This window comes from Enterococcus wangshanyuanii, from assembly GCF_002197645.1.
GTDB classification, from domain to species: domain Bacteria; phylum Bacillota; class Bacilli; order Lactobacillales; family Enterococcaceae; genus Enterococcus_L; species Enterococcus_L wangshanyuanii.
On record NZ_CP021876.1, the window covers coordinates 115343 to 173013 of the forward strand.

General features: G+C 33.0%; 52 protein-coding genes and 2 pseudogenes (2 of these 54 running past the window's edge). 11 read left to right on the forward strand and 43 right to left on the reverse strand.

Going from position 1 to position 57671, the window contains the following annotated elements; translation table 11 throughout:
* Nucleotides 1–349, reverse strand: the 5' portion of a protein-coding gene (fic, locus tag CC204_RS20045; RefSeq protein WP_088271888.1) for a protein adenylyltransferase Fic. The gene continues 254 nt to the left of window position 1, outside the view; the window shows 349 of its 603 coding nt (coding positions 1–349); it begins with the start codon at nt 347–349; its stop codon lies beyond the left edge, outside the window.
* Between the two features lie 116 nt (nt 350–465).
* Nucleotides 466–1065 carry a site-specific integrase gene (locus CC204_RS20050; protein WP_088271889.1) on the reverse strand — a complete coding sequence of 200 codons (600 nt, stop codon included), beginning with the start codon at nt 1063–1065 and terminating at the stop codon, nt 466–468.
* 259 nt (nt 1066–1324) lie between these two features.
* Between CC204_RS20050 and CC204_RS20055 the strand changes: the two genes are divergently transcribed.
* Nucleotides 1325–2305, forward strand: coding sequence for a hypothetical protein (locus CC204_RS20055; RefSeq protein WP_088271890.1), 981 nt, complete (start codon nt 1325–1327; stop codon nt 2303–2305).
* A gap of 295 nt (nt 2306–2600) precedes the next feature.
* Here the strand turns inward: CC204_RS20055 and CC204_RS21880 are convergent.
* Nucleotides 2601–3256 (reverse strand): annotated as a pseudogene (locus tag CC204_RS21880) (IS256 family transposase).
* Complete coding sequence (locus CC204_RS21885) at nt 3177–3629, reverse strand: transposase (protein ID WP_373285351.1); 453 nt, start codon at nt 3627–3629, stop codon at nt 3177–3179. Before CC204_RS21885 ends, CC204_RS21880 begins: the two are co-directional and overlap by 80 nt.
* A gap of 699 nt (nt 3630–4328) precedes the next feature.
* On the opposite strand from CC204_RS21885, the gene istA reads away from it, so the two are divergent.
* Nucleotides 4329–5549, forward strand: coding sequence for an IS21 family transposase (gene istA / locus CC204_RS20065; protein WP_088271891.1), 1221 nt, complete (start codon nt 4329–4331; stop codon nt 5547–5549).
* 12 nt (nt 5550–5561) lie between these two features.
* Complete coding sequence (istB, locus tag CC204_RS20070; RefSeq protein WP_088271892.1) at nt 5562–6326, forward strand: IS21-like element helper ATPase IstB; 765 nt, start codon at nt 5562–5564, stop codon at nt 6324–6326.
* A 72-nt stretch (nt 6327–6398) separates the two neighbouring features.
* Here the strand turns inward: istB and CC204_RS20075 are convergent, their stop codons facing one another.
* From CC204_RS20075 to CC204_RS20145, 15 genes are all read right to left on the reverse strand, one after another.
* Nucleotides 6399–6749, reverse strand: coding sequence for a DUF1307 domain-containing protein (locus CC204_RS20075; protein ID WP_088271893.1), 351 nt, complete (start codon nt 6747–6749; stop codon nt 6399–6401).
* A 102-nt stretch (nt 6750–6851) separates the two neighbouring features.
* The gene (locus CC204_RS20080; RefSeq protein WP_088271894.1) at nt 6852–7640 is read right to left on the reverse strand and encodes a WxL domain-containing protein; all 789 of its coding nucleotides are present in this window, start codon (nt 7638–7640) and stop codon (nt 6852–6854) included.
* Between the two features lie 132 nt (nt 7641–7772).
* Nucleotides 7773–8111 carry an LPXTG cell wall anchor domain-containing protein gene (locus CC204_RS20085; RefSeq protein WP_088271895.1) on the reverse strand — a complete coding sequence of 113 codons (339 nt, stop codon included), beginning with the start codon at nt 8109–8111 and terminating at the stop codon, nt 7773–7775.
* Between the two features lie 18 nt (nt 8112–8129).
* Nucleotides 8130–10811, reverse strand: a complete 2682-nt coding sequence (locus tag CC204_RS20090; protein ID WP_088271896.1) for a BspA family leucine-rich repeat surface protein — start codon at nt 10809–10811, stop codon at nt 8130–8132.
* A gap of 71 nt (nt 10812–10882) precedes the next feature.
* Complete coding sequence (locus CC204_RS20095; protein ID WP_088271897.1) at nt 10883–11557, reverse strand: hypothetical protein; 675 nt, start codon at nt 11555–11557, stop codon at nt 10883–10885.
* A gap of 44 nt (nt 11558–11601) precedes the next feature.
* Entirely contained in the window at nt 11602–12693 is a 1092-nt protein-coding gene (locus CC204_RS20100; RefSeq protein WP_162288384.1) for a WxLIP family cell surface protein, read from the reverse strand.
* A gap of 240 nt (nt 12694–12933) precedes the next feature.
* Complete coding sequence (locus CC204_RS20105; protein ID WP_157894342.1) at nt 12934–15282, reverse strand: BspA family leucine-rich repeat surface protein; 2349 nt, start codon at nt 15280–15282, stop codon at nt 12934–12936.
* Nucleotides 15283–16140: 858 nt separating this feature from the next.
* Nucleotides 16141–19515 (reverse strand): hypothetical protein, encoded by a 3375-nt coding sequence (locus tag CC204_RS20110; protein WP_088271900.1) that lies wholly within the window; start codon nt 19513–19515, stop codon nt 16141–16143.
* A gap of 38 nt (nt 19516–19553) precedes the next feature.
* Nucleotides 19554–20210, reverse strand: a complete 657-nt coding sequence (locus CC204_RS20115) for a hypothetical protein (RefSeq protein WP_088271901.1) — start codon at nt 20208–20210, stop codon at nt 19554–19556.
* 37 nt (nt 20211–20247) lie between these two features.
* Nucleotides 20248–21135: a BsaA family SipW-dependent biofilm matrix protein gene (locus tag CC204_RS20120; protein WP_088271902.1), complete on the reverse strand. Its 888-nt coding sequence runs from the start codon at nt 21133–21135 to the stop codon at nt 20248–20250.
* A 51-nt stretch (nt 21136–21186) separates the two neighbouring features.
* Nucleotides 21187–21891 carry a hypothetical protein gene (locus tag CC204_RS20125; protein WP_088271903.1) on the reverse strand — a complete coding sequence of 235 codons (705 nt, stop codon included), beginning with the start codon at nt 21889–21891 and terminating at the stop codon, nt 21187–21189.
* A 113-nt stretch (nt 21892–22004) separates the two neighbouring features.
* On the reverse strand, nt 22005–23036 hold the full coding sequence (locus CC204_RS20130; protein ID WP_088271904.1) for a BsaA family SipW-dependent biofilm matrix protein: 1032 nt from the start codon (nt 23034–23036) through the stop codon (nt 22005–22007).
* Nucleotides 23033–23833 (reverse strand): signal peptidase I, encoded by an 801-nt coding sequence (locus CC204_RS20135; RefSeq protein ID WP_227011283.1) that lies wholly within the window; start codon nt 23831–23833, stop codon nt 23033–23035. Before CC204_RS20135 ends, CC204_RS20130 begins: the two co-directional genes overlap by 4 nt.
* Nucleotides 23834–23928: 95 nt before the next feature.
* Complete coding sequence (locus CC204_RS20140) at nt 23929–24657, reverse strand: winged helix-turn-helix domain-containing protein (protein WP_088271905.1); 729 nt, start codon at nt 24655–24657, stop codon at nt 23929–23931.
* 1140 nt (nt 24658–25797) lie between these two features.
* Nucleotides 25798–26187 (reverse strand): GyrI-like domain-containing protein, encoded by a 390-nt coding sequence (locus tag CC204_RS20145; protein WP_227011284.1) that lies wholly within the window; start codon nt 26185–26187, stop codon nt 25798–25800.
* A 657-nt stretch (nt 26188–26844) separates the two neighbouring features.
* Between CC204_RS20145 and CC204_RS20150 the strand changes: the two genes are divergently transcribed.
* The 5 genes and pseudogenes from CC204_RS20150 (at nt 26845) to CC204_RS20170 (ending at nt 31500) form a co-directional block, all read left to right on the forward strand.
* Nucleotides 26845–27759 carry a helix-turn-helix transcriptional regulator gene (locus CC204_RS20150; RefSeq protein ID WP_088271906.1) on the forward strand — a complete coding sequence of 305 codons (915 nt, stop codon included), beginning with the start codon at nt 26845–26847 and terminating at the stop codon, nt 27757–27759.
* 406 nt (nt 27760–28165) lie between these two features.
* Nucleotides 28166–29656, forward strand: a complete 1491-nt coding sequence (locus CC204_RS20155; protein WP_157894343.1) for a helix-turn-helix domain-containing protein — start codon at nt 28166–28168, stop codon at nt 29654–29656.
* A 331-nt stretch (nt 29657–29987) separates the two neighbouring features.
* Nucleotides 29988–30104: pseudogene (locus CC204_RS21890) on the forward strand (HTH domain-containing protein); the annotation flags it as partial.
* A gap of 39 nt (nt 30105–30143) precedes the next feature.
* The gene (locus CC204_RS21895) at nt 30144–30542 is read left to right on the forward strand and encodes a helix-turn-helix transcriptional regulator (RefSeq protein WP_088271908.1); all 399 of its coding nucleotides are present in this window, start codon (nt 30144–30146) and stop codon (nt 30540–30542) included.
* A gap of 640 nt (nt 30543–31182) precedes the next feature.
* Nucleotides 31183–31500 (forward strand): phage repressor protein, encoded by a 318-nt coding sequence (locus CC204_RS20170; protein WP_088271909.1) that lies wholly within the window; start codon nt 31183–31185, stop codon nt 31498–31500.
* A gap of 433 nt (nt 31501–31933) precedes the next feature.
* Here the strand turns inward: CC204_RS20170 and CC204_RS20175 are convergent, their stop codons facing one another.
* From CC204_RS20175 to CC204_RS20200, 6 genes are all read right to left on the reverse strand, one after another.
* Nucleotides 31934–32119, reverse strand: coding sequence for a hypothetical protein (locus CC204_RS20175; protein WP_088271910.1), 186 nt, complete (start codon nt 32117–32119; stop codon nt 31934–31936).
* A gap of 1020 nt (nt 32120–33139) precedes the next feature.
* The gene (locus tag CC204_RS20180; protein ID WP_088271911.1) at nt 33140–35347 is read right to left on the reverse strand and encodes a lectin-like domain-containing protein; all 2208 of its coding nucleotides are present in this window, start codon (nt 35345–35347) and stop codon (nt 33140–33142) included.
* A 1135-nt stretch (nt 35348–36482) separates the two neighbouring features.
* Nucleotides 36483–37028: a hypothetical protein gene (locus CC204_RS20185; RefSeq protein WP_157894345.1), complete on the reverse strand. Its 546-nt coding sequence runs from the start codon at nt 37026–37028 to the stop codon at nt 36483–36485.
* 146 nt (nt 37029–37174) lie between these two features.
* The gene (locus CC204_RS20190) at nt 37175–37831 is read right to left on the reverse strand and encodes a DUF6056 family protein (protein ID WP_088271913.1); all 657 of its coding nucleotides are present in this window, start codon (nt 37829–37831) and stop codon (nt 37175–37177) included.
* Between the two features lie 413 nt (nt 37832–38244).
* Nucleotides 38245–40659: an InlB B-repeat-containing protein gene (locus tag CC204_RS20195; protein WP_088271914.1), complete on the reverse strand. Its 2415-nt coding sequence runs from the start codon at nt 40657–40659 to the stop codon at nt 38245–38247.
* Between the two features lie 164 nt (nt 40660–40823).
* Complete coding sequence (locus CC204_RS20200) at nt 40824–41504, reverse strand: winged helix-turn-helix domain-containing protein (protein ID WP_088271915.1); 681 nt, start codon at nt 41502–41504, stop codon at nt 40824–40826.
* A 454-nt stretch (nt 41505–41958) separates the two neighbouring features.
* Between CC204_RS20200 and CC204_RS20205 the strand changes: the two genes are divergently transcribed.
* Nucleotides 41959–43449 (forward strand): helix-turn-helix domain-containing protein, encoded by a 1491-nt coding sequence (locus CC204_RS20205; RefSeq protein ID WP_088271916.1) that lies wholly within the window; start codon nt 41959–41961, stop codon nt 43447–43449.
* 131 nt (nt 43450–43580) lie between these two features.
* On the opposite strand, the gene CC204_RS20210 is transcribed toward CC204_RS20205, so the two are convergent.
* Nucleotides 43581–44924 (reverse strand): PTS transporter subunit EIIC, encoded by a 1344-nt coding sequence (locus CC204_RS20210; protein ID WP_088271917.1) that lies wholly within the window; start codon nt 44922–44924, stop codon nt 43581–43583.
* Between the two features lie 483 nt (nt 44925–45407).
* Complete coding sequence (locus CC204_RS20215; RefSeq protein WP_088271918.1) at nt 45408–46637, reverse strand: InlB B-repeat-containing protein; 1230 nt, start codon at nt 46635–46637, stop codon at nt 45408–45410.
* A gap of 239 nt (nt 46638–46876) precedes the next feature.
* On the opposite strand from CC204_RS20215, the gene CC204_RS20220 reads away from it, so the two are divergent.
* Both CC204_RS20220 and CC204_RS20225 read left to right on the forward strand, forming a co-directional pair.
* Nucleotides 46877–47737: an NmrA family NAD(P)-binding protein gene (locus tag CC204_RS20220; protein WP_088271919.1), complete on the forward strand. Its 861-nt coding sequence runs from the start codon at nt 46877–46879 to the stop codon at nt 47735–47737.
* Between the two features lie 949 nt (nt 47738–48686).
* Nucleotides 48687–49178 carry a DUF2798 domain-containing protein gene (locus CC204_RS20225; RefSeq protein ID WP_088271920.1) on the forward strand — a complete coding sequence of 164 codons (492 nt, stop codon included), beginning with the start codon at nt 48687–48689 and terminating at the stop codon, nt 49176–49178.
* 131 nt (nt 49179–49309) lie between these two features.
* Here the strand turns inward: CC204_RS20225 and CC204_RS20230 are convergent, their stop codons facing one another.
* The 16 genes from CC204_RS20230 to CC204_RS20300 form a co-directional block, all read right to left on the reverse strand.
* Entirely contained in the window at nt 49310–49648 is a 339-nt protein-coding gene (locus tag CC204_RS20230) for a ribonuclease G (protein ID WP_227011285.1), read from the reverse strand.
* Between the two features lie 419 nt (nt 49649–50067).
* Nucleotides 50068–51144, reverse strand: coding sequence for a hypothetical protein (locus CC204_RS20235; RefSeq protein ID WP_227011286.1), 1077 nt, complete (start codon nt 51142–51144; stop codon nt 50068–50070).
* Nucleotides 51134–51652: an RNA polymerase sigma factor gene (locus tag CC204_RS20240; protein WP_088271922.1), complete on the reverse strand. Its 519-nt coding sequence runs from the start codon at nt 51650–51652 to the stop codon at nt 51134–51136. Before CC204_RS20240 ends, CC204_RS20235 begins: the two co-directional genes overlap by 11 nt.
* Nucleotides 51653–51832: 180 nt before the next feature.
* Complete coding sequence (locus tag CC204_RS20245) at nt 51833–52480, reverse strand: hypothetical protein (protein ID WP_088271923.1); 648 nt, start codon at nt 52478–52480, stop codon at nt 51833–51835.
* Between the two features lie 292 nt (nt 52481–52772).
* Nucleotides 52773–53537: a plasmid pRiA4b ORF-3 family protein gene (locus CC204_RS20250; protein ID WP_088271924.1), complete on the reverse strand. Its 765-nt coding sequence runs from the start codon at nt 53535–53537 to the stop codon at nt 52773–52775.
* 229 nt (nt 53538–53766) lie between these two features.
* Nucleotides 53767–53967, reverse strand: coding sequence for a hypothetical protein (locus tag CC204_RS20255; RefSeq protein ID WP_088271925.1), 201 nt, complete (start codon nt 53965–53967; stop codon nt 53767–53769).
* Nucleotides 53968–54137: 170 nt separating this feature from the next.
* A complete protein-coding gene (locus CC204_RS20260; RefSeq protein WP_088271926.1) occupies nt 54138–54404 on the reverse strand; it encodes a hypothetical protein in 267 nt (88 codons plus the stop codon).
* An 85-nt stretch (nt 54405–54489) separates the two neighbouring features.
* Entirely contained in the window at nt 54490–54909 is a 420-nt protein-coding gene (locus tag CC204_RS20265) for a hypothetical protein (RefSeq protein ID WP_088271927.1), read from the reverse strand.
* Between the two features lie 29 nt (nt 54910–54938).
* Complete coding sequence (locus CC204_RS20270; protein WP_188634538.1) at nt 54939–55712, reverse strand: hypothetical protein; 774 nt, start codon at nt 55710–55712, stop codon at nt 54939–54941.
* A 43-nt stretch (nt 55713–55755) separates the two neighbouring features.
* Entirely contained in the window at nt 55756–55992 is a 237-nt protein-coding gene (locus tag CC204_RS20275; protein WP_088271928.1) for a hypothetical protein, read from the reverse strand.
* A 69-nt stretch (nt 55993–56061) separates the two neighbouring features.
* Nucleotides 56062–56205 (reverse strand): hypothetical protein, encoded by a 144-nt coding sequence (locus tag CC204_RS21285; protein ID WP_157894346.1) that lies wholly within the window; start codon nt 56203–56205, stop codon nt 56062–56064.
* A gap of 31 nt (nt 56206–56236) precedes the next feature.
* Nucleotides 56237–56455 carry a hypothetical protein gene (locus CC204_RS20280; RefSeq protein ID WP_088271929.1) on the reverse strand — a complete coding sequence of 73 codons (219 nt, stop codon included), beginning with the start codon at nt 56453–56455 and terminating at the stop codon, nt 56237–56239.
* A gap of 42 nt (nt 56456–56497) precedes the next feature.
* Nucleotides 56498–56743 (reverse strand): hypothetical protein, encoded by a 246-nt coding sequence (locus CC204_RS20285; protein ID WP_088271930.1) that lies wholly within the window; start codon nt 56741–56743, stop codon nt 56498–56500.
* A gap of 98 nt (nt 56744–56841) precedes the next feature.
* Entirely contained in the window at nt 56842–57231 is a 390-nt protein-coding gene (locus tag CC204_RS20290) for a hypothetical protein (protein ID WP_088271800.1), read from the reverse strand.
* 39 nt (nt 57232–57270) lie between these two features.
* On the reverse strand, nt 57271–57570 hold the full coding sequence (locus tag CC204_RS20295) for a hypothetical protein (RefSeq protein WP_088271931.1): 300 nt from the start codon (nt 57568–57570) through the stop codon (nt 57271–57273).
* Nucleotides 57571–57606: 36 nt separating this feature from the next.
* On the reverse strand, nt 57607–57671 hold the 3' end of the coding sequence (locus CC204_RS20300; RefSeq protein ID WP_088271932.1) for a hypothetical protein. It continues 208 nt past the right edge of the window; 65 of the gene's 273 nt are visible here — the last part of the coding sequence; the start codon falls outside the window, past its right edge; its stop codon occupies nt 57607–57609.

The window sequence follows — 57671 nt, forward strand, 5'->3', positions numbered from 1 at the left end:
TTCCCTCACGGAATGGATGTGCAATATTCATCTCAACGTACTTTGCTACAATTTCATCAATATTAGATTGTGGCATTTGATCAATATGATCTAAAGAAACCTTTAAGTACATCACCGGCGCAAATCGAAAGTTTCCTTTAGCAATATTCACCGTTCTAATTTCACCGGCGAAGTCATAAATATCTGAAAAAAGGTATCGATGAATATCAGCTAGCCCTTTGAATGTTCCCACTTCTAGTTTATCAATATCACCACTATCGTATAATTTCTTTGCATTCGATTTACTGATCTTTTCTTCTACTCTTGCCAATTCAACTTGATTTGTAATGCCTAATTTATTTGTTAACATTTTTCCCCTCCGGTTCTGTTTTCTTTTATCTAATAGCAACCTCTTAATCGACTAATTTCTGTTGTTTCACTTAAAAAAAGACGTGTTTCTTCTATTATATAGTAAATTATCTACGCTTATAAATCTAAGCTCATAACTGCAGTATCTTTGTCTTCTTGTGTGATCCCAATATAACGTAATGTCTCCCGCTGCGATGAATGGTTTAACAACTCTTGAATGATCTCTATATGCGTTCCATTTTTATAAAGAAAGTAGCCAAACGTTTTACGCATCGAGTGACTCCCAATATTTTTCATCCCCATACTTTTTCCTGCTTTACTTAAAACATCCCAAAGTGCTTGTCGACTTAATGGACTATCATTTCCTTTTCGGCTTGGAAATAAGAAATGATCAAACTCATGATTTGCTACCTGAGTTGGAAAGGAATCATTCACATACTCCAGGATCTGTTTTCTCAATTTATTCGAAATAATAATTGAATTATGTTTGCCGGTCTTTTGCTCTTTCATTTCTAATCGATCTTTCGTGATCACTCGACCACGAGAGATCATCAAGACGTCTGATAATTTCAATCGACGCAAATCTGAAATCCGATAGGCCGTATTTATTCCGATCGAAAACAGCAGCACATTTCTCGGTCCCATTTTTCCTGAAGACAAAATCGCCTTCATCGCATCGATCTGCTTTTTTTCTCGAATCGGTTGGACAATTTTCATAAAAAATCCCTCTTTTTATTAATATGACTTAATACCATTATACTATAGTTTTAGTCATATTCAAATAAACTATAAAACAATAGACTTACTCAGACAGTGAATAATCCTTAGAGCCACCTAACTTTAGCGGACTTAAGCGAATAAGACACAACTAGCTTGTGTCAGATTCATATAAATAATATATTTAGACTGAATTATTATATTTTGCACTAGTTACTATAACACGTTATAGTAACTAGTGAGAAAGGAGTTTTTTATTATGTCCAACATCAAAACGATCGAAAAAGAAATTGAAAAAATCCTTATTAAAGACAAACGCTCCTGGGTTCGATTATTTGAATTAATCCGAGAAGTTGAAATAGGGACTTTATGGAAACCAGAACATCAATCATTCACGCGTTGGATCAGACACTTAGCTTATGAGTCTGGAGTAACAGAGTCATTAATTTGGAAACGAAAAAAAGCAGGAGAAATTTATTCCGATTACCAAAAGAGAGCAATAGAGAAAGGAATTGCTGTTCCAAGAATTGAAGACGTTGAAGTCAGTCCGGATAATTTTGAATTGGTCGAGAAGATTAGTCAGGGAAATAAAGAGATAAAAGACGATTTAATGGGAAAAGTCCTTCAAAAGGATCTAAAACGTTCAGATTTATTGAGTGCCTGGCGCTCGGTCAAAACAATTCGGCAAGGGGAAGAAGGAAACATCATAAAAAAGAATAGCCACTCTGAAGTTGGCCGCTCTGAAAAAGAAAAAGAACTAGCAATATCTGTTACCGATATTGCGGTTTCTTTAACCTATAGTTCCTGGTTGAACAACTTTTCTGATCTAAACCTGGATACGCTAGTGACTCATTCATACAAAAAAGTGTATAAGCTGCTGCCTAAATTTTCCTTTTACTCTTCTTTAACTGATCGATTACATAAGATAGATTTTTTATTGATTGAAAATCATACAAGTCAGCCACATCAATTACATCTACACTCTATTGAAGTAATCCTTTCTGAAGAAGAGCTGCAACAATCTTTCAGTAGTAGACACTATCAGCCGCACATGAATTATTTGTGGATCGCCATTCCTTCATTATTAATAGAAGAAATAGGACCTAAAATATCTGAAGACTATGGATTATTGGAGATATCCGAAGAGAAACTTATTTCTGTTTGTCGAAATGCTCCTTATAACTCAGTACCTACAAACAAATTGGATATTATTCAAGAAGGATTGATAAAAGTACTTTGACAATGTTTCATTCACAACAATGCTACTGCTGTAAAATGATCTTGAAAAAACTAAATTGGATAAGACTTACAGCCCTGCAGAAGTTTTACGAGAGTTGGGGCTTTAATTCATGATTAATTACAGTGTAACAACCGCGAAGTCTGATTTAAACGATCATTCTAATAACGATTTGGGTTTGTCAACTAAAGTGTGGAAGTTCTCCAAGCCAGACTAAATAAGAGAAACAAAAAGCTAGATTTCAACGAATCCATCCGTGTCATAAAATTGAACACGTCCAAATAAACCTACCGTATGTTTATGAAAGATAGATGGTATACTTTTCAATTCGAGAAGAAAAAGAGTCATTCATCCTCAACTGATTCAATACCATCGCCCAATTTTGGATATATCCGTCAGACCACTTTAGTTGAAGTTCTTTTACCCGTAAATAAAGAAGTTTTAGGAGTGCGTTTTCGTTGGAAAATGCGCCTTTTTTTGTGACCTTTCTAAAGCTGGCATTCACACTTTCCACCGCATTCGTTGTATACATGATCTTCCGAATTGCACTGCTATGATCAAATAATTGTTCACATGAGTGAAGTTTCGTTGCCAAACATCCACAGCACCAGAATAAGTTGACCAACGAGTTTGAAACGATTCAAAGGCTGCATGAGCGGCTTTAAGAAAAGAAGCCCCATAAAATTTCTTCATGTCCTTACAGACTTCTTTATAGTCTTTACTGGGAACATAACGAAGGGCATTTCTGACAAGGTAAACAATACATCGTTGAACCACTATAGAAGGGAAAATCGCCTTCGCTCCCTCTTCAAGTCCAGAGACCCCGTCCATAGAAAGGAAAAAGACCTCTTCTACACCACGAGCTTTGACTTTATCAAAAATCTGCATCCAATTGAGCCACAGCCCTAGAATCTCTTTGTTGCCTTTTAAAACATAGCCAAGAATAGTATACACAGCGTATTCTTTGACTCATCCCTCGAGCGTACATAGAAAGGACTTTTCCTTCAATTGCAGAAATATCTCGCGTCCTTTTGGGAATTAATTCTGGGTCAAAAGTGGCTTCACGATCTCTAGGGACTTCAATGTCGACCTCCCCAAAACTTGTTTTCAGCGTTTTATTCCTATACCCATTCCGACCTTTTGGTTCTTTAGAGTGTGGGTCATAGCCTAAGTGATTGGTTAATTCACCTTCCAACATTTTTTCAAACAATGGATCAAAGACCTCTTTGAGCGCTTCTTGCATGTCTTCTACAGAATTAGGCTGATAGGCTTTCAAGAGGGACTCAGCGACCTTTACAGCATCAGGATGTCTCTTTTTTCGTACCATTTTCTACACCTCTTTCCTTTAGTTTAGAAAAAGAAAAACCGTAAAGCAACCCTTTCCTAGGATTTGGTTACTTACACGGTTTATTTTACACTCTCAAGTTGGCTATCGAAAGTTTTTCTCTTTCAATAACTAACCTCCTTATTTCTACTCATCAGTCCAATTTGACAATGAGCCGTTAATTTTCCGCTTGCTTTTTTGTCAGTCTTCTCTCCTTAAGGTTGAGTAGAAGTATTTCTACAAAAAAAGAGAATGAAGTTACCATTCTCTTTCTCTAAGTGCTTCCTCAAGATCAATAAGAAGTCAATTGAACTATAAAACTCCACTTGATGCATGAAGTGCACATAGTTTTTTACCAGAGACAAACACTAAAAAGATTCATCATATTCTTACGTGTTATTTTCATAAAAACAACATGCAAGAACATACGCTTTCTTTTGATATCTCTTAGTGTCAAAAAATAGAATCGGTTGATCATATAAAAATACAAGTCATCGTTACAGACATTAAAAAATTTTCGATACTATGCTATTTTTTCTTATATCCTAAATCTTCAAACCATTTCGCGCAATCTTTAAAGCTACTACCTTTAATATCACTGTAAATGGTCACGGTAGAATGTAGAAAAATGATCATTTAAAAATGTAGGTTTCACTCAAATTTCTGATACGCTTTTCTCATAACTTATTAGGAGGATAACGTGTGAGAAAAGATATCTATGAAGGAGTGTTATTACACATCATGAGTGAAACTAAACCAAACTATTCTCTTTTAGCCAAACAATTTAACTGTGATTACCGAACAGTGAAACGTTACTATGAAGCAGGTTTAAACAAAGAATTACCGTTGTTACTAAATAGAAAACAAAGGGCATCTGTTATTACTGGCTTTGAAGGAATCATCGCTGATAAGCTTTCTCTTGGTTGTACGGCTGCTTCTATCTATTCCTATCTCATTAAGAAAGGATACACGGGTAGTTATCCCACTGTTCGACGACATTGCTCAAAAATACGCGCAGAAAAGATCTCTAAAGCAACTATTCGTATCGAGACAACCCCTGGATTATCTGCTCAAGTTGATTGGAAAGAAAATTTACAAATCATTTCTTCAGAAGGAAAAATAATTCACTGTAATATTTTTCTTTACATCCTAGGATACTCCAGACTCAAGTATCTAGAAGTAACGTTTGATCGTACTCAAACAACACTATTCCGTTGTCTTACTCATGCTTTTGAACACACCGGAGGCGTTCCTCAAGAAATCTGGTTTGATAATATGAAAACAGTAGTTGATCGAAGTAAAAGCCAGTTTTCACAAGTTGTTTTTAATGAGCGTTTTCGACAGTTCTCTAAAGACGCAGGCTTTTATCCAATCGCTTGTCGTCCATTTAGACCTCAAACGAAAGGAAAAGTGGAGGCACTAGCTCGAACAATGGATCGACTAAAAGTTTATAACTATGAAATAAAAGATAAACTTGATTTTTGTCAAATTGTTTCTGGTTTTATGCATGAGCTCAATAATGAAATTTCTCAAGCAATTCATGAGAAGCCTATTGCCCGCTGGGCAAACGAAAAGCGGAAATTGAACTCTTTTGATACACAACGTTTATTAGCGTATTCCATAGAAAAAAATGAAATCTTGCGTAAAGTCTCGAAGGAATCAATGATTCAATTTGAAGGAAAAAAATATTCTGTTCCAGTTCATTCTATAGGTAAAAACGTCCTTCTAAAGCGTAAGAATGATCGTCTTGAAGTTTGGCTTAGTGGTGTTCAAATCCGTGCACACCCGCTAAGTAATAAACCTTTAAACTATCATAGAAACGATTATCGAGAAATCCTTCAATCTGATGTATTTAAAAACTTAGAAGACGAAGAACTCGAACGTTTCGTTGACGAAAATCTAGAAGCTTATGACGATTTATAGGAGGAATGAACCATGTCATATCATCAATTGTTAAACCAATTAGAAGAACTTGGACTCAAAAATATGCGGGAGACCTTACCTGATTATCTAGACACGATTATTAAAGAGAACTTGAATTTTGTCGATGCGTTTTCAGAATTGACGACAAAAGAGTTGTCCTTCCGAAAGGAAGAACGTGATAAACTCCGCCTTCAACGATCCAATCTCCCGTTTCAAAAGAAGGTAAATGACTTTGACTTCAATTTTCAACCACAGATTAATAAAAACGAGATCCTTGATCTATGTTCTCTGCGCTTTATGGATACTGCAGATAATATCTTATTTATTGGAAACAGCGGGGTTGGGAAAACCCACCTCGCAATTTCTATCGCATTAGAGGCAATGGAAAAAGAAAAATCCTGCTATTTCGCTTTAAGTAACGAACTTGTAGAAAGACTTTCCAAAGCGCACAAAAGAGGCACTCTAGAATCAATATTAAAGAAATATATAGGCTATGACATTTTGATTATTGATGAGGTAGGCTATCTTCCCTTTTCACAAGACGGTGCGAATCTATTGTTTCAGTTAATCAACCGCCGATATGAGAAAAAATCAACGATTATTACAACGAATATCCCGTTATCTCAATGGGCTACTGTATTCAAAGATAAGAAGCTAACAAATGCGTTGATTGATCGTTTAATTCACCATTCAAAAATTATTCAGATCAACGGAAAGTCTTATCGTATGAAAGATTACAAGGAAAATAAACAAGCAGCTTTGACTACTTCTAAATGACAATGGACCAAAAAACGACATTTTGAGTGATCAAAAACCTGCATTATTGAGTAATCAAAAAACTACAATTTTTTATGACCATTGACAAATATCACCATTTAAATCCATAGCAGGATACGTTATAGTGGTTTCTTTTTCTGTATATGTCATCTCAACTTTTAATGTAGATATCTCTGATGTTTCTTTAAATACTCTCACAATCTCTTTAGCTGATTCTTCATCTGTCACACCCAATGCCGCATTATCAAATTTGACTACATTAGAAATACCTGTGACCTTGTCTCCTTCATGTTTTACCTTAACAGATACCTCTGTTCCTATTGTAGGCGTTTGAATGAATGTTGTTGTTTCTTCTTTTTTTCCGCAACCACTTGCTATCGCCACTAAGACTATCATTGAAATTACACCTAAAAATTTTTTCATCAAATCCTCCAAATTCGTTTTTGATAGATACTTCATACAAAAATACTTACGTTCTCTCGAATAAAGTTATCTCTTCATACTTGCCTGAAACACAAAACCATATTATGGTGTTTCAGAAATTGTCCATAATACTTTTCCAGTATACGCAGCCTTTGTTTTGATAGCTGAACCAGGTACATATAAGGACACTGATCCCTTTTCAATCAGGTTCGCATTTGTACCGTTTGGTGTTCCTGTTGTATCCTCTGCACCATTCACTCCAGCACTTGAACCAAACTCAACAGTAAATGTACCAAACCCTTTATCTGCATTTTCTGTACCAATCACGTCAATTGAGTTTCCACTTTCTGACAAGGTGAATGTACTAGCATTCGCACCTAATGTCGGCCATGTAGTCGTATCTTCTACTGCACTATTAATGAATGGATTAGTATAGGTTAATGTTGCTCCACCTAATGTTTTTGTCCCTGCCGTAAATTGTTGAGTCATTTTCGCTGTTAGTTTCCAAGGCGTACGATTTTCCAAACGCTTATCTGTTACTTGTACCCAGTTACCACGTGTTCCTTTGTTTGTACCGTTCTCTTTTACAGTAACTTGTTTTGCAAAATAGTCTTGATCCGTGGTCACTGCCTTTTGTGCTCCGAAATCTAGATTTGTTACAGCATCCACAGTCAATGAACCGCCATCGGGATTCACTACAATCGGATTTTCTGGATCTACCTCTTTATCTGGATTTTCTGGATCAATCGGCGGATTGACTGTTGTATCCTCTTCGTACGTAATTGTTCCATTGCTTTCCAATGAGTTCGGAGCTGCTTGCGCTGGTGCTGCTAAACCTCCTAAGACCATTACTGTTGTTAGTGCTGCTGTACTAAATAATTTGAATTTCATGTATATTTCCTCCTGATAAATTAATTTATATGAACTTGACCTTTAGCCAAGTAACATCTTATGTTGCTTCATTGAATTCAGAATAGACTTAAATAAAATAGATTCTAAATCCAAGATCTGTTTAATGATTATTTATTGTTTTTTCCTGCGACGATAAACAAAGTAAATTGACACACCAACTATGAGCACTATTCCGCTCAAAAGCATAGACTGCTTGGCAATCTCACCCATATTAGGAATGCGTCCCACCGGCTTCTCGGATACTTCTTTACTAGGACTAGATGGACTTGAGGGATTCATTGGTTCAGTAGGTGACGTAGAAGAAGGTGTTGTCTCTTCATCATAAAAAGTAATGCCACCCTGATGTCCCAACTGCCCCCCCTCTGCTTGAGCGATTTGAGGTATTACTAGAAGGCAGACAGCAATAGAGAACAAGAGTTTAATAATATTTCGTTTTGGTTCCTGTTTCATTTATTTGCTCCTTTCTGCTTAAGGTGCTTCCACCAAGGTCCATTGAATCTTTGCTACATAGGACCCTTTACTTGTTACTGCGCCTGCATTTGTTTGAAGTTTCAACCCGTCACCACTAGCTGTCCACGTATTATTTACTGTATAAAGTTCCTCTGTGTTGTTTGGTTGTCCGAACACCGGTTGTGAACCGCGGTTCAATATCAACTCGTTTCCGTTATATACGTACCGCAATGCTTCCGGAATAATTTTCGTCCCATTGCTTAGTTCTTCTTCTAGTCGCGCAGTCAAGGTCCAGTTTCCCTTTGCTATTCGATTATCACGTATCACTAAATCATTTTCGATAGCTACTGGCTGATTTACCCGCTTTGTCTGAGTTGTTACAGTTTGTGTACCAAAGTCAATAACAGATGGTGCTGAAATCAATGCCAATGTCCCAGCTAGCTTGTATTGCACCGTGATAACTGATTGATCCAGTGAAACTGCTGTTTCATTGGGCGGGCGTTCCACTATTTTATAGCCCAATGACTCCAACATACTCAGTTGATTCGTGACTTGTGATTCATTAGTCAAGTCAATCGTATCTCCCACAGTAGCAATCAAAGAAACCGTATAGCCTGGCAGTTCTTGATCCGCTTCATTTAGAAATGTCACAAGCAATTGAGACTCTACACTCACAACTGTCACTGTTGCAGTAACTTCCTCATACTCATTTTTATAGGTCACAATGTATTCATTTTCCTTGGATGTATCAACCGATCCTGTCACAGAAATAGCGTCAATTGTGAGTGGTTCACCGTAAGCATTTGTCGCAGAAACAAAGTTATCACTCGCTGTCCAAGAGTCACCTAGATTAATGGTACTATCCTTCACTTCAATTGTTTCTTTATTCGGCTCCCAAATATAGGTTCCAGCCGTTTCTGGAGTAAGTGTGTTCATTAAATCATTACTAGAAGCATAGATAACATCTTTATTGCCTTCAGAGATACCTATCCACCGGCCACTATACTCTTTAGTTCTAACTCTATTAGGTAAATTTTGGTACTGATTTACAACCTCAGAAAAAGACGGACCTAACGTTAGTTTACTTAGTTCTAAGGCCCCCTGAAACATCCCATAAGTAGTGACCCCACTTTTAAGGGAGAAAGAAGAAATATCTAGACTGGATAATCTTTTTGCCCCTGAAAACATACCTCTCATATCCGTTACATTACTTGTATCCCAACCACTTACATCCAGCGTTGTTAGGTTTCTTACAAAAGCAAACATTTTCTCCATACTCGTTACCTTGTTTGTGTTCCAGTTGCTCACATCTAGGCTAGTTAGGCTGATTGCTCTATCAAACATACTCATCATATCTACTACCTGACTTGTGTCCCAGTTACTTACACCTAGTTCGATTAGACTGCTTGCTCCGAAAAACATGTAGCTCATATTCCTTACCTGACTTGTGTCCCAGCTACTTACATCTAGATCATTTAGACTACTTGTTCCGTAAAACATATTCCTCATACTCGTTACCTTACTCGTATCCCAATTACTTGTATCTAAACTGGTTAGATTATCTGCCACTTGAAACATCTGACTCATATTCGTTACTTGACCTGTATTCCAGTTACTCACATCTAGACTGGTTAGACTGCTTGCTCCCTGAAACATGTCACTCATATTCGTTACTTTTCCTGTATTCCAGTTACTCACATCTAGACTGGTTAGACTGCTTGCTCCGTGAAACATGTCACTCATATTCGTTACTTTTCCTGTATTCCAGTTACTCACATCTAGACTGGTTAGACTGCTTGCTCCCTGAAATGTGCCACTCATACTCGTTACCTTACTTGTATCCCAATTACTTACATCTAGGTTTGTTAAACTGTTTGCGTCGAAAAATATGGCAACCATAGCCGTTACATTACTTGTATCCCAATTACTTACATCTAAGCTTGTTAAGCTGCTTGCGTCGTAAAACATGCCATTCATAGTCGTTACATTACTTGTATCCCAATTACTTACATCTAAGCTTGTTAAGCTACTTGCTCCGAAAAACATCTGACTCATAACCGTTACATTACTTGTATCCCAATTACTTACATCTAAACTTGTTAAACTGCTTGCTCCTCGAAACATCCTTAACATACTAGTTACGTTTCCAACATCTAAATTTCCAAAATTTTCAATACTTATCAAGTTTTCTAGAGGGGAGGCTATATTGTTTGCAAATAGATCGTCAGATATTTCAGGCGCAATTACTGGTCCAGTGAATACAATACGTTTTACTGACCGTGAAGGCACACTGGATCCATTCCCCACCCACGGAGAAGTCCCACTTGTTCCTAGTGATCCAGAATCAATAGTCAATACTCCAGTTGCATCATCAAATGTCCATGGACTAGTTCCCCAAGTACCGCTAACTAAATTCTTAGTTGTGACATTCTTTTTTGCATTTACTTGATCATCTTGTTTATCTGCCCCATTCAATAGAGCATCTTCAAAATTAGATGTAGATACTTCTCTTTTTTCTTCTATACTAGATCGATTAAAATCCTCACTCAACATTTCCAATGCTGATTCCTTTATTGAAGTATCTCCTTTGTTTAAAGCAGATACTTTATTATTTTCTGCTTGTAAATTCCACCAAGAAATACTCATTGCACAAATAGCAAATATGCTCCCATAAAATAGCAAAACTATTTTATTTTTCATTCAATCTCCTCCTACTTTTTCATTTCTCAACTAAATTAATTCACAGTTAAGATATCGTTAAAGTCAATTCTCTATTTGTTATCTTTTGTTGTATTCAAGGCTGCTTCATCTATTCGAAATTCTTCAATGACTACTTGCTCTTGTTTCTTAACCTTCTTTATAACTTCTTGAATATTTTCCAATTGAACGGAGTTTGTATAAAAGTCAGTTGGTTGTGAAGCTATTGTTTGCCCTAATTCTTTTAACAGAAGATAGTAACGATTGATGTTGTATTGGCTCGTACTACTAAGATGATTGTCTGCTCTTTTGATTGAATATGCTGATAACTCTGTACCAAAAATACGTAAGTTTGCAGATATCTTATCATCCATTCCCACACTATTATCCTCTTGCAACTGATCTTCCACAGCTTGAACTAAAATATAGCCTTCTGCAATTGTTTTTTGATCCTCTTCGGTTAAGTTTGTGGCTTGATAGTACATTGCATAGACTGAGGCTGAGGTGCTAAGTCCTGCAAAAAAAATGAGAAAAATCAGAAAGTACAATAAACGTTGCCTCTTTATCACTAGTTGTTTCTTTTTTGTACTAATCTTCTTTCGTTTTCGCTTGTTTTTCACACGAATATGAGTCAACTCCTTTAATACAACACCATGCCGAACTCTGGCTATTAAAGTAATAGCTCCCAACACGCCTAGAAGAATCCCTAACGATAGTAGCGCAACAGAAAATCTATCTATTAATGTCATCTTCCTTCCCCTTTCGCTTAACCTCTATTAGATACCAATTATTTTTATCCCTTCTTCTTTGCCTTCTTCTTTCTCTCGAACTCTTCTTGTTCTTTTTTCATCTTATTGTTTCTGAGATAAACAATAAGCAAAAGAACTACTACTAAAATTAATCCTGCACCTACAATTGAACCCACCAATAACCAATTAATACCTGGTTCTTGAATTAAACCAACAGCTTTCTTGTTAAAGTCTTCTGCGTCTTTCTTACTAATCGTAAACCCTTCTGTCCACTCCCATTTTTGACTCCCCGACTTTGCTAGGATATGCGCTCTATACTTCCCTGGTTTCATTGGCTGTCCTTCCATAGACACAGGAAAGTTCATCACTGTATTAGGTGCAAAACGCATATTTGAACGTGTTGCCTCATACAATACATTATCATCATTTTCTCCCATAATTTGAGCTTCTACTGAAACATCTTTAACAATATCACTAGATTTATTTCCTAAGTCAATAACTATGGTATTCTTATAGTCAGGTTGATCTGCATATGCTTTCACAAATCCCAATTCATATGGGATTTCCGTCTCTGATTCTCGCAATTGTAGCCCCAAAACATAAGCATATTCATTCACAACCATTGTTCCTCGTTGCTCGCTTGGATTCTCATCTTTCGTTACCCGCTGCATATGAATCCCACCTAGTACTATTCCATCAAATGATGTCTCTGGCATAGTCAGTTTAATTGATAGTGGAACTACTTTTCCGACTGGAATTTCAAGTGTTTTTGGTACATCCACAATATCTGTAAAGTTAAACTTCATTGACTTATCTGCCTGTAGACTTGTTGATCCATATTCAATTACTCCATTTGGATTGGTTCTAGCGCTGTTGGCACTTACTGACACAGTAATTGGCTCTGAACCTGGGTTGCTTAACAACACCTCGACTGTCTGTTCTTGACCAGGTTTCATCTTCAGATCAAAATAACCATTTTTGGATAATTGATTTTCTGGATAAACAATCTTATATGTAAAACCAATTGCACCAGCTGGACTATCGTCTTTCTCTCCTTGTGCCAAAAGAGGTGTACCTAGAAAGAAAAACACGACCATTCCCAGAATCCATATGTAAACTTTAGACTTACTGTTCATACTATTCCTCCCTGAAGGGACATACATCGTCTTCTATTCCTAGCTACAAAACCTTCTACGACTCCTACTTGGGTAAGTTTTACCATAGCTACTGTATTCAAGAATTTGAATTTCATGTATATTCCTTTTTAAAAATTTATTTCACCAATATTAGTATCTAAGATAACTTTCTTTTTTTAATTTAAACAACTATCTTGCATCTACTACTCTACTTCATTAATTTTTGAAAGAATATATTCACTATTTAATATTCTCTGAAGTTGAATCTTTTCTTTTAATCGCAACCATGAGTAGTCCAATATCTAACAGAAGAATACCAATCATATGTATAAAAAGTGTCTTGTTTTCTCCAGCTGAAGGTAGATTAGATTGTGCATTTTCAAGCCTATGCTTTTTAGCATTTGTTGTAAATTGAGGACTACCTGGTTTCACGTTCTTTTCAACAGTTAGACTACCCTCAGATGTTGGAGATTCTTTTATTGGAGCTTTTTTCCCTTTTACTGTTATTGTTGCTATAGCCGTAGTATCTTCAAACGTATAAGATACCTCGTAAACGCCCGCTTTCTTAACATCTACTTTTGACGCATCTACCGTTAGTTGATCGAATGGGACTGTATCTCCATACTTATCGTATGCATCATCCAAATTATTTTCTGCTGTCCACTCATCTCCTACGTTAATCGTAGAATCATGTACATTTACTTCAACTGCGTATTCTTTTCTTTCTACTGTTACTGTCGCTACAGCCGTGGTATCTTCAAACGTATAAGATACCTCGTAAACGCCCGCTTTCTTAACATCTACTCTTGACGCATCTACCGTTAGTTGATCGAATGGGACTGCGTCTCCATATCTATCGTATGCATCATCAAAATTATTTTCTGCTATCCACTCATCTCCTACGTTAATCGTAGAATCATGTACATTTACTTCAACTGCGTATTCTTTTCTTTCTACAGTTACTATTGCTACAGCCGTAGTATCTTCAAACGTATAAGATACCTCGTAAACGCCCGCTTTCTTAATATCTACTTTTGACGCATCTACCGTTAGTTGATCGAATGGGATTGTGTCTCCATACTTATCATATGCATCATCAAAATTATTTTCTGCTGTCCACTCGTCTCCTACATTAATCGTAGAATCGTGGACGTTTATTTGGTTTGTTCCTTTTATTTCCCAAACATAAGTTTCTACTAAATTATTGAGCTCATGTTTAGGGTATAGCGATATCAGTTCTGCTGTAGTATATGTATGCCCTTTTGGTTTATTTGTTGTCCCGTTCTCAACAGCTTGCCAATTACCTGTATATAAAGAATCAGAAGGTGGAGAATTCAACTGCATACTTGAAGTTAAAAAAACATTTGAACCCAACGCTATTTCTCGCAACCCAGAACTAGAAAACATGCTGTCGTTCGATGATACATTGGACATATTCCAGTTACTTATATCCAAACTTGTTAAGTTTCTGGTACCATAAAACAAAGTCCTCATTCTAGTAACCTTAGATGTATTCCAATTACTTACATCCAAATTTGCTAAGCTAGCTGCTCCAGAAAACATGCTCTCCATATTTGAAACATTGGATGTGTCCCAATTACTCACATCTAAATTTGTCAAGTTGCTAGCTCTAAAAAACATGTTCCACATAGTAATGACCTTAGATGTATTCCAATTACTTACATCCAAACTTACTAAGTTGCTAGCATTATAAAACATGCTCGACGTATTTACGACATTAGACATATCCCAATTACTCACATCCAAATTTGCTAAATTATCCGCTCCAGCAAACATGTTGCTCATATCTGTAACTTTAGATGTGTTCCAGTTACTTACGTTCAGCTCTGTGACTTTAACTGCATCAAACATGCCAAACATGTCAACAACATTAGATGTATCCCAATTGCTCACATCTAAACTTGTCAAGTTACTAGTATTCCTAAACATAAACCTCATCTGGGTAACATTAGACGTATTGAAAAAGTAAGTTCCACTTATTTCTTCCAGATTGCTCATACCATCAAAAAGACCTGTTGAGTTTGAAGGCAGTATTACCTCTCCAGTTACTTCAATTTTTTTTATACTCTTTCTAATCTCTTCCTGTGCCCAAGGTCGCAAACTCAGTATTCCCCACTCACCAGTACCAATTACCATTGTTTGTGTATCAGAATTGTATGTCCATTCACTAGTTCCGTATGTTCCACTACTCAAACTATCTGATTGAGCCAGAATTCCTGTTTCATCAGCTACGCTGTCAGTTGCTGCTTCTAATTCAATAGGAGAAGATTGGGCCTCTATAGAGGGAAGTTCATAGTCGTTTCCTTCACCACTTGCCGTAAGATCTTCACTTACATTCGAGTCCGTACTATCTTCTAAAGGAATACTATCATCATTCTCAGAGTCATCTGTCAACTCTACTTGAGCTAAGTCATTATCGTTTACATTGTCAGATGTCGCAAATACAGTATAACTAGGACTCATTCCAGAAAGCACCAAAACCATCACACTAACTTTCGTTAACACTCGATTATACTTCATATATTTCTCCTCACTATAAGTTGTATTTCCATTGTCACTACTGATCAATATCTATGTACTATTTAAACTGTCCTACAAAAAAGGCAACAACAATCGGCTTTAAGAACAATATTATGTTTAGACACCTTCTATATTCTTCTTTTTTACTACCTGTTTATTCACAATTTCTACCTCTCTTTCCTAATTAATATTCATACCTAACTGCCTCCAACTGAATGCTTTTCTTGATAACTTATTACTGCTACAAGAAAGCAACAACAGCAACGATACCAATAAATAATACAAAAATAATAGCTGTTTTTCATCAAAAAAAATGAAAAAAAAATATTTTTTTTTAATTCCATTAGAAAATATACGAACTAAAAAGTAATCTAAAACAATCTTAAAGAAATTTATACACACCTAAAAACAATTAACCTTCGTATTTATTTGAAAAAATAAAAAAAAAAAATAATAATAGCGTTTTCTTTAAAATCGAATAATATGAATTATATTCTGAAAATATCTCGTTCATCCCCAATTTATATACTTATACCCGTTAAATATATAAGGAATCTACAAATTTCCCATTTTACATTGACAATACTCCGTTTATACGCTCATTTAGAATGAAACATTCTCGTATATACTTTATGCGAAACAACTGTAAATCTATTAGGGGCAAGACAATGTCTTCTTATAGTATTGAATTATTTTCTCTACATCGAGTAGTCTGTTAAAAAGTTTGATTTATCGTGATTGATTTTGCTAATTCCATCATAAGTATTTGAAACTACAGCTTACATCAAAAAAGTATTCATCTGATTTTTCAACAATGCATTTTTTACTTTGTATCGTTACAGTTTACCCATAAGAGCAATCAAGTTCTTCCTCTCTTATAGGTAAACCAAAAATTACTATACTTTTCTATTTAGCTTTTTTTCCAAATAAATTAGTTTTATAGTCCCAACTATACGGTTTTGGACTATCGTCTCCATCAATGTTTGGAGTGATAAATACAGTTATCCAGCATTCGTCAGAGTTATCAAAATCTACAGGAACTTCATTATCTAGTTTGATGCTTTCTTTATTTTTACTTGAATGATCTTCACCTAAATTCTTCTCATCGATTGTTAGAATATAACCCACAAATTTATAATATTCGGGAACTCTTGTTTTTAACACTAAGTTAGTATCTTCAAAAATTATATATTTTTTAAATAAATCAGAAGTAATATGTTGCTCATCGTCTATCGTCGTACTCTTTGATGTTAATGGGCGTTCCATAGACAGTTCATTTCCTTCTAACACATGAAATCCCATTGATGGAATCACAACATCTTCATTTGGATTTAAAACTGTTTGTCTAATATTTATCTTATTAATGTCTTTTTTAACCTTTATTTCCACAGCTGGTGATTCTACTACCTGTAGATCATTCGATGCTACAGCAAAAGAATTATACATGACTTTCTCAGTCTTAAAATCAATATTTTCATCTGCTTTCATATCAAATTCTACAGTGAATGTTTCTAAGTCTTCTAGAATTTCAGATTCCTTTAATGAAATTTTAAAGCTTCTAATATCACTCCATTTTTGAACTTCACTTGCTGACAACCAAATTGGGGAAGATGAATTGGCAGGATTTGTAATCTTTTGAGTCGTCGATGGGTAATTAACTTTTTGAATTAAATCATCTCGCTTCGGGTTTTCTGATGTGCTGTACATAACATCAAATTTGCTCGCCCACTCGTCATTTAAAACAATTTTATCCAGGAGGTGAAGATTTGCTTGACTTCCTCTTGCAACATTATCTGTGATCCCAGAATCATCTATTGACGGGAAAACATCCATTAACACAAAATTATCTATAGTATCTTTTAGTGGATTAGTAACTTTTAATTGAAACGAAAGTTTTTCTGTAGAACTAATTGAAACTTTGTTTTTATAATTTGCATCTGCTTCTTTTTTTACAAATTTTTCCACAGATACTCCTGTTCTTTTTAATAGTTGATAGTTGTTAGACGATTTAAAATACTGTTGTGTCGTATCACCATCTCCATTTATATCACTTTGGTCATTCTCAACTATCGTGTCAGTAATTATTCCAGTACCTGGTACTGCGGAAAACTTATTATTCTTAGCAAAACCAAATACTGTTGGTCTTAACTTAGGTCCCGCTTTATCACTAACATTAATTGCAAATTCTACTGATACGCTAGAATTTGCAAACACTCTTTTATCATTCCAATGAACCTTGATGAGTTGTTGCTCTGTCCCATTGTAATTGTCTGTTACAACTTCAAAATCACCATTTGCTGAACTATCATCTTCATCTGATTTCAAACCCAAACTATCAGTAAAAATTGGTTTGGCACCCATATTCATTTGAATACCTTTAGGCAATAATATATAGGATTCTATAGGTTCTTGAAGGTCTACATTTGAACTGTAGTCATTACGTAAAGTAGCTTTCAACTTATTTTCTCCTACTAAAACAGCATCTCCAGAATGATCCAAAAACTCTACACTTGCTTTAACAATTGGAGCCATATTGGTTGTTGCTTCAATATTTACAGTTCTAGGACCTAACCAGTCTGTAGGCGATTGATGATTTTCACCATATCTATAATATTCTTTAGTTTCTCCGTGAATTTTACCTCTATAGAATGTTCTATTTGCTAGGGTACCAGTAGCACCCTGTTTAACTCGATAATTAGAATATACTCCTAGAAAAGTGTCTACTGGCATTCTGGTACCTTGCAAATTAGTATTTGCAGTATTTTTATTATCATCATATTGATATAACACTTCATAAGACAACACTCGCTCATTTTCACTCAACATTAAATCTTTTCTACCTAACAATATTGTATCATCTAATAAAATTTTTGTTGTTTGTTCATCTGTCAATTGTAGCTTTCGAAAATTGTTAGGTGAATTTATTTCAAATTTGATGCTAATTCTGGGTATTGAATCAAATGGTGTTACTGGAACACCATATAGTACATATTGTGTTGGCTTATATATTCTAATACTACTCAATATGAGATTTGGGTCCACTACTTCATTCACCCCAATATAATCAAATTCTACTCGATTTCGATACATTGCTTCATAGTCCCAACGCCTAGCAGACAAACGACCAGGGTCATTGTATGCTTTTCCTCCTACTAAAGACACCTGGTTTACGAACAATAGATCCGCACCATCTGTCGTAGTGATATTAGGGTTCACACTACTACCTAGACCACCCTTGTTATTTCCTGGGCCCCTGTACACAGAACTTATAAAATTTCCATTTGATGAAGGAAATTTATATTCTGAAGTTCCAGTCCTAACAATCCCCTCCTTTGTGTCAGACGAAGCGGATACATCATCTGTCCCAAAAGAGCTCATAAAATATTGATTAGACAGAACCGTCCTATCTTTAACTCCTTTAGCAATTTTTGTATACACTTGAAACTCAATATCGAAAATCGTTTTCCCTTCTTCAATAGATTTTTTTTGCTCCTCAATGGATGGAGCAGGAAATATCCATGAATAATGTGTTGATCCATCTATTTGCTTTTCGACTATTGGTTCTACACCTAAAGAGTTACCTACATATTCAAGATTAGAATTTACAATCTTATCAGTTATTTTAATAGGACTACCTTCTTTTAAGAAAATTAACCCTGTATTACTACTATTAACAGTGGATTTTATTTTCCAATTGATAGTATCACCTGGCATTGGTGCTAATCCTGCAGATCGATCTTGTGAGCCATCATAAATTTTCGACATAGACATGTTTATAGTGCTTTTAATTTTTACTTTTGCCATGTCACTCATATTTATTTCTTTCGATTCAAAAAAAGCTTGAACAGGAATCTCACTCCCATTTTTTGTCTCTCCATTTGTAGTTACAATTTTCAATACTGTCTTGTATGTTTTTCCTGCTTTAAAATTAGGAAAAGCGTAGGTCAATTGTTTCTGAACTGAATCGTATGCAGGAGTAACACCATCTATCTTTAATTCCTCTAAAGATTGTTGAAATACTCCTTCCTCAGGGAGCTTTATTCTCATCTTTGCATCTGTATATGTTTGTCGGCTCCCTGTTGCTTTTAATTCAATTGAAAATGTCCCAGTTTGACCTGAAAGAATTTCAGATTGAAAACTGCTAACACTAATATCCGTATTTATATCTCCTACAGCGTCAACTAATTTACTATTTAAAAAAAATGCAAGAAGAAGACTACACGCAATAAAAAATATTTCGAACATTTTCTTACAAGTAGAATTCAATAATCTATCACTCATATATTTCCCATCCTTATTTTTTTACAACTAGTCACTTGTCATGTTGTTTGTGAACTTAATACTTCATCTACCTTGTATAACGGCGATTCCAAAATTGGTATTTCACTATTCCACCAAGCATCACGATACGCAAACTTCGTTGTATGAATTCCTTCCACTTTAATTTCAAAAGTCATTTTAGCACTCTTGTACTCATCAGAGATGTTCTCTTTGTTCATCCTTACTTTTGAAAAGAGTGGTGCTGTATCTTCATTTTGCATCAGTTTCTTCTTATAATAAAAATAGCCGTCTTTCCCATCTATCCACTCAGTTAAATTGTAATCTACAGTTAAAACTGCTTTATCTCCATTCGTAGTAGCTGGTAATAATGCATCAACCCCTTCATCTGTTTCTACCGTAATGACTGGGGTTGCCAAAACTCGAATGAAACTTTCCAACCCTCCTGTATTCTTTATAGAAACTCGCTTTGTATAGTCTATATCTGGTTCAAACGAACTCGGTGGTGTAAAGTCTTCTTCTATTGAAGATTTTAAGTTTCCTATTTGGAAATCATTCTGCTTCTGATCATGATCTGTTAATGCAGAATATGTTGCTCTAACTCCATAAAATAGTGCAAGCATCAACACAAACATACTGATTCCCAAACAAACAAATTTCAACACTTTTTGCTTTGAGGATACTAGTTTTCCGAACATTCCTTTAAAATCCCCCTTTCAATGCGCTATAATTATTCTACTTGGCACCCACATCAATAGCATTCTCTAACATCTTGTATACATCACTGTTGTTTTCTACACCCCAAGAACTAAAAAGTACGGATGTTGTATCATGTGCATCCATAAAAACTTTTAACTTGTATAGAGAGCTTTTGTATTTGTTAGGTAACAAGCTTGACAAAGTAACACTATTAATTAATGGTTCGCTTTCCTCTCCTGGTTGTAACACTTCAGAATAGTAAAAATATCCGTTTTCATACAGCCAATATTTTCTCATCCCATCAGATGGTGCAGTCTCTTTAAATGCAGAAGAAAAATTCATAGAGAGAAATTTAAGTGGCGTATCAGGACGAGTAGAACTATTATATTCATACATATCTGTTCCGTTTTTAGGATCAGAAACAATTGCTGCTGATGCCAAATAATGTTTTCCATCTTTTGTGTATGTTCCACCATCATTACTTGCAAGCTTCCAAGTATCTGTATCATTAACATCTACTCTAGGATCAACTATTGTATTTGACTCTTTAAGATTGCCGTTTCCTACACGATCTGTCATATCTACTTGGAAAGTTAATAAAAACTCATACAATGATATTCGAACAAGCGCAGGTGTTTCACCTGTATTTGTTACACTAACAATTTTGGATGTTTCCTCACCTGGTTGCCAATTACTTTGAGGAGTAAAAACTTCTGTAATTTCTGCTAATAATCTAGTCCCTTCAAATCTATTTTCTTTAGAATCAACGGAAATAAACCATGCATATGTACTTCCTAAAATCACGAAACAGAACATTGCGAAAGTTATGAAAAACTTCATTCTCCTAGAATTCCATACACTACTCTTAGAGGATTTTTTTTTTCTATTCTTTTTTTTTAAGTCCATACTTCTCTTTTTTGACATGTCTTGATATTCCTTTCTTACTATTTCGTCATTTTAGAAAATAGATTTCAATTATTTGTTTAACTTATCTACAATCTTCTTTCTATCTGATTTCCACACTAACAAAATTAATAATAAGAAGAATAGTCCTAAACATGTATAGAGAATTGCTTGACGCCATTCTTCACCAGTTTTTGGTAGGAGCCCTAGAATTTTTGAGGAATTATTTGAATCTTTTGGAACATTTGTGGATGCCTTAGCTTTTACTGCATAAAATATCCAATCATTTTCCATAACATTCTTTTTTGAGAAATCTTTATTCGTGTATTCTCCAGATATCCAAAAATCTACTTCCATAGCACGACTATCACCAGCCTTAAAAACACCTAAGTCTAACGGTGCATTTTGTAAATTTCGTTCTTTGGTTATGCCTGATACCGGTCCTTCATATACTAATTTTGATTGGTAAGTTATTTTCATCTGAATAGCCTCAGATAAATCTAAAATACCAGTTACTCTTGGTGAGGAGATAAGCATGCTAAGTTTGTATGGAATATCTTTTTCCATATTCATCATTGAAATTGTAGTATGCCACTTTTTCCCAGGTAATACATCATTGACCTGAACTAAGTATCTTCCATCCTTTCGAACTGAAATACCTTTATCGTCACCAACAACCATTCCAGAAGGTAACTCTTGCGCTTGTGACATCACCGGACATATATTAAAGAATAAAACAACTAGAAAGAATAGACATAATTTATATTTTTTCTTCATTTGTATCCTCCAAAAAGAAACACAATGGTTAGTGAGAACGATATTTTCTAGCATATCACCAACCATCACTGTCTCTATTTCCTGTAATTTAAATCTCGATTTTTGATACTATCTTAATATAGACCTTCTAACGCAGTTTTTAATTCCGTGTTAGTATTGTTAACCCAGTCTGTACTATTAACAGCTTCTTTAGCTGCTTGGATACCTTTAGCATTAACAACTAAATCAAATTTTAGCTTGCTATACTCCATACCCGCTGAACTATCTAATTGAACAGAATCCAATAATTGAGCAGTTTGGGCTTGTGCTTTAACAATTCCAACATAATAGAAAGTTGCATCAGCTTTGTTGAAATACCACTTGTTTGGCGTTGGAGTTTCAGATAAATTTACAAAGTGCAACTTAATTTTTGAATCACTATTTGCATCAATTGTTGCTTTACCATTCGCATCAATTGAAATTGTTGGTTGGTAAAGCGGGTTTGTCCAATCTGCAGGTGTTTGAGTAGATGCTAAATCTACATATTTAAACTCTGCAGTAGACGGTGTAATTTCATTGGTAGCATCGTTCCGACTATATGAACCAACTTTTGCATAGTATTTTGAAGTACCATTATCCCAATAAGACACATATTTAAAAGTTGTACCTGCTTCTGTCGTTACTGCTTGTTCTTTTGCTTTTAGTGTATAGTTTCCTGCGTAGTCTCCACCAGTCACAGAAATCGTTTTTTCAGGTGTAATTTTTGAATCAACCCAAGTTCCTGTCGCAGTTGTTGAATCGTTCAGCTTGAAAAGATAAGTTTGTTCTTCTGTTTTCCCGTTTAAAATTGTGCCATCTGCACTCAATTTTGCTGAAGCATCATTTAATTTAGTTACAAGTTCTTGAAACGAGACACGAATCATAGAATCGTAGTTTCCAGAGTTTAATACAGCTACATCTTTGTTTATATCTTGACCTGGTTTCCAATCTTTCGGTGGTGTAAATGTCTCCAGTATCTCTGTGTCATTTCCTGCAATTTCTCCTTCAAAATGGTTAGTCGCGCTATCTTGACTTGTAAACCATGCGAATGTTCCTAATAAAGCTGCCATAGCTGCAAAAGTACTCGCAGCAACTAACCATTTTTTCTTGTTCTTTTTTACTATCATTTTTGTGTCCTCCTAAGATTTTTCTTATTTATATTAACCCTTTTTTTGGGAGTAATATCTCTTCTCTGAATTCTTTTCCTGTTTGTCCTTTTAGCACTATCACTAAAAATGTAGACGCGCATAACAAATATGAATCCCCATATACAACTAACAAACATTAGTGACAATAGCTTATTCTCTTTTATAAACGCTAGTATTCCACCAAATTTCGGTATTGAAAACGTTACTTTTCCAACAAGCTGCGAAGCTGCAATTGGCATGTCATCTGTTTTATTAGCATCCCCTCGTGTTACAAAAAACGTTCCTTCTTCGTCACCAAGTTTATCCAGCACTTTGACTACTCTGTGTGTTAAATAGTTAGTACTCTTATTTGCTGGATTAGATGATGGATGATATGTAATCACATCACCTGCCTTTATTTCATTTACAGGAGTTTCTTTGATAGTTAAGATATCTCCTGCTCTAAAACCACCTGGTTTAATCTTATTTCCGGGAGAAACCATCGAATTAGACAACACACCGAAAATACGGTAGCCATTTAAAGATTGATCATTTCTTTGTGCCAATACAAACAATCCTGAGCCTAAAATAAAACCAATAGTGACCACATAGAAAAGTAGATTAAAAAAGAATCGTACTATTTTTTGTTGTTTAGATACCTTTTTCACTATTCTTTTTTTACTACTTGCCTTTTTCTTAGGTCTCCTCTTCTTTGTTGTGTTTTTCTCTTTGGAAGCTGATTGATTTTTTTTGCCCTGTACTTTTGACAAAACATATCTCATCTCATTTCTATTCACTTATCTACTTCATCTTTATATATTTCCAAAAACAAATTAGTCTTACAATACTTCAATCTCTACTATATTTACTACGGTATCCTAAAAAAATAAATCTATAAGTATTCTACAAAAATATACCCTTTTGATCTTATCGTTTTTAAGTCAAAGAATATAGGTAAATCTCTAGTACTGTATTTCTTACGAATATGATGAATCAAATTCGCAATTCGAGCTCTAACGAAAGAAGCATCCTCATCTGCTCTCGCTCCCCAGACTGCTGTAAAAATCTGGTTATAGGGCACCGTATTTCCTTTATTTTTATGTAACAGACTAACTATGCGATACTCTAATGCTGTCAGTAAAATTTCATCATATCCTGGAAATATTATACTTCGATTACCTTCATCAATTATGTACTTCTCATCTGAACTTACTTCATTTTGGACACATTTTTTTCGTTCAGGAGATTCTTTTCTTAATTCCTGCCTTGAAATAAGAGTATTTTGAATCGTTAACCGAATCTCCAAGCACTGCTTATCTTCACCGAAAACACCACTTGCTCCTAAATTCAGAAGTAATATTCGATCAGAACTTTCCATATCTCTTGATAGAATCCAAATGGGCAATGATATACCGGATTCTTTAATTCGAATAACTATATTACATATACCTGCTTTGGAATCACTTGTTCTATCACAAATGACTATACCATCAACAATACTTGCATATTCATCTACTTCATGTAGAGGAATTTCTACAACTTCACACACATTTCTGTCAAAAATATCCATCTTATCTGATTTATCCAGTTCATCCAGATATATCATTCCAATTTTATTCATATTTTCTACATTCCTTTCCTAATTATATGTACTTTTAATACGCACTACTAAACTACTTCCAAATGAATGCTTCTCCTGAGCGCTTATTGCAATTTCAAGTAAGAAACTGTATCAACCCTACCAATGAATAATATAAAAAAAACGACTGTTTTTCATCAAATAAAAAAAAAAAAAGAGACTTTTTTTTGACTCTATCGATTCCAAAAACACTTGGAAAGTCCTAAATAAAAAACTTTTAGCAAGTTATATTTTCCTGACCTTCTATTTTTTTCGTATTTTTATAGAAAAATCGCAAAAAAAATAAGAATAGCGCTTTCTTTTTTTGTGTTCAAAAGAAAATTATATGAAATATAACAATAAAATATACATTTTATATTAAACAAATATAGATATGTCTGTTTAATTGATAAGAAAATTGTCAATTGTCTCACTTTAGAATAGCAGTGTCTCTTTTTATACGAAGTAAAAAAGAAGTCATAGGGATAGGATGGTACCTTCTTATAGTGAAGAGTTCTTTTGTAAGGAAAACAATGACATCCTAAAAAGGTACTAACCATTCTCGCAAAAAAATAAAAGATGATCTACTTCTTGATACGACTCACTATCTATCAAACAACATAAATGTTTTTAGAGTCTGTTAATTATTTGAACTTCCCGTTTAAGTTATTTTGAGAGGGTAACTCGTAAAATCTCTTAGCAGAAAAGGAGACCTTACGACAATGCAGAGATAAAATCATTTCATAGCAGTATTAATAATTTGACACCATATCTCTATTTTTTTGTAGAGAGTCTATCACCAATGGATCACATACTTAAAATTTTTAAAGTATCAATAATATAGAAAATTAATTTCAATAAGTATTTTGTGAAAAATAGAATTGCACTTATATTGACAAACCCGTAACAACAAAAACTTACGACTTGTTAAGCAAAATAACTGCCGAAAATTAAAGAGTTTGAGAAAATAGCTCTTTGATTTCACGGCAGTTATTTAGATATTCTTTTACAGTATTTAAATCTTGACAAAATAGGATCAAAATATAGTAAAACTTATTCCTGATTCTGGTATGTTTTAGATATTAGAACAACACCAAACTCATCTTTTAGCTTCATCTGAAGTACATAGGAAACTCAAACAAATTAAATAGACAAATAAATTTGGATACTTCCATCAGTTTTATAATGTTCAAAGTCAGTGATATACGTTCTCTTTCCTTGAATCTCTTCATTGGCCCAAATCTGATTCCAACTATCTCCAACAGCTTCTGGTGTCCTTTCTTTCACATTAACTACAATGTAATTTCCAGCTACAACAGTTACTGATTCTTTAGAGCCATCAGTAACTGTTCCCACCAATAGATCAAAATTCCCAGTGTGGTCACTCTCATAGTTTGAGTATACTGCAAAGATATCTCCTTCAAAGCCTAACGAAGGAACTTTCCCCCATAGTTTAGCAATGTCTTCCAAATTTTGATTGTTCGTGCGAATCTTTTCTCCATGAATAGTCATTTGTTTCATCTTTTTTTCCAAATATATCATCTCCATTTCACTTGATGTTAGTAGAATAACAAATAAATACTGACAACAGTATGTCATTATTTTAAAAAAACTACTAGTAAAAAAATGAAGTGTTGTCAATTGTCAAAATGGAATCCAATATTCGAAAACAGAGTGTCTTACAGTTTATTTTATTACTACCTTAGTGACACCTTTATTAACTTTCCCTTATGATTTCTTGATGATTTCTTGAAAAAGACATTTTTGGTCAAATACTTCTGTGCAAATTCTTATATTCTAGTTCATCCTTTAGAACTTAAGAGCGCAACTTATTCATCAAGAAACCAGATCAAAAGACGACATACAGTTGTCATCTTTTGAATGATAGACTATTTTTTACAAACAATTTGAAAACGAAGGAGCGAAGGAAAAATGAAGGACATCTGTTCTGCAACAACTACACACTTTAATTTGTCCCCTGAACCTTAAATAATTGGCTCAAAAGAAAACAAAGTTCAAGTTCCACTGGATAAATTGAAGAAGACTTAAAAGGGAACTAACCTAGCTATGTTTCGAAGCGAGCAATTATTTTATATTACCATGTAAAGAGCTTAGCTTTTGCAATAATAATGCTTTGTCTTATAATTTGACTATGCAGAAAAAAATAATGACACTCTAGGAGGGATATCTATGAAAAAAATTGAGCGCGTTCTTGCTATTATCGTTTTACTTTTAGAAGATGAGGTTGTTCCTGCTAAGCAACTTGCGCAACGATTCAGTGTGGATAAAAGAACGATTTTCAGAGATATTGAAACTATTGAAATGTCAGGATTTCCCATTGTTTCACATCAAGGACGCAACGGTGGGTTTTCTTTGATTAGTTCCTTTAAGCTTCGGAGCTACACATATAGCGAAGAGGAGAAACAAGATATTTTAACTGCATTAAAAATGAAGGAAGACCTCATTGATCTTGATGACCACCAACACCTAATCAAGGAAAAATTACAACTTTTACAAGGAACAACATCTGTAGCAAGAAAACCGGAGCGTCTTATTTCTTTCGATTCACCCACACTTCATCGGCCTGAAATTGAAAGTGAAACGAAACTAAAAAACAAACAAATTAATCTTGCGTTAACTAAGAAGAAGAAAATATCCATTGGCTACGTTAGCAACAAAGGGATTTTAATTAATCAAACCATCCATCCGTATGAACTAATGCTAATGAATGGTAGCTGGTATATTTATTCCTATTGTGAAAAGCAACAAGACTTTAGATACTTGAAAGTAACTAGGATTCGAAAATTAACTGTCTTGGAAAAAACATTCAAGTCAATTGATCGACCAAATATTTCCACAGAAACTCCTAACGAAATAATCACATTAAATTTTCGAAAAGAAGATCTAGGTAAGCTCTATGATTATTATCTGGAAAGTGAAATCAAGTTGAAGGATGATCACATTGAAGTCTCCTTTTGTGCGAATCAACAACAATATATTGTTCCATTCTTACTAATGTTTGGGGATAAAGCAAAAGTAATTTCACCAGAATACTTGAAAGAACAACATAAGGCAGCAATCAAAGAGTTACAAAAAACATATTGAATTTTTCCAGGATAGATTAGGCTACTGCTAAACACTCATAAATTAACCTGCACAGTGTTAATATTTGTATCATTATTTACAATTCGCATATCCATGTCTATTAATAAATCAGTATTTTACATTGTAACATCTACTTTAGAATATGAAACATACACATTTCTTCTTTTTTCACGACTTTTGTCTAATACGCCCTTACAAAAGACAATGATATTTTCTTTTAACAAAAATCCAAGAAAAGACCATTCTATATTTCACTTTTCTTATTTATTCAAAAAAAAATAAAAAAACAATAGATTTTTTCAGATTAATATGTTTTTTTTTTTTTGCAGAAAACAACTTAAATTACTTTGTATTGATGAAATCTTTCAACTATAGTAGTTATTATATACAGAAAGGAGCTCCTAATATGATATATCTCTTTGAAAAAAAAGATACTAGAATTTATCGAATGGTTGGTGAATTCCTCCGCACTCCTACAATCAAAATTAGTGAGTTAACAAACCTGCTAGATGTTTCTCTTTCAACTCTAACAAAAGATATTGCAGAAACAAATGAACTTTTTCAAAAAAGCAATATTAAAGCCCATATTGCTTTAGCTAATCAAGAAGCTACAATAGATCGAACGGCAAGTTTTTCTCTCTCAAAACTAGCAATTTTTCTATTTGAGCGTTCCTTCAAAGGAAACATCTTACTAGATGCATTCTATGAAAGAAAAATAGACATCGATCTATATACCTACTCATATGATATGTCTGAAGCAAGTTTTTACAGAAAGATAAATGAATTGAAGACAGAACTAGTACGATTCAATTTGCAGTTAAACACAAAACCTATAGAACTTTATGGTAGCGAACAAGATATTCGGTATTTTTATCTATCACTTTTTTGGGGTGTTTATCGTGGGATTCAATGGCCGTTTACTATTCCTAGAGAGGATTATTTAGAAAAAGTTCAATCTGGTGAAAAGGCTATTCTTTTTAGTCTTCCTGTTGTTCAAAAAGAACGCTGGTTATATTGGATTGCTGTTATTGAACAGAGGAGGAGGAGGAAACATTTTGTTTCTTCATTATCTACAAAATATGGTGACAGTCCAATGAAAATTGTTTCTTTCCTTACCTTTATTGAAAATCCTGACGAGACTTTAACTCTTATCCCAGAAAAACATATTACCAATGAAGGAAATTACGAAACATCAATTGCAGAAACAACAACATTTGTTTCATCATCAAATACACCAATTGTTTATTCATATATCAGGTATCACCAATTTCATGATACTGAGTTATGGCAAGTTGCTAACTATTTACTTGAACTAGTTCTAGACAATTCAGAATTTTTAGAGGAAGTAAAGGACTCTCCTTTATTTATGATGAGACTTTTAACGTTACTCTTACAAACAAATAGGAATTCTTACCATTATCAATCAATGTTTTATTCCTTACTTGATCATTTCCAACCTTCTTTACTTGACACAAGTAGTCGTTCACAAGAGATACTGGCAAATAAAATAGCTGCAGCAATCACGATAACTAACACAAAATTCCCACATTTTAATATTAAAGATGAGAAATTTTTGATTGCATCTCTAAGTGAATCAATTCTTGGCGGTTTCAAATTTAATTTCTATAATGACAGTTACAATATTTCTTTGTTACTCGAGAATCTTTATACGGCGGAACTTATAAAAAAACAAATTTCTGCGCTGAATTATAAATTAACGATTTCAACAGAAAATGAAGATATAAAAAAAGCTGATTTGATTATCTGTGAAAATTATACAGAATCTATCATACCTGAAATAAATGAGTCCACTCAAGTTTTTGTTCTTGCAAAAAGCTATCTAACACAACGTGATTTAGATGGTATAAATAATTTTTTGCGTACTGCTAAATCATAAATATTTTATTTTTTTCGAATTTATAAGTTGGGTTACTAGGAATACATTTCATTCTTAACTGTATCCCACACTTTGCGCTGAACACAGTCTCTTTTAAATTCAGCGAAGTGTGGGATATTTGGATATCCCTCTAAATTAACTCTTGGTCCTAAAACAGTAATGTCAATACTCTTGTTGATGGTGATTGCTCTCTTATCCACAGCCGTTATCCTAGCCTCACGCCTAAAAAGTAACTATATAACTCATGGTAGCAATTTAAGACACCTTTGGAGGATTTAATGAAAAAGTCTGAGAGAATTAATCAAGAAATGTTCTATTTACAAGAAAAAAAGAATTTAACTTACGTGATTTAATTGAAGAGTTTAATATTTCTAAAAGCACAGCTTTACGTGATATTTCTGAATTAGAAAGCCTAGGAGTCCCCTTATATGCAGAAAACGGAAGGTATGGAGGATATCGAATTATTCAAAATAATTTTTTACCTCCAATGTTTTTTAGTAAAAAAGAAATCTTTACAATTTTTTTCTGCCTTCATTTGTTAAAATCTATAGTTAACTCTCCTTTTGGGTGTTCATACAATAATATAGAAACTAATTTGCTACAAACATTTTCTAACAGTGATCAAAGAGAAATAACTAATTCTATGAATTACATTAACTTTGAAGGTCATATTCAACTAACGGATGTATCAAATCTAGAAAATTTGTATGCGTGTATTATCAAAGATAAAGTAATTTCTTTTGATTATACTAGAAAATCACCTACCCATCGTAAAATCTATCCAATTCACTTAACAATACGGGACGGTTATTGGTACTGCACTGGTTTAGATATTGATAAATCAGCATACAGAACATTTCGTTGTGACTTAAAAAAAACACTATGATTGATGAAGAAAAAAATATTAAAATCTCTAAAAAGGACACAGCAAAACATGTATATGAACAGTAATTGAAATATGGCACATTGAATTTCAAAATAAAGTTATCCTTAGAGGAATGTTCTCACTATAAAAGAAATAAATATCCAAACATTTATTTCAAAAAAGCATATCTTATTGGAAAAATAAATGAAAAGGAAGTCGATTTTCTTACAAATTATCTATTAGGATTTGGTACAATAATTAGAAATATAGATAATGAGCTGATTAAAGCAACATACAGGGATAAAATTAAGATACTTCTAAATAATATTTAACATTAGAAGAAGAACTTTAATTTATTTTCCCAAAAACAATTGTTTGTATAAAGTTTGACTAGAGGCAATCAAAATCTTTGAACTTAAAAATAATTGATAGTAAAAAGAGTAATTAAAATAACTATTTTTAATACGCATACTTTTAAGTAATCCTGGCTCAGTACGATTATATAAAATTATTGGTATTTTCATACATTATTTACATTAGACAGATGATTTCTATTTAGTTGTGTAAGACCGCTTTTGATTTTACTCTATTTTTTCAAGTATAATGTATAGGATTTCTCCACTAAATATGCTATTATTATAGTAGAAAAGGAGGGGATTGTTTGTCAAAAGCAAGCTATTTTGCTTCTCTACTTCAAAAAGGTTATTTTATTGAGAAGTACAAAGAGGCAGGAAATTCTATGTTGCCAATTATCAAGTCTAATCAACCAGTTAGTCTAAAACCTATATCAGTTAATACGAGTCTGGCGGTTAATGATATTGTCTTTTGTAAAGTTAAAGGTAATTATTATACACACTTAATTACAGCTATCAGAAAACGAAACACCCATACTGAATACCAAATATCTAACAACCATGGACATATAAATGGCTGGATTAAACAAGGAAATATTTTTGGTAAAGTAGTTAAAATTTGGTAGATACCAAGTTTTATTTTTTTACTCAAAAAAATTCCAATTTTATTTTCAACGACGTGCTTTTTGGTTAGATATATGGTACAGACCTTTAGCATCATATGAAGATAGCCATCTCTAGTAAAGTTTAATCTCCCATTAGTTCAAACCCGTTGAGAGAAAAATATCATTTAATTAAAAATGCTCTAGAATTACCTTATGGGAATGATTGAACAACCCTTTCAAAGTATTCCGGAAAAATGCCTATGGGTTTCGTAGTTGCTATGACTTTAGATTGTTATGCCTTGAAACGTTTTTTTTCAACTAATAGAAAAAAACTAGAGGGAATTTCCTCTAGGATTTATCATACTGGATTCAATTCTTTCGTTTTTCGTCACTAACATTAGTGGTACAAATAACCGACAAACTTTGCCTAGCTATGTTCATTCTTATTTATAAATTACTTAAATAGTTCTTTTATTTTATCTACGATACTACCTGTATCAGCTTTTGACAACAATCCTTTGACTGATTCAAATTGATCTCCAAGATCGTCTTTATGCTCCTCTACAAACTTTGTGGCTGCATCAATCTTTCCTTCCCCAATTAACTCTTTTACTTTAGCAATTATTTCATCAACGTTCATACCTTTTCCACCTTTCTTTATAAGACAGTCTTGTTCTCAAAAGACTACTACATTAAAAATTTGTCTCGATATTAAGGGACTTACTTAACTATATCAACGAATAATCGATTTTTCCAATGATTTGTACTCTTTCTGGTTTGGTTTTAATTGATTTCACTATACTAATCTTTATCTATTTCAAAATTAATATTTTTGGTAAACATACTTTGAAGTAAATCTGATTAATCATGCTTAGATAAGATTTTGATCGTTTCCACATATTGATACACATTGCACAAAAAAAGTGATCTCTATGCAGCTACATAGGATCACTTTTTTCGATACTCTTTTTATTTGCTGTACTCAAATTGGAAGTGGTTGAAAGAAATAGCTCTCCACGCAAATGATTCCTCCCATATAGAGGTCAAAAATATTTTGATGCTTAAAAATGTATGATATTACTCTCTAACTCATATGCTCCATTCTTTTATTTGCTGGAATGTTACGTCTATTTATAGTTAGTCTCCTCTAAAATATGTAATTGAACATATGTAGCATTAAAAAAATCTATTCAATAAGAAATGACGAATTTCTTCCATGACGGATAGTTTTGATCTAAAAAATTAAAACATCAATAGGTAGTATGTACTACTATCGAAATTAACTAGACTTTCCTAGGTACCTTTTTCTGGAAGAAAAAATAGTTCGCATCAATTTTTAAGATGTTTAGCCTTTATTGTGGGCTGGTTATTCAAATTTATTTAACTGATTTTTCAGGAACAGTATTACACCGATAAATTTTAGGTGTTTTTTCTGTTTAACAAGAAGAACAAATAAATCAATCCCTTGACACTGTTTCTTCAAGACCTATTGGTGTAATTAACAACACTTTTAAAATGGTTCAATCCAGTAGGCATAATACGAGATAAGACAATTCCTTCTCTATTGCTCAATATTCTTTCACTACGTTTGAAATGAGCAAAGTACATGTCAGAAAATAAAAAAAATATTTATTTCGACATGTACGCTCACTATAAGTCTTTACTTCTTCATTCTATATCTTTTTGACAACACTGCCCCTGAAAATAACAAAATTAGAATACCTAAAAAACCAATTCGTGAAATTTCTTCTCCAGTGTTTAACAATCTCCCCGTAGTCCTCCCACTTGGTTTGATAAGATTTCCAGTATTTGCTGAACCAGTTTCAGGATCTACTTCCTTTCCACCAACATTTGGTGTCAACGGATCTGTTCCTAATTCTACTTCCTTACCATCAGGTACTCCATCTCCATCTGTATCTGGATTCAATGGATCTGTACCCAGCTCCAGTTCTTTACCATCAGGTACTCCATCTCCATCTGTATCTGGATTCAATGGATCTGTATCCAGCTCCAGTTCTTTACCATCAGGTACCCCATCTCCATCTGTATCTGGATTCAATGGATCTGTACCCAGCTCCAGTTCTTTACCATCAGGTACTCCATCTCCATCTGTATCTGGATTCAATGGATCTGTACCCAGCTCCAGTTCTTTACCATCAGGTACCCCATCTCCATCTGTATCTGGATTCAATGGATCTGTACCCAGCTCCAGTTCTTTACCATCAGGTACCCCATCTCCATCTGTATCTGGATTCAATGGATCTGTACCCAGCTCCAGTTCTTTACCATCAGGTACTCCATCTCCATCTGTATCTGGATTCAATGGATCTGTACCCAGCTCCAGTTCTTTACCATCAGGTACTCCATCTCCATCTGTATCTGGATTCAATGGATCTGTACCCAGCTCCAGTTCTTTACCATCAGGTACCCCATCTCCATCTGTATCTGGATTCAATGGATCTGTACCCAGCTCCAGTTCTTTACCATCAGGTACTCCATCTCCATCTGTATCTGGATTCAATGGATCTGTACCCAGCTCCAGTTCTTTACCATCAGGTACCCCATCTCCATCTGTATCTGGATTCAATGGATCTGTACCCAGCTCCAGTTCTTTACCATCAGGTACCCCATCTCCATCTGTATCTGGATTCAACGGATCAGTTCCTAGTTCTACTTCCTTACCATCTGGCAAGCCATCTCCATCTGTATCTGGATTCAACGGATCAGTTCCTAATTTTATTTCTTCTTCATCCAGCAACCCATCTCCATCCGTGTCTTTAGATGTATAAGAAACAATTACTTCCTCTGACGGCGGTGCTCCTGTTACAACATCTGTTGCTACTACGCTGATAGGCTGTCCTTCAATTACCTCTGAAGTAGGGATTTCTGCTTCATACATACCGTTTTCATCTGTTACTACAGTGACAACTGTTCCAGCATCTGTTGTTATTTTAACCTCAGTTCCAGCTGGAGCTCCTTCAACAAGTCCCGATACAATTGAAACTTCTACATCTTTGAGACTGATCTCCGCTGTTGGCGTTGGTGTATACAAATTGTAGTACACAAAAGAATCTATCTGTACCTCTTGTACATTAGAAACGTGTCCACCTGTTGTTGCAAACAATGCCAATACGTAACCTGTAGCTATACCATCCGGAACCAACCATTGAGACACATCGTTAGACCATACTACTCCATCATATACAACAGTCAATGTCTTCGAACCACCATTATAACTAGCTTGAAAAGGTCTAAACTCATTGTTTATAGGCTCTGAAATTACTTGGACATCAGGAGCCCATTTTAACCCATACTCTTCTGAAGAGTCTGAAGATAGAAAACCTGCAAACGAACTGCCCACACCCTGTGATGTACCAAACTGACTCGGGTCATACTGATTAAACCATGTGTCTGTTGAAAAACCAAAAGCATCTGACAAGCCCGCTACACCATGTCTCCCCCCCTCTCCACCGATCGAAGCAAAGTCATTAGGATGCATAACAAAGGCAACACCATCCGATCCTCCTGAATTTCCAGTACTAGGATTAGGGTTCTGTGAACCATCCCCTAAGTTTATAGATCCAGTAAATATAAAATCTTCATTCATATTTATTCGATCTCTTAAATAGCTAACACCCATTTGTAAAAATTCATCATTTGTCAACCGAATAATGCCAGTAGACGAGTCATAGGATGCCTGTCCGCTTAAACCAAAATGATCTAAATAGTTGGATGAATTTACGATGACCTCTTTCGAAACAGCATCCACCACTTCAGGCTTACTTCCTGCTACAATCATAGCTATCATTCCAAGAGAACCTACAGTAGCTATTTTTTTTGTTATCTTTTCTATTCTAAATTGTTTCATTAACAACCAACTTCCTGTTTCTAATTTTTTTATCCATCGCCTAAAAAGGCAAGAAATCATTTGTTTTCATATACCAAATAGTTCATTTGAATTATCCATATTCTCTTCTGCTAAACAGGTTAGATAAAGAAATAATCCATCAAATAAAAGCTTTTAAACTAGCTCTCTTTTCTTATATGCCGCTAATCTCATCTATGTCTTAGAGACAACAGCTTTGTCTCTCTTGATAAGGTAGCTTTCTGCCAAGCAAAGTACCTTGTCGAAACATATGTATCAGGCATTTCGTTATCATTGAAATATTCTACCCCATTCGATCAAACAGAGAAAACATTGTAGTTTCTTACAAACTTAATTTTTTGAGATAGATATTTTATTTTCACCTCTGATGCCAATTCGTCTCACTCCATGATCACTTCTAGTATCCCTAATTGTAGATAATCTTTGTAAAAAAATATACTCTCAATATAGTCATTTATTACTATGTAAACCATTCTAACGGTATTTGTCCACATTGATCCCTCCTATCTATATGATGAAATAGCGCTACTTATTGTTTCTGAAGTCTGTTATGATATATTTGTGCTGGTTCTATACTCTTTGTCATAACTTCCTTAGTATACTAAATTTTTTTAAAATGTTCATTTCAAAAAAAAAAATATATTTGTAATTTTTTAATGAAAAAAAGCTCCATTGACAGAACATACCCCTAAACATACAGCTTCCTCACAAATCCCACCTGATAAACCCTCATTTTTATGTTTATTTTTTCAAAAAAATGATATATATATCCAAACAACATGTCATGATTTACTAAAAATAATAAATATACACTATTTAAATCCCGACTTAAACTCTTTTTATATTTATTATATTAAAGAAAGTAATAAAAAAATATAAAATCAATAAAATTTTTCAGCGCCTACATTAGAATAATGTATATCCTTAAGAAGTTTTATTGTTAATATACATCGGTTAAAGTTGTCCAACAGGTAGAGAAACTTTGACTTTCTACTATTTTATATTGATGGAACTTCCAAATATGAAAACACGAATTTTTCTTATAAGCAATTTGACAATGAACAAAAAAACATACTTCACCAACTTACAGCAAAGTATGTCTTCCTAATACGTATTTTTACTTAGGGGTACCTATAAAAAGCGGTAATCCTAAATTAATGATTGGGTAAATAGAGAACAAAGCTAACGCAACATTTCTAGGGACTTTTATTTTCTCTATCACTTTACTGAATAAGTCAAAACCTATAATAATAAATAATATATTAGCACAAGCAAACACTCTATTACCTGATGCAAAAAGCGTTGGAGAAAACCAAAGCATGACTAAAGATAGAACTGCTGCTAACATACATAAGAGTGAAAATAGTTTATAGGAAGATGCTCTATAAACTAATATCCCTAAAATTCCGAAAAAGATAGAAAAGATTAAATAATTTTTGATTGCTAGGCTAAAGCCATGTAAAGTAAAAAATCGTCGTACTTCCAAAGTATAAATTTGAATAAACGTTCCTGAAAAATTTGGCAATAAATACATCAAGCTCAGCAAACCAATCAATAAACCGATCATAATATACAGCTGTTTATTCATTTTTAACAATAATATGGCTAATAAAATTAATAGTAAGAGAATTGAAAATGTATTATTATAAATACCAGTAAACAAAAAATTCATTCCTACTCTGACATGAGAAAACATTGATACTTCCTGAAAATCAGGATACCATGTCTTTACTTCACTGGAAAACCTTACACTATTCCCAGGAGCGACGTACATAAAAATCAGTCCAAAACACATCAGAAATGTTTTTCCTAATAAAAAAAGAGATTTCTTTTTTTACTGATAACTAACGCAATATGAGCACATACTGCTGCACAAAAACCAACAAGTAAATATTGTTCATTACTGATAGAAAAAAGTAATGTTATAAAAATGCTGAGAAACATCCAGCTTCTTTTCGTCCATCTATCTCCTCTAAAAACATAGTCAGCATAAGGTATCATGGCAAATAGTCCCAAAGAGAGCGGCCATAGATAATTCACAGCTCCTGTTATCCACAAAAAAGAATGATAGATAAATGGAAAATTCATCCAACCAAAAAAAGCTAGTATAACTATCATATCAAATAAACTCACTGTTTTTTTCATAATTCGAGCAATTGAATACGCTGCAATTAATAATGAAGCCGAGGTTATTGATGAGTAGACTATTAATGGCATCGAAAATATAAAATACATAATTGCATCTGGAAAAATTCTAGCTGACCAGCCTGTATACCGATGAATAATATAGTCAAAGAAATGTTTTTGTTCACTGACCCTTTTAAACCATTCATCATCCGTTCCTTTTTGAATACCAAAAAAAGAAAAATAAATTGTAATACATAAAAAAAGGATACAAATCCCAATTAACTGACTGTTTTTAGAAAACCAATTTTTGTTCATTCCACTTGTCATTACTCTATTCATTCACCCGCTCCTTAATTTCCAACTTATATTTTGTAAAGATTACGCTATCATCTATTGCACTATTTTATCACAGGAAACATAAAATAAGAGAAATACAAACATTGGTCATAGAAGCTAAACTGACACCTTGCTTCTCTTTGCCAAGTCTCCATTACAACCCTTAGTCATGCTCTTAAAAACACAGAAGTCTATCTTACCACAAGAAAACAACTCTATTTGCCTTCTATGTTAATGGTGGATGGATATTCGCTCGCACACGTCTCTCGAAGACAGAAATGAGCTTTATCTGCGCAGGTGGTGAAGTAGGTACGCTAATGAATATTCATCTCCTTCTTTAACAAAAGACAGAAGCTTTCCTATGGAAAAAATAAAATTTCACTTTCGATTACATATTACAGATTTATTCAAACAATTTAAGTTCTAAAAAAACAAAATGAACAACATTCCATTATTTTGTAAGTTAGGTTTAAATTCATTAGTTTTGGAGCAGAAACAAAATTCAAGGTCCCAGACACTTTGTATTGAATTACAAGATTTTCTACAATCTGAAGTGAAGATTCATTTTCGGGGCGAGCGTCTATTTTATACCCTGCGTTTTCTATTGTAGTTAATTGTGAGGTAACTTGAGACGTTTGCGTTAGATCTATTGTGTCTCCAACAAGACCTGATAGTTGGACAGTATACTCAGACAATACTTCATTGGCTTCATTAACAAATTCGACAGTAACAGTTGTCTCTGCCGGTCGTTGTTTTTCCCATTGAGCATATAAGGTGTTCCCTCCCTTATTCTCTTCACCTTTAAATTCTTCGTTTGGTTGAAACATTTGTCCAGATCCATCTGCTTTAGTGTTCCATCCACTAAAATCATAGCCCTCTTTCTGTAATTGACCTTTGTCTGCAATAGTCATCACGTCTTGAGCCGTATAAGGTTGGCCAGTCGGAACCGTTCCAGAAGTCTCTCCATTTCCAGAATAATTTAGCTCATAGTTTGGAATCGAACCAATCAATTCCATTGTAGCTTTTTTTTGATTTATCATATCTTCGTGTAAAGCATATTGAAAATTGTAAAGATTTTTTATTTCATTATTTTCCCAACTAACTTGTTCCCCGGCCACTGTTAGATTTGGATCAGTCACTTTATCGCCAAGCCAAACAGATTGTTTTGCTGGTAGAGCAATATCTTTAATGTTGGAAAAGGCAAATGAGATCCCTATTTGAGGATATAAAATCTTCTCATTAATAGCAGCATTAGGCGTATAATAATTTTGGTATCGTTTATTTCCTTCTAATGTCGCGTTCACAATTTTATTTTCTGTTTCAGTAGGAAGCCATGGAGAAAATATATTATAGGGAGCTACCCATGTATCCGTGAGATTCCAAGGAAATGAGACACTTGTTACTTGTTTATTCGCTTGAGTTTCAAACATAGTCAAACGATTTAAATAGACATTTTGATTTAGTTCATTTATTGGTTGAACATTCAATGGACGTAAGTCAACACTACCACCTGAAATTTTGATCTCACCAATTGTAGCACCTGCATCTTTAAACTCATTTGAAATACCTATATATCCGGTATCCTCCAACCTCTTAGAGTTAGGCCCAAAAATACTTCCACTTGAAATTTGAATATTTCCAATAGATGCATTAGTATATTTCGATGTTACAGGAGTGCGTTTACTATCAAAAATCCCGATAAAGTCACCAGGGTCAACACTATAATTTCTATTTGTATAGTTAAATTTCCCTCTTAAAACTCGGACGTTTTCTATATGAGAATTCCCTTCGGTTATTGTTACTAACCTAGAATCAGTCTTAACATTAGCATTTTTTATAATCACATTTCGTAAACTATATTTATCTTTCCCCCCATTAGCTATTCCCACCAACGAGGATCCTTCCGACGTTATGCTATTTATAATAATATCTGAATTAGGAGCGTCTGTAACACTACCAAACAGTGCAGCCGAAGTAGAATCAGTCTTAAAATTTGAGCCTTCATTGATTTCAATACTTCCAGACTCAATTACAGAATCAGTATAAATAGAACCTATACTAATTAGAGGTTGTCGGAAATCTTTGTTACGACGTTCAAGCATTGTATACGATCCACCATTAAATGTAATCTTTCCGCCTGAACCCTTTGTTACAATGTTAGCACCACTGTTAAAATTCCATATTGTAAGTCTTGACGATTCGTCAAAAGGAAAAAATGTTATTTCAGAACTATCAAAAATCTGAACTACATCTCTGTCATTATTGTTACTTTCTCTAATTTTCACTTGATTTTGAAATTCAAATTTCACCTTAGCCCCATTGATTAGGTCTAACCCATGGATAAGATGATCACCTTCTGGAGTTTCATTAGTAGAACCGTTGAACCTAATATTTATTTCTCCATCGATACCAGTTCCATCAATAGTTGATGGGTTACGTGTAAATAAAGTATCATAGACTATCGTTGAAGACGTTGGTATGTCATCTTGAATAAGAGTTAATCCGTTCCCAGCGTCTTCATACAGTGATAAAGTATTTGGAGAACTTCCTTTTGTAATTTTAAAAGATAGCAAGTTTGATTTAGGACGTATTAATTCTGCTGAACGATTAAGTTTGGTTTCTTGAAGATTTAGATCCTCATTCTGATTATCTTTTTCTGTCGCAAATTTATTCGCACTTACATTCGAGTCAATATTAGACGTTTCATCATTTTGTATAGCTTCTTCAGAATTTGCACTAATTTTGCTACTTGATTGAGCAAAAATATTAGTCACTGCTGTGCCTCCAATTATTAATATAAGAAGCCCAGTATTTATTATCTTCTTTTTCATTTTTTCACCTAAATTCTTTTTTTATGAGCTAGTAGTAAGAACCAAAAATAATTCATAATTGTATTCACGGTTTATTGAAACGGTAATTTTTTTATTGCATCTATACGTTAGATCGTACTTCTCAAGTTTTCCAACTGACATTCGATTTAGGTCTCTAATCTTAGCTATAAAACTAACATGTAACCTACCCCTCTTATTGTACGAAGCATGTCTTGATATTGAGGTGGTAATTTTTTCCTTAATAGAAACAAGACGTTTGCAACACGATATATGTCTTCAGTCTTATCATCTCCCCATAAGAGTTTTTTTAATTCTTTGTAAGAGATTGGTTTATTTGGATTTTTATATAAATTCCAAAACAACGTAAATTCTTTTTTAGTTAAAAATATTTCCTCCTCCCCTTCAAATTGAATACTATTCGTCCTCTCTTTTACTAATAGTTTTGTTTTTTTGTTTTTCACCTTATCATGATTTAAGGTGCTTTCTTTATTGTCATTCAGCAATTTTGTTTCCATATTATTATCTAAAGTGAAAATCACTTCTTTCATACTGTCAGTTCTGTTAATAATGCCATTAACTCCTAGTCGCAAATAAAGATTTCGTTCTTGTTCTGGTAACGTTGAAGAGATGATCCAAATAAATGGAATATTGTATTTTTTTTTCTGCACTATATATTCAATGATCTGAGCAAAATCTTTATCTTTTTTTCGTTCGAGAAGAAGAACGTCTAAATCTTTTAGTCGTTGCTCATCTTGAATTATTACTGATTCATACCCATTTTTATTCATTATTTCCATTAGGTGTTGATCAGAGTTCTCAGAAGAAAATATTCCTACTTTATACATTATCTATGCCTCCCTTCTTTTATTTGTTCAAGTTCAAATAGTTATTTGAAAAGACAATAAACCAAACAAACTTTATATATTAATAATATTAAAATCTTTATTATTAAACATCATAAATATTTAATTAAAAAAATCATTTTTCGATGGAGGCGAATTTAATCCTTTACCAAAAAGAATTTCATTAATTACTAAAAGTATTATATTAATATCTTTCAACCCTGTTAATTCTCGTTTTTTTTCGCATAAAACCAAAAAAATAAAATTAACTCGTTATTTGTTGTTAAAATTCCATTTAAATTAAAAAAATTAGATAGATTATCGATTTCATATATCATTTTTTTACAAAAAATATAAAACCGTTTTCTTGTTCATCAGTTAATTTATCTTAATAATTTGAATTTATTAAATCTCTCTATTATAGTATTGATATATATTAACGAAAAGAGGTTTTACCATGATACATCTGTTTGAGAAAAAAGATACTAAGATATATAAAATAGTTAGTGAATTCCTTCGTAGACCAACAATGAAGCTTAGTGATTTGAATAATTTAGTAAATATTTCATCCGTTACATTGATAAAAGATATAGCAGAAACCAATCAACTTTTCCGACAACTTCAAATAAAAGCGCATATTTCCATAGACAATCAAACCGCTACTATAGATCGCACTGCAAGCTTTTCTCTTCCAAAAATAACAATTACCCTATTTGAACGTTCTTTTAAGGGAAATTTACTAATGGACTTACTGTATGAAAGAGATATTGATATAAATTCTTATACCTATTTATATGATATTTCTGAAGCTAGTTTTTACAGAAAAATACATGAATTGAAATCAGATTTAAAAATATTTAATCTGGATCTAAATACCAAACCGATAAAACTTGTTGGAAGAGAACAAGACATAAGATATTTTTATCAGTCTTTACTATGGGGAGTTTATCGCGGAATTATATGGCCTTTCAACACTTCTAAACATGAGTATTTAAAACAAATAGAAGCTAAAGAAAAAGAAATTATTTTTAATCTCTCATCTATCCAAAAAGATCAATGGTCATTTTGGATTGCTATTATTGATCTAAGAAGGGAAATGAATCACTTTGTTTCAAGTATGTCTACAAAATACGAAAATAATCCAATGAAATCGGTGTCCTTTTTAGTTTTTTTTAGTAACTCGTATCAGAGCTCTATAACTATTCCAGAAAAATATATGCCTGCTGAAATAAACTATGAAACTTCTATTGCCGAAACAGGAACATTTATTGCTACAGCTGACTCACCTCTTGTGCATTCTTATGTTGTATATCATAAATTTCACAACACTGAGTTATGGCAGTTTGCAATTTATTTTCTCAAATTAGTTCTTGAAAATGACACATTTTTCGCGGAGGCTATGGAATCTCAGTTGTTTATGACTCGTTTTTTGAGTTTACTCACACAGACTAATAGATATTCATACCATTATCAAACGATGTTTAACTCTCTCCCTGGAATATCAAGAACGTATTTACTAGATACTAATAGTCGAGCACAAGAAATCTTATCAAACATAATAACTAATGCCATTGTACTAGCTAACACAAAAATTCCAAAATTTCATATAAAAGATAAAGAATTTTTAATAGCAGCATTAAGTGAGTCTATTCTTGGTATGTTCAAATTTAATTTTTATGACAATTCTTATCGCATCTCTTTACTATTAGAAAATATTTATGCTGCAGAGCTCGTCAAAAAACAGTTATCTACTTTAAATTACGAATTAACCATATCAACAGAGAATGAAGATATTAAAAAGGCTGACTTAATTATTTGTGAAACTTACACAGAATCTCTAGCTAACGAAGTATATCCAGATACCCAAGTGTTTGTTCTTGCTAAAAGCTATCTTACTCAACATGATCTAAACGGTTTGGATAACTTTTTAAGAACAGCTAAACTATAAATTTAGAACTTCAATTCTATTCGCATATAAATTATCAAAAATAAGATTTATTAAATCTGTTTACTGTTTTAATAAATAAAAAAGCATTTTGTAAATGCAAAATGCTTTTTTATTTATTAATCTTTCTCAATTCAGTCCTTACTCTCATCGTCATACATAATAAAAGTGACTATACCCGAAAAAAGCATCGCAATTATGTTTGACATACTAAAATGAAATAGTGCTTTTTCAAAAGGCATATCTCCTCCAATGAGTGCTGTAATAGAAAAAATACCAAATCCTGACATTTGATAACTCATGAGTCCAGAAAAACCGGCATATGCGCCACCCAAAGCTCCTCCAAGACAGCTAATAATAAAAAATTTGATCCTTGATAATGTAATTCCATAGATTGCAGGTTCAGTTACACCAAATATGCCTGAAACCCAGGCTGGTAGTGTTAGATCTTTCAATTTTTTATCTTTTGTTTTTAACCAGATCACAAAAACAACTGCAGTTTGAGAAAAGGAAGCAGCTCCAATTAAAGTGAAGATCGGGGTTGCTCGATTTGACAGCATCTGAACAATAGCAATAGCTATTATACTCATATGAACTCCAAAAATAACCAAGAATTGCCATGAAGCTCCCATAATCACCCCTGCAAGTATTGGGCTAAATGAATACAGCCACATAACGAGATCAGCGATGCCATCGGAAACTTTGTTCATAAGAGGACCAATTAAAATAAAACCAATTGGAGAGACTATCAGAAGAGTCAACATTGGTACACAAAACATGTTTACAACATCTGGAATAACCTTCTTAAGATTTTTGTAAATATACGAAGCCAGTATTGTTGTTAATATAACTGGTAACACAGTATTTGTATATGTGACATCACTGGATAAACCAGCGATATTCAAACTTATTCCTTGTAAGCTAGGGTATACAAAAAAGGCTCCTATTACTGTGCCAACAAACGGATCAATATTGAATTTTTTGGCTGTTGTATACCCTAACATAATTGGAAAGAAATAAAAAAAAGCGTCTCCTAAACCGACCAAGATAGTACCTACATCACTTTGCTTATCAATCCAACCAAAAACTTCCCCAAGCATGACTAATCCTTTAATCATTCCACTAGCCATCATTACTGCTATAACAGGACTCATTATACCAGAGACAATATCAATGAATTTTGTTCCAACACTTATTTTTTTATTTTTTTTAGGAAGCTTTTTTTTAGGAACTTCAATTTGTGAAAGTATTTCATTATAAATATCAGATACATGATCGCCAATCACTATTTGGTATTGTCCAGAACTCTTTACTACTGCAATAACATCGGTCATACTTTCAATAAGTTCATCATTTGCACTTTTTTCATCTTTCAATTTAAATCTTAATCGAGTAACACAATGGGTCATACTATATATATTTTCTTGTCCTCCAATATTCGCGATCAGTTGTTTGGACATTACTTCATATTTTTTCAAAACATTACATCTCCATTTCTATTTGAGCAAATCTTATACTGATTATTTCGTTGATAAATTTCATTTTTTGGAGAATTTGTCATTTGTAATTTTTAATTCCTTGTAAGTCAAAGTTATTTTTTATTTAATACTACAGTCTCTCGTACTATTTCAACCTTTTTTAGCCAAATGAATTAAAGTCTGCAAAACTACCTATTCATTGGAAATTTTCTCTTCAAACGATTGATTCTTAGCATTAGGAATTTCCTCCTCTAGTTAGCAAAAAAATTGAACCGAACACATAATTGCTCAGTTCAATTTTTTAATTATTTCGCTTAATTAGGTAATCGAGCCTAATCCAATTACTTCAATTCAGTATAGTACATTATTCTGACTAATTTCTGTAGCTTACAAAGACTACTTTAATTCAGAATAAATGAAGCAGACGTACATACTATTGAACTAGTGATTAATATTTTTAATCCTCATCACATTTCTACTCGTTCAAACTATTTTTTTACGATTATTTATCACATAACATTTCAAGTAAATTATAACCAGAATTGAAATAACTCCAAAAGAGGAGAGATAATTAGACAAATTAGCTTGTCCTAATTTAGGGAGCTTTTTTGTTTTATTGTGAGGATCGGGTGTATTTAAAAGCTGATAATGGTTTTCACTCAAATCATCTTTTTTTATCCATTTAGCATAAAGAATGGTATCTTCGATTATTGGTGTCTCAAAATTCCACTCCTCAGATAGTTCTTTGTTTAGATACCAGCCTCCAAAGTAAAAACCTTCTTTTTGAGGATTCACAGGTTTCAGCAACAATTCATTTTCTTTTATTTTTTGTGTTAAGACAGAACTACCTCCATTACTATTGAAGGTTACTAAATAAAATATTTGTAGAATCTTTCCTTTTTCAAAATAGTAAGTAATCGTTGTCCCTTCCGGAGATACAACCACTCTATCTTCATTTATTGGTCTTTCCACCAGAGTATACCCTGAATCAATAAAACGTTGCACAATATCTTGTACTGTACCTGTCTCAGTAACATCAATCGTTGAATTGGTTGGATAACTTAGTGATACTGTATTTAATACCTCGTCCGTTGCCTTGTTTACAAAATTTACAGTTAAGTTTGCTTGTTTTTCAAAGTAATAAGTAATCGTTGTTCCATCCGGAGATACAACCACTCCACCTTCATTTATTGGTCTTTCCACTAGAGTATACCCTGAATCAATAAAACGTTGCACAATATCTTGTACTGTACCTGTCTCAGTAACATCAATCGCTGAATTGATTGGATAATTTAGCGATATTGTATTTAATACCTCGTCCGTTGCCTTGTTTACAAAATTTACAGTTAAGTTTGCTTGTTTTTCAAAGTAATAAGTAATCGTTGTTCCATCTGGAGATACAACTACTCCACCTTCATTTATTGGTCTTTCCACCAGAGTATACCCTGAATCAATAAAACGTTGCACAATATCTTGTACTGTACCTGTCTCAGTAACATCAATCGTTGAATTGGTTGGATAACTTAGTGATACTGTATTTAATACCTCATCCGTTTTCTTGTTTACAAAATTTACAGTTAAATTGACTATTTCATCAGAATTTAAAATCGTACTTTGATCTCGATCCTGCTTTCCTCCTTCATTCGCAAATGTTACGTCTCCTTTTCCAAAAAAAATTAATAACATTAATACCATCATAACTCTACGATTCAATATTTTTCTCCTATCTTTATTTTATTGTTGTTATACATTTATAATAATTTGTTTAAGGTTTTTTTTCAAATATAGTCGCTTATTTAACCAACTCCATCTTCATTTCTCCGGGTATTTTCTATTTTAATTTCACCCTAAAATAAGTTTATAAAATACTTTGCAACAGAACCTTTTAAATAATCGACAAAAAGTATATAATGATAAATAGAAATAATTAAAATGAAAGGTGAGTGGTTATTATGTTGCTGATCACTGGCTCAACCGGAAAATTAGGACATGCAATTGTAAAACAAATACAAAAAAAAATAGGAACAAAAGAAGTTGTTTTGATGACAACTGATTTAACTAAAGCACAAAGATATATTCAAGATGGATTTGAAGTCCGCCAAGGAAATTTTGATGACCCAGACTCGCTAACTAAAGCTTTTGAAGGAATAGACAAATTATTAATAATTTCAACAATGAGTCAGGACCGATTTTTTCAACAAAAAACTGCCATTGATGTTGCCAAAAAGATGGGAGTTGCTCATGTTATCTATACTAGTCTTGCAATTCAAGATATAGAAACTTCTCATGTTAAACCAATTATGGAAAGTCATTTTTTTACTGAGCAATATTTGATGGAGTCAGGGTTAGTCTATACAATTCTGCGAAATACAATGTATGCTGATGCAATATTAGATATAGTTGGTGATATTACTCAATTAGAAACCCTTTCTTTACCGGGAGGTAATGGAAGAGTGCCATATGCTTTACGACAAGAAATGGGAGAAGGAATTGCAAATCTGCTAGTTGAAAACTCTCACGCTAATAAACTATATAATATAGTTGGAGATAATTTATATTCGTATTATGATATAGCAAAACTATTAGGAGAAATTAGACAGACAACAATTAATTATCAGGATATTTCAATGGATATTTATATGAATCAACTTAAAATTAAGGGAATTCCTTCCTTTATGATTGACTTTACCACTAATACAGTATTGGATATTAGGGATAAGCAATATGAAATTGAAGACAAAACGTTAAGCAGTCTTCTCGGTAGGCCCACAAAAGATTTATTACAACTGCTAACTACCCTGATGACTGTGTAAATAAATTTGAGACAATGTTTTTGACTAACTTAGTAGAGGCCGATCTGCTATTTTTATTCTTAGCAGATCGGTCAACTCCTATGGATTTAGATAATAAATTGAACTATAAATAAAGTTCCTTAATTAACAGAAGGTGTTCTTTTTAACTTATAAGAATGCCTTTTTTTGTTGATTTCATACTGGTTTTCTATTTCAATTGCTATATACTGACTGCTTAAATCAATGTAATGAGCAATGTCTTTACGTTTTATTCAACATCTAACTTTCACAATTCAATGAGTGAAAGAGGAACCATTATAAACTAGTAATGAGTAAAAAAATAGTTTAATTATTGGTGGTCCTAGAATAATAAAGTTTATGGATAAATTAACCATCCATACGTTTAAATAGAAGTTAGACGTTCTCAACGACTTGTAGTGAAGGAGTCATATCTAAATCCTAAACCCGTAAAACTATTGGTCGTTATTGAAAACAATATCAAGCGGCGCAATGAGCATTAGAAAATAATTCACCAAATCTTATGAAAAAAGAAGCATTGACTGCTTATCTTACCTATCAATCAGAGAGAAAACCTAGAAAATATACACCTGAAATCGTCCAACGGATTGAAAACATCCTTTGAACTTAGTTTGCCTTCTCAAAAGCCCTCTCAACTTCTATCTTACATGCAGTATAACAATTAAAAATCTTCCATAGACAAGAACACCTTTTAATTATTTGAAAATCTTTATTAAAATCAAGAAAATACTAGCAAGTAAATCAGTACTATTAAACAATACATGTGTTAGAATTGGTACCAAATATTCTTAAGTTTTGATAGCTTATTCTTTAAAAAATGAGCAAAAATATTTACTCATTAAATTTATTCGAACATATTTTTGACTAAATTGCTTATGAAGAAAATTAAAATTTGATATAATATAATGGTAACTAATTAGGAGGTATCAAATTGGATTTTTATATGAAATTACCCAGAAACAAGAAAGAATTCACACTATTTTTATTAGTCATTTCAATTGTATCAGTAAATATAATTGCGCCCTTAATCACTTTTTTAGAAGTTGGTTTTTCTAAAGAAACCTATTTTAACACTCTACAGGTTATTCCTTTCATTTGGTTGTTTGTAGTTATTTTAGTTTTATTGACACATACTCCAGCTGAAAAAATAACCAAAAAAATTATTCACAAAGATGATAGTTTTAATTCAGTTGTCACAATAAACATATTAGTCAATGTTTTGCTCATGTCTATATTTATGACAATAATTGGTACATGGATAGGTAGTAGATCTGTCACTTTTGATGTATTTCATAATTATTTAAATGTTTGGCCAAGAAATTTTGCGATATCATTAGCGATAGAATTATTAATTGCCCATCCTGTTGCTCGTTTGATATTATACAAACTTCATATATCAAAAGATAAGCAGAAAGCTGCTTAATCACGAATGATTAGTTAAAGCAGACGTTTAAGGATCTGCTTTTTTCTATGCCCAAAACGAATGTTTTTGGTAGAGATACTTTTACTAAAAAAATAGGATAGAGAAATTCTCTATCCTAGCCCTCTTAATTATTAATAATTTGAATACTGTTGAAAAACATAACTGAAAATCGTGATAGCTAAAAGTAAATAAATTAATACAATAGCAATAGCAACAATAAACCACACGAAGCCTGCTCTATTCCACGTTTTTTGAATTGCTTTAAATGTATCAATATCTTCATGTAAGAAGTTTCCACTTTGCCATGCCCACTCATTTCCTTTAAATCCACATACAAATATCCAAACAATATTAAATAGTGGTATTAAACACAACAACGGCAGATACGTCTTATTTCCTATCCCCCATACTATATTGAACATAAATGCTCCCCAGTTCCAACCTTTTACTTCATTGGGTGTTTCCCCCATCATTTTCATCTCCTTTTTTTCACTTTAAGTAGTTTATCATATTTGAGTAATTATTTGAACTCTCTTTACAAAAAATCCGTTATTTCTTTTGCTTTTGAGCAACTCTATTGAACACTGAGTAACCTTGTAAGAGCAACGTTCACAAAACGTTCAATTGCCTATACTCTATTGAACTTTTCTATCCTAATTAAAAAGCACCATGATTTTCATCATGATGTTTTTCGTACTTTGAGTGTAGATCATGATGTAACACATCCATTATGGTCTACATTCAAAGTGGAGCTAACGCTCAAATCAATATTACTCTTGTATCTAATTGGGGAAGATTACTAAAATAAATGACTTCTAATGTTTCATTTTTTCTTGATATTTTTCTACAAAATGAAGATATTCATTAGTTATCTTATACGTAAGCTCGATTATTTATTTTGAACTTCAAAAGAGCCAACATCTTTGATGCTTGTATCATATATATCTGATTCTTCAATCTTAACTTTATAAGTTGATACTTTATCTAAAGCACTTAAATCCAGTTCGATCTCAAATTTTTCTTTATCTAATTGCTTGAAATTAATATTTGAATTTGAAATCTCTACACCATTCTTATATACTGTAATTTCAGGAAAATTCGGATACTCTACTGGAGCATTAAAAGTAATTGTTGTTTGTAATGCATCGCTTTTAGATACAATGTTTGTAACATTATTTGAATCAAGAACCTTTGTGTCCGCTGTTTGAAGGAGTGGCAGATAAGCAATATCAAAGCTCCAATCTCCAGTATATTCTAATGAGGTAGGAACACTAAATGGTTGAGGATTGTCAGGATCAGCAAATGCCTTAGATTCTGCTGTTTCATACTCGTCACGATCCATCCAAGCTAATCTATAAATATGAAGACTTAGTTCTGCATTTTCGGGAATACTCTCTGTATCGAAAGTTGATATCACTGATCCATAAAAAGTATCTCCGTCTAATCTAAATGTTGAATAGGAATGTACGCCTTGAAATAAATCTTTAGTATCCCCTTTAACAAAGAGACCAAGTTGAATATCTTGATAATCTGATTTAGCCGCTATATCCTTTTTTAGTAACGTTTTTAATTTTTCATCATCTATCTTAAACTGATAATCAAAAGCAAATTTTTTCTTTGTGGAAACAAATTTAGTCAACTTTATCTCTCGATCATTTTGAATACTTGTTAAATTGAGTTCAGTAGGTATGGCATTTTTCTCTACGGTCTCCACTCCAGAATCTATTCCGATCCCTAGTGCATTCTCTATCGCTACCCCTACTGGCGTTTTGGTTATTATTAGTAAAAGTGCTACTGCAGCAACTAATACTGCCATGACACTATTTTTAGAAAGTACTTTATAATTTTTCTCTTGTTTAATTTTATTGTTTAGAATATCTTCTCTATTAGACTCTAGCTTAGTCAGTACTTCATCTGGGATTTTTCTTTCATTCTTAATTTTATCGATTATTTTTTTATCCATCATTTGATTCCTCCAATAAAATTTTCAATTTCATTTTTCCTCTAGCTAATCTTGTCTTTACAGTATTTACAGATATTTTCAACTGTTCAGATATTTCTTTGATACTAAACCCTGCATAATAATATAGTATAAGCGGTATTCTGTAGATTTCTTCCAATCCATTCAATTCTTGCTCTACATCAAAGGTGTTGTGCCTCTCTACTTTATCAGCTATATACCTCTCTTCAGACTCTGCATCGGCTGTTTTTCTCTTTAAAATGTCTTTTGCACTATTAGTCATTATTTGAAAGATCCAAGAATTAAATGCTTCTTCATTTTTTAACTTCGTTATTTTCGTCCATGCACGTATCTCTGTTTCTTGCATGCAATCAGCTACATCTTCGTCATTCCAAAGTATTTTATATGCTGAATTATATAAAATGTCCTGATAAGCTGTACATAGCTCAATAAAAGCTTGTGAATTTCCTTTTTTAGCTTTTCTAACTAAGTGTACATCTACATTTTTTTGCACAAATATTCCTCCCTTCATAATATAAGACTGCGAATTTTCCTAAAAAGTTTCATTGCAAATATATTTTTATTTGTATGTACTTTATTTATCAAAAAAAAGACCAGAATATACATTATGAAATATTCTGGTCCTTTATATTAATAATTTGGATTGCTTCTCATGTAATAGAAATGAGTATGATTAGTATATATAGTATCGGCTTCCTTTAACAGGATTGTATGTTGCAAAATATCCTTGTAGTTTTGCTGACCCACTTTTTGAAGGAAAATATACCCAGTCTAGATTTGCGTCAACCACATGTTTACGTAAGAAACTATTATTTCCTGGAATCACAGTATAAAAATAGAATGAATCTTTTGTAGCTCTTACACCAAATTTTGGGTTTGCATTGTAATCTCTAAATTTAAATTGGGCTCCACTGTATCTCCAACCTGATCCAGAAAATTCACATGAATTATATGGAATCCATGCAGTTTGATTATCTCTTGGTGCTCCGGCAGCAAATGTCATGAATGGAGGCAAGTTTTTTTCAGTGGTGTCTACTACCTCTACATCTTTTACGGAGCTAAAAACTTCATCATAGATTTCCTGTGTAGGTTCTTCAATATTTAAATCTTGTATTTCTTCTTCAATAGCTTCAATTACTTCAAGTGAACTTTCTTGAGTCATTATTTCATCTATCTCTGGATTATAAATTAAGCCCGTTCCCTCTTCAACATTCTTTTTCATGCTTTCATATGAAGCAGCTTCAGAAGTATGTGCATTCCAAATTAACCCCATACACCCAACAGCGCCAAATAAAAGCGCCTTTTCTAACATTTTTTTCATTATTTTTTCCCCTTTATTATTTTTTACAAGCATTTAATCAATATTTATCTTTATGCCTGTTATTGATATTTTATCATAATGTATTCTGTATTCAAAGATATATTTTATGAATGTTATGTATGGATTAAACTTTAAATGTGCTAATCATCAGTTACGTTTACATATGAATATCACAAAGAAGCTGACCTAAAGGGAGATCAACTTCTTTTCATGCTTTTAAAGTCAGACATTCGTCTTTATTTAAGTATACTGCATGTTGAATTGTTTTACACTCTCTAACAATTTTCTTGACTTAATACCCTCTACTTCCTTTATTCTTATACGTTCGTAAAAGTAAATCTACTTCTTGTTTTGACGGTTCTTTATATTTTTCATAAATTTCTTTATACACCTTAAGCAACTCTCTTAATCGGAAATTCATGTCTTCCTGATCAAACATTTCAAGATCCAACGTGCTACTATCCAACCATCTTATATAGTCTTCATATTCATCCCCAGCCCTAACTTTTAGACTTGCTGCCAATTTTTCCAGTCCGTAAACTCCGCCGACATCTTCAATGATTCCATAACCTTCACCTTCAGTTACATACGGTGTATCTGAGTCTATTCGTTCCTTTTTCTCACAGTTTTCTAAATAAATAGACACTTCCCAACTATCCCCAAAATCATAGAAACATGACAGTTCCATACCTTTTTTTCGAGTGATCTGTTTTACTTTTAATTTGTCTGCTCGCAATAGTTTTTCTGTATCAATCTTGAAATCTTCATAGCCTGGCAACTCATATCTTATTCTTTTTAATATCTCTTTATTACTCTGCTTTTCAAGATAAGGAGTAAGCTGCTCGATAGAATATTCTTGCCCTAATTCTTTCAAGACGTCTTTCCTGATATCTTGTGTAATAGAAAATAAATGACTTGCGTGCATTTCATACATGATCATAATTGTATACGCAAGCTCAGCTATCGTCTTTTCTCCAGTAATCTCAAAACGACGCCAAATTTTTGGCTGATAGTCCTTTAGCTCTGAGTAAAAGTAATATATATCTTGTTCAACCATCGCTTACTCCTCCGTCTATTCAGTAGGTTTAATATCTACATTGTACCATATCATCAATAATACTAAATTGACGTCCACAGAAAATCAGCTCTTTCCAAAAAAAATCTTCCAGTTGCCTTGATTAGGCTACTGAAAGATTAATGATGTGACGGAAAGTTCCGCTAACATCATTCTATATGATTTACAGTTGGTCTACAAGTTAAGGAAGACCCCGTTTGTTTAACTTTTCTTAGTGAACCACTGAAAATGCCGGTCTTTTTATTTTTGAAAAAGAATATCCTTGTTGCTTCAGTTGTTGCTTTTTGACAACATATTTATCAATTCCACACAGAACAATTACGGTATTATCTAAAATACTAAAAACTTCTCCAGTAACTTCTTTTCCTGATAAAGTCTGAACTGTCACCGTTTCTCCTTTTGTTAATTTCATTCCTCTATCTCCAATAATTTGATTTGTATCATTTTACACTAAAGATTTACCTAGTAAAAGTGATTATATCACAATACACGAACGTAAAATTTGCTTATACTCAAATTTTACATAGAAAGGATAAAATAAAAGGATCATTCCATCCCTTCTCGAAAGAAATCGAATATACTTTAGCCAAATGTTACTAGTCCTTTTCGTGGCTTGTCAGACTCATTTGTAATTCTTTCATCATATTTGTATGAACATATCTGCTTTAAATTAAAACGAATCTTTCCCCATTTTTTACTATCAATAGATTTTGTCCATTCTTCACCTATTGATATTTTTTCTTCTATTTCATTAAATATGAGAGTTGCTTCTTCATTTTCAAAACTAAGTGAATTATTTGAGCCACTAGATATTTCTACATACAATTTACTTTTGTTTTGTTGTTTCATAAAAATCTTCCTTCCTGATTTTTGCTTTATCAAAAACCGTCATTATTAATCGATTCTATCAAAATATGCTTGTCCATCATCACCTTTAATTTTTTTTTACTTTGTTCCTTAGAAACGCATCGTTGATTTTTCTAAATGTTTCTATTAATAAGGTAACTTCGTTCAAATTATTCGCTTGTGCAGTAACAGAAACAAGAACTGGATACGTCTCTTGATTAGTAGGTGGAACATTCAATAGAAATGGTGTATTTTCAAAAGAGACTTTTAACTCCTGTAACTCTATTTTTGAATAGCAAGTGTAGGGTAAATCATCGTTTGTTACTACATAAGATCCATTTGAATATACTTCAATACAAATGGTATCGTCAGAAACATCATTATATTTATTTTCATAGAGCAAATAAGAATGAGGCATCTCCTTTTTATATTCTTCAATGATCCTATCAGAATCATCTTCAACAGTGCCTAACCGATTTAAAACCTTTTCAATTTCTTTTGTTTTCATTTCAATTTTCTCCTTCCCAAAAACCGTCGTTAATTAGCTATTTCCTTTAGTTGATTTTCTAGCTGCTTAATTTTCAACCAAGCATCTCTTTTCAGCCGTCTTTCTTCTCTGTAGTCTTTTTTGATTAGTACCACATCTTCCTTCAAATATTTGAGTTCTTGAGACAATACTGAAAGCACCAATTCCTTGTAATCTTCGCTTACACTAGAATCGATTAAAAGGTTCAAGAATTTATTTTTGTCTTCAGCATAAATTTCCAACATGAAATCCACTAGAAAATCACTTTTTCCTTTGGCTGTTCTTTTCACTATTTCTTTCATCAATGTCTCTGTATTATAAATTGACAGTCCTTTTTCAATTTGTTTTGCTTTGAAGACCTCACGATTCATCGAAGTTACTAGGTTTCTGAAGAGAATTTCTTCATTAATTATCAATTCTTTCTGCCTGATTGGTTTTTTCTTTACTGTAATAGTCCCTTTTCTATAGGTTAATACTCCTATATGTTTAGGAATGTCTGCTATGACAACCTCATATAGTTCTACTGGAAGAACAAAATAATTGAAATGTCCTAAAAATGTTAGTTTATTTTTAGAATAAAAATCTTGCTTACTTACTTTAATTTCATAAAATCTCCAGATTTTTTCATATCCTTCTGAACGATTGCCCCTCATTTCAACAGATAAGGTATCTACAATACCTTCATTACCTGGCATCGTTACTTCATCTACAGCTATATGTCCCAAATCATAACAGTAATCATACAGCGCTTTTTCAATGTTTTTAGTAAGGCTTGTCTTGCTCACTAATTGTCACCTTCTTTCTTGTCCCAAAAACCGTCGTTAATCTTTAACTAGAAACAACTTCCATCTTGCTCCAATTACTAACTTTATTTTTCAGTTTTTCCATAGCATTTTCGGCTCTTTTTTTTGAAGTATAATCTTTTGCATTCCTTATATCATCAACAAAGTTTCCAAACACTTCACCTTGTACAATATATGTTGTGCCAGAATAGTAATACTCAATTTCTATTCCTCCACCGAAATTTTGTGAAACCCTAATAACAAAATTTTCTTTACATTTCATGTTGTTATCCCCTTTCAAAAACCGTCATTTTTTATTGAAATAGCTTTTCAGTGCATTCTCTACTGTGCTTTATCCTAATTCTTCTATTAATATTGAATGAATACTAGAGATCGATTCCAGTTCTTTTGCTTCAAGTGCTAACTGATCAAAATATTTCATTGGATCTTCAATTTCAGTAAAGCAAACTTGTTTGAGTTTGTCTGATAATAACATATTCAAATCTTCCCTTTCCTAAAACCGTCGTTTAATTCCCATATTTTCGTACTACAAAATTTTCGCCATATTCTTCTTTCCAAAAGCCCTTTTGGACTGGCTGTAGCAGGTAAACTTCTGAAACGTCCTCCGGTAAATTTGCATAGTGATCACATAAATCATCAAAATATTTTTTTGCTTCATCAAAACTGTTGAAAGGTATTGTTTCTTCATTTTGTGGATCATATACAAAAAATTTATCTGATTTCATCGTTGATCAACCTCCTTTTTTTGCTCTATCAATAACCGTCATTTAAAATCGAACATGCGAGCCAAACCATAACAACAATAACAAAACTATAAAACCAATTATCGCAATAATCGTTTCATATTGTTCACTCCAAACCATTCCAAAAATCAGCAACGAGCATAGAGCTAACGCTCTAAAATCTCTTTCATTTAAATCTAAAGCTACTGTTACTATTACCACTAGTGCAAACAGAATAATACCAATTATTTTCGTTATTTTTCTTTTTAGGTTTGATTCTTTTTCCTTCATATTTTCCTCTCCCAAAAACCGTCTTTAGAGGGGAATTAATCCCTTCATTCCTTCCCTATATCTTTCTCAAAGCCAACCGTTTATAATACCCACTACCCTCAATACCCCCCTATATAAATTTTGTAATCAACACATAAATCTTTGATCTTATAGATCCAATAAAATTCTGTTTCGCTAGACTCTGGAGAGTTGTCTAAGAGTCGTCCTGTTTCAACTAACATTTGACCTCTTTCGCGACAAGGATCTTGGCCTAAAAAAGTTATCTTAGTAATACCGATACTATTGTTCAAATGTTCTACGACAATCTCGCCCTTTTTAAATTCCTTATCAAGAAAATCAATTGAAACTGTTTTTGCAGTGAAATCCATCTTATAGTTTTGATCAGTAATAGGATTTTCTTTTAGCTTTTCATATTTATCGATCAACTGATAGAGCTCTTCTAAACTATTCGCTTGACCCGTTTCTAAAATCAATTCTTTTCTTTTCATGAAATGTCCTTCTTTCATTCGATATTTTAAAAACCTTCGTTAATATAAATCCTCAATAGCACCTTCAGTCCAAAAATCAAAATTATCAATAACACGTATCTCGAAAAATAAATCAGGATCTGAAATACTTTTTATCATCGATAAACTTGAACTTTTTTCAAATTTGAAACCTGATTTCCAGTTTGTTCTAGCTTCAGCTATAAAATTAGATTCCATTCTTTCAACGAAAGTTTGAACTTTGTTTTCATTTAAAACCTTTATGGTGACTCTTCTTTGTCCCATATTTTCAGGGCAAAGAAGAATTACAGTGCTATCTAAACAATTTTCAACTACTTCCATAACATCTATTCCTTTCCAGATCCCCTGAGATTTAATCTACTGTACTACTTGTTTTAATGCATATCTCCTTACACATCCGGCAGCATCTTCTTCGCCAATTG

Excerpts from the sequence above, each read along its gene's own strand:
- CC204_RS20050 (WP_088271889.1), bottom strand. The coding sequence starts at position 1,065 with ATGAAAATTGTCCAACCGATTCGAGAAAAAAAGCAGATCGATGCGATG.
- CC204_RS20055 (WP_088271890.1), top strand. The coding sequence starts at position 1,325 with ATGTCCAACATCAAAACGATCGAAAAAGAAATTGAAAAAATCCTTATT.
- CC204_RS21885 (WP_373285351.1), bottom strand. The coding sequence starts at position 3,629 with ATGGTACGAAAAAAGAGACATCCTGATGCTGTAAAGGTCGCTGAGTCC.
- istB (WP_088271892.1), top strand. The coding sequence starts at position 5,562 with ATGTCATATCATCAATTGTTAAACCAATTAGAAGAACTTGGACTCAAA.
- CC204_RS20075 (WP_088271893.1), bottom strand. The coding sequence starts at position 6,749 with ATGAAAAAATTTTTAGGTGTAATTTCAATGATAGTCTTAGTGGCGATA.
- CC204_RS20080 (WP_088271894.1), bottom strand. The coding sequence starts at position 7,640 with ATGAAATTCAAATTATTTAGTACAGCAGCACTAACAACAGTAATGGTC.
- CC204_RS20085 (WP_088271895.1), bottom strand. The coding sequence starts at position 8,111 with ATGAAACAGGAACCAAAACGAAATATTATTAAACTCTTGTTCTCTATT.
- CC204_RS20090 (WP_088271896.1), bottom strand. The coding sequence starts at position 10,811 with ATGAAAAATAAAATAGTTTTGCTATTTTATGGGAGCATATTTGCTATT.
- CC204_RS20095 (WP_088271897.1), bottom strand. The coding sequence starts at position 11,557 with ATGACATTAATAGATAGATTTTCTGTTGCGCTACTATCGTTAGGGATT.
- CC204_RS20100 (WP_162288384.1), bottom strand. The coding sequence starts at position 12,693 with ATGAACAGTAAGTCTAAAGTTTACATATGGATTCTGGGAATGGTCGTG.
- CC204_RS20110 (WP_088271900.1), bottom strand. The coding sequence starts at position 19,515 with ATGAGTGATAGATTATTGAATTCTACTTGTAAGAAAATGTTCGAAATA.
- CC204_RS20115 (WP_088271901.1), bottom strand. The coding sequence starts at position 20,210 with ATGTTCGGAAAACTAGTATCCTCAAAGCAAAAAGTGTTGAAATTTGTT.
- CC204_RS20120 (WP_088271902.1), bottom strand. The coding sequence starts at position 21,135 with ATGTCAAAAAAGAGAAGTATGGACTTAAAAAAAAAGAATAGAAAAAAA.
- CC204_RS20125 (WP_088271903.1), bottom strand. The coding sequence starts at position 21,891 with ATGAAGAAAAAATATAAATTATGTCTATTCTTTCTAGTTGTTTTATTC.
- CC204_RS20130 (WP_088271904.1), bottom strand. The coding sequence starts at position 23,036 with ATGATAGTAAAAAAGAACAAGAAAAAATGGTTAGTTGCTGCGAGTACT.
- CC204_RS20140 (WP_088271905.1), bottom strand. The coding sequence starts at position 24,657 with ATGAATAAAATTGGAATGATATATCTGGATGAACTGGATAAATCAGAT.
- CC204_RS20150 (WP_088271906.1), top strand. The coding sequence starts at position 26,845 with ATGAAAAAAATTGAGCGCGTTCTTGCTATTATCGTTTTACTTTTAGAA.
- CC204_RS20155 (WP_157894343.1), top strand. The coding sequence starts at position 28,166 with ATGATATATCTCTTTGAAAAAAAAGATACTAGAATTTATCGAATGGTT.
- CC204_RS21895 (WP_088271908.1), top strand. The coding sequence starts at position 30,144 with ATGTTTTTTAGTAAAAAAGAAATCTTTACAATTTTTTTCTGCCTTCAT.
- CC204_RS20175 (WP_088271910.1), bottom strand. The coding sequence starts at position 32,119 with ATGAACGTTGATGAAATAATTGCTAAAGTAAAAGAGTTAATTGGGGAA.
- CC204_RS20180 (WP_088271911.1), bottom strand. The coding sequence starts at position 35,347 with ATGAAACAATTTAGAATAGAAAAGATAACAAAAAAAATAGCTACTGTA.
- CC204_RS20190 (WP_088271913.1), bottom strand. The coding sequence starts at position 37,831 with ATGAATAGAGTAATGACAAGTGGAATGAACAAAAATTGGTTTTCTAAA.
- CC204_RS20195 (WP_088271914.1), bottom strand. The coding sequence starts at position 40,659 with ATGAAAAAGAAGATAATAAATACTGGGCTTCTTATATTAATAATTGGA.
- CC204_RS20200 (WP_088271915.1), bottom strand. The coding sequence starts at position 41,504 with ATGTATAAAGTAGGAATATTTTCTTCTGAGAACTCTGATCAACACCTA.
- CC204_RS20205 (WP_088271916.1), top strand. The coding sequence starts at position 41,959 with ATGATACATCTGTTTGAGAAAAAAGATACTAAGATATATAAAATAGTT.
- CC204_RS20220 (WP_088271919.1), top strand. The coding sequence starts at position 46,877 with ATGTTGCTGATCACTGGCTCAACCGGAAAATTAGGACATGCAATTGTA.
- CC204_RS20230 (WP_227011285.1), bottom strand. The coding sequence starts at position 49,648 with ATGGGGGAAACACCCAATGAAGTAAAAGGTTGGAACTGGGGAGCATTT.
- CC204_RS20235 (WP_227011286.1), bottom strand. The coding sequence starts at position 51,144 with ATGATGGATAAAAAAATAATCGATAAAATTAAGAATGAAAGAAAAATC.
- CC204_RS20245 (WP_088271923.1), bottom strand. The coding sequence starts at position 52,480 with ATGAAAAAAATGTTAGAAAAGGCGCTTTTATTTGGCGCTGTTGGGTGT.
- CC204_RS20250 (WP_088271924.1), bottom strand. The coding sequence starts at position 53,537 with ATGGTTGAACAAGATATATATTACTTTTACTCAGAGCTAAAGGACTAT.
- CC204_RS20255 (WP_088271925.1), bottom strand. The coding sequence starts at position 53,967 with ATGAAATTAACAAAAGGAGAAACGGTGACAGTTCAGACTTTATCAGGA.
- CC204_RS20260 (WP_088271926.1), bottom strand. The coding sequence starts at position 54,404 with ATGAAACAACAAAACAAAAGTAAATTGTATGTAGAAATATCTAGTGGC.
- CC204_RS20265 (WP_088271927.1), bottom strand. The coding sequence starts at position 54,909 with ATGAAAACAAAAGAAATTGAAAAGGTTTTAAATCGGTTAGGCACTGTT.
- CC204_RS20275 (WP_088271928.1), bottom strand. The coding sequence starts at position 55,992 with ATGAAATGTAAAGAAAATTTTGTTATTAGGGTTTCACAAAATTTCGGT.
- CC204_RS21285 (WP_157894346.1), bottom strand. The coding sequence starts at position 56,205 with ATGTTATTATCAGACAAACTCAAACAAGTTTGCTTTACTGAAATTGAA.
- CC204_RS20280 (WP_088271929.1), bottom strand. The coding sequence starts at position 56,455 with ATGAAATCAGATAAATTTTTTGTATATGATCCACAAAATGAAGAAACA.
- CC204_RS20285 (WP_088271930.1), bottom strand. The coding sequence starts at position 56,743 with ATGAAGGAAAAAGAATCAAACCTAAAAAGAAAAATAACGAAAATAATT.
- CC204_RS20290 (WP_088271800.1), bottom strand. The coding sequence starts at position 57,231 with ATGAAAAGAAAAGAATTGATTTTAGAAACGGGTCAAGCGAATAGTTTA.
- CC204_RS20295 (WP_088271931.1), bottom strand. The coding sequence starts at position 57,570 with ATGGAAGTAGTTGAAAATTGTTTAGATAGCACTGTAATTCTTCTTTGC.